This window comes from Micromonospora sp. NPDC049203 (assembly GCF_043197215.1).
Lineage (GTDB): Bacteria > Actinomycetota > Actinomycetes > Mycobacteriales > Micromonosporaceae > Micromonospora.
This window is the reverse complement of record NZ_JBICSV010000002.1, coordinates 42,040-97,075: the sequence shown is the minus strand read 5'-3', so window position 1 is coordinate 97,075 and position 55,036 is coordinate 42,040. Positions and strand designations below refer to the sequence as shown.

Here is a 55,036-nt window from a genome sequence, read left to right as displayed (position 1 = left end):
ACCACCTGGCCGAGTACGCGGCGCGGCGGACGCTCGCCGGGCTGCTCTACTACCAGGGGGCGCGCAAGCTGGAGACCCGCCCGATGCACGACAGCCTCTGGCGGTACGGCTACGTGGACGGGGAATTCGTCGGCGTGCCCGCCGGGGAGAACACCCAGGGCCTGGTCTACAACAGGACGCTGCTGACCCGCCACGGGCTGCCCGAGCCGACCACCGGCATGACGTGGGAGCAGCACATCGCCTGGGCCGAGCAGGTGACGAGGAAGGCCGAGGTCCCGGGTACCCAGGATCCGAGCGCCGACGACAAGGCGCTCTGGGTGTGGCTGCGCCAGCAGGGCAAGGATCTGTACCAGGACAAGGGCCTCGGCTTCACCGTCGAGGACGTGACGCGGTGGTTCGAGCTGTGGTCCGGCGCCCGCGACCGGGGGGCGACGCCGACGCCGGACGTCATCCGCCAGGGAAACACCAGCGACGTCACCAGGCAGCTGGTGGTCACCGGCAGGGCGGCCACGTCCTGGGTCTGGGCCGGCCAGATGCCGGACCTGCAGAAGAGCACCACTGACGAGCTGGGCGTGGTGGCGTACCCGGGTGACCCGAGCGCACAGTGGGCCCGCGCCGAGACGTACTGGTCGGTGCACAGGCGCAGCGGGAAGAAGGACGCCGCGGTCGACGTCATCAACTTCATGCTCAACGATCCCGAAGCAGTAGTGCTGCTCGGCACCGACCGTGGCCTGCCGCCCAACATCGACCTGCGCGCCAAGCTCGGCGAGACGGTCACCGACCCGGCCGTGAAGCGGTCCATCCGGTTCGGATCCGAGCTGGCGAAGACGTTCGGCGACGGCCCGCGGCCACCGCTCAAGGGACACCGCGCGGTGAGGTCCGAGCTGGTCAAGGCCGCCGAGAACGCCCAGTCCGGCCGGGCCACCCCGGCTCGGGCGGCGGAACAGTTCGTCGCCGCCGCCTCGGCCGCGATCGCCTGACCGGCCGCGCGGTCACGTGACCGTACGGCCGGACGTGGTGGCGGTGGTCCGGACCGCCTTGACGATCGCCGGGATCGACCCGATCAGCAGCACCAGCGCCCAGATCAGCGCCACCACGGCGAACACCACGGCGCCCAGGTCGTCCAGGATGCTGACCAGGATCACCGGCACCAGGCCGTGCAGGAACTGCAGCACCACTGTGCACAGCAGCGTGGTCAGCGCCAGCGCGACGAGGCCCTTGTTGCGCAGGAACCGGGGCTGGGCGGCGAGCAGCAGCCCGGCCCAGACCAGTTTGAGCAGCAGCGCCAGCCCGAGCAGCGCCGCCGCGTCGTCGACCGGGAAGAACCCCCAGACCGCCAGGTAGGCCAGCGTGCCGAACGGCGGCGCCAGGAACAGCGACACCATCACCGTCAGCTCGACGAACGCGACGACCAGCAGGACCAGCGACACCAGCAGCAGCACGATCGAGAAGACGAGCGTGGCCACGCCCTGCACCCGGCCCTGCACGCGGTCCGGCAGCACCAGGCTCAGGCAGAACAGACCGGTCGTCCAGAGCGCCACCACGTCGATCAGCGCCAGGTAGCCGATGCCGCGCCCGGACGGCTCGGACACCGCGCCGACGTCGCCCAGCTCGACGCCGAGCTGCCCGGCGCTGCCCCGCAGCGCGCCGCTGGCGTCGCCGCCGCCGGTCAGCGCCGCCGCGCCCAGCTCCACGCCCACCACGAGCGCCACCGCGAGCAGGGCCAGCAGCAGGAACGGCTTGCGCAACTCACCCATGCCGCGTCTCCGTACCGGTCAGGACCGGGCCAGCGTGACAGCGCATCCGCCACCTCCCGGACAGCGCAGGAGCACCTCGGTCTCCCGGTCCACAGCCACCTTCGTCACCGCCGGGCCGTCCGCGTCCGGCGCGACCTCGTCGGTGACTGTGACGTCCGCGTCGCCGGGCGCGGGGGCGGTCACCTGGAACGGCGTCGTGCCGCGCAGCACGAGCGTGCGCAGCGCGCCCGGGTCGGCGACCCGCAGCCGGCACACCGTCCCGAAGGTGAGCGCCACCCCGTCGGCGGTGGTGACCGGTTCGGCGGCCGGCGGCAGGCACGTCACCGCCACCGTCGCCGGGTCGACCGTCCCGGATCCGCGCCCGAGCCGGGCCAGCGCGCCCGGCCCGGCCGCCGGGTCGCCCGGGTCGTCGCGGCGACCGGCCACCGCCGTCACGTACAGCGCCACCAGCAGCACAGCAACCGCCACCAGCAGCAGCTTCTGCCGCCCACTCATGGCCGGACGACGGGCGTGAAGCGGATCTCGTCGACCCCGGCGAAGTACCTGTCGGTGCCCTGGGTCTTGCTCACCGCCACCAGCGTCAGCGTGTGCGGGCCGCGGGCCAGCTCCACTGTGCCCACGTCCACCTCGCCGGTGCGGACCACCGTCGGGCTGAACCCGAAGAACGTGTCGCCGACCTGCCGGCCGTCTACCAGCCAGATCGTGTTCGCGTAGTCGAACGAGGTGGTGCGGACGGTGGAGAACCGCCAGGTGCCGTCGGACGGCACGTCCACCCGCACCGTCACCCGGTCACCGACCGCCCGGCCCAGGAAGAACAGTTGCGCGTCGCCGGACCACTCCACGTCGCAGCAGTTCTCCTGCGCCACCACCTCCGCCTTCACGGCACCGGTGGACTGCACCGCAGCGCCGGAGACGAGCGTCTCCGCCTCCACCGCCACCGCATTCGCCTGCGGCGGTGCCGGGGCGTCCGGCCCGCGGGTCACCAGCCAGGCCACCACCCCGGCCACGACCAGCACCAGCGCCGCGGCGGCCGCGATCCACGGCCACGGCGCGCGCTTCGGGGGTACGACGGCCCGCACGTCGTACGTGACCCGGCCGCTGGAGCGGGAACTCTCCTCCGGCGCGGTGTTCGCCGAGTACGCGAACCCGGTCATGTCGTAGCGCCGGGGCGGCGTGCCGGGCGGCACGGCGAGCCGGACCAGGAACGACACCGACCCCTGCCCGGGTACCACCCGCTGCGGTTCGGCGATCGTGAACCAGGCCCGCTGGCTGCCCTCGCCGGGCGCGACGTCGAAGACGACGGTGTCCGGCGCGGTGCCCGGGTTGGACACGGTGAACGTCAGCTCACCGGCGTTGCGGGCATCAAGTGTGAACTGCTCGGCGGCGGCGACGACTGTCCATTCGGTGGTCATGACGGCTCCTCGGGCGGATCGTGGGGCAGGGGTGCGGGCACGTGCGCCCGGCCGACCGCGCGCACCGAAGCCACCCCGGCGGCGGGCTCGGCGTCGTCCGGCCCGGGCGTGGGCGGAGGGCCCGGTTCCGGCGGTCCCGCTGCGGGCGGGCCGGGGTCGGGCGGCGTCGGCTCGGAGGGCGGGCCGTCCGGGCCGGTGACGACCTCGACGGTGACCGCGGCCGGCTTCTCGGCCTCGACGATGCGGGTGACCAGCGCGAGCCGGCCGGCGGCGGCCGGTGGCACCCGCACCACCAGGTGGAACGGCCGATCGGGCGGCTCGTCCAGCACGAACCCGGTCACGCCGGTGGCCAGTTCCAACGCGGTCCGCATCCCGTACGGGGTGCCGCGCCAGCGGGCCAGCAGCGCGCCGTGCGCCACCAGGTCCCGCAGGCGGCCTGCCGGCAACGGCAGTGGCGCGTCGGCGCGGGGCGCGGCGACCACGTGGTCCATCGCCACCCAGCGGGTCAGGTACGCCACGAACCCGTCCGGCGTCCGGTACGGCGCGAACAACGCGTCGACGTCGGCGAGCACCGCCTCGTCCGGGGCGTGCAGCGCCTCCATCACGTCCAGCAGCGCGCCCAGCACGCTGCCCGGGCCGGCGGCCCGCTGGTACGCGGCCGGAAGCAGCCGCTCAATCGCCGCTCGGCGCATCCTGCCGCACCACCTCGATGTCGTGCTCGCCGGAGCAGAGCAGCCAGGTGCCGGGGACGGTGACCACGTCGGCGGTGGCCTGGTTGGCGCTGGCGGTCCAGTCCGCGCCGTCGCCGCTGCGGAACACGCCGCGCTCGCCACCGGCGAGCACCAGCCGCCCGGCGCCGGACGTGCCGGTGGGCGCGGTGGCGGCGATGGCGTCGACCGGGACGAACCGGGTCCGGTCCCGCAACGGCAGCCCGCAGTTGACCATCACCGGCGACCACTGAGGCTGCCCGGCCAGGGTGTCGAGCCGGACCACGCCGCCGCTCTGCGTCGCGGCGAGCGCGAGCGGGCCGCTGAAGGCGAGGTCGCGGCAGGTGCCGCCGATCCAGCCGGACGCCATCGACTGCCACTTCACGTCCGACTCGAACAGCCGGGTGCGATGGCAGCCCTGGCCGGGCTTCTTCGGGTCCGGTTCGCCCGCGCCGCACCACAGCAGCGTGGCCGGGCCGTCGTACTGCACGGCGAGCACCCGGTTGTCCACGTTGGCGAGGCCGACGTGGGCGAACGTGCCGGGCCGTCCCGCCGCCGTGGACAGGTAGACGCCGAATCCGGCCTGCGCGGCGACCGCCACGCCGGGTGCGCCGCGCTCGGAGACGAACGCGCGCACCGCGTAGAAGCCCCGGTCCGCGTCGGCCGGGTCGACGAGGATCTGCAACGGCACCGCGTTCGGCAGCAGCGGCACCTCGTACAGGCCGGTGTCGGTGGCCAGCAGCAGCGCGCCGGTGCCGTCCCGGTCGATCCAGGCCAGGTCGCGTACGCCGGAGTCGAGGTCGGTCAGCAGGGTCCACGTCTCACCCAGGTCGGTGCTCAGCCGCACCCGGGAGCCACCGGCGTCGCGGCTGGTCACCACCGCCACCGAACCGGCCCGGGGGACCACACCGGGGCGTACCGGGGCGGGCGCGGGCACCACCCGCACCACCGTCTCGCCGTCGAACCGGCCGGCCGGTTCCCAGCCGGCACCGGCGTTCGTGGAGCGGAACAGCACCGGGCCGCCGCCTGCGTACCAGGTGTCGGCCTGGTACTGGTCGACCGCCACGGTGCGCACCCGCGCGTCGGGGGCCTCGTCGACCACGAACCGCACCGACTCGACGTAGCGCACGCCCGGCTCGGCGTGCTCCAGCATCCGGTACACGTTCGAGGCGCGCAGCGGCTCGCCGAAGGCCCACCCGGCCGGGTTGAGCGGCGTGGGCAGCGGGCTGAGCGTCTGGTGCAGCCGGTCGTGGATGCGGCGGCGCACCGCGTCCACGTCCTCCTCGCGGCGCACCACCACCCGCGCCTGGATGGACACCGCCTTGTAGCGGGCCCAGCCCGCGCGCACCGCCGTACCCAGGGCCCGGCGGCGTTCCAGGTCGGCCTCGACCCGGCGGCGGGCCTCCTCCACCTCGTGCTCGCGCAGCACCGCCACCGGCAGCCGCCCGCCGGGGCGGGCCGCGTCCGGCACGTACGGCACCAGCACCACCTCGACCTCGCCGGGCCGGGCGAAGCTGTAGACGGCCGCCCTGGTGAACGCCCGCGCCCGCGCCACCGCCCCGGAGCCGGTGGCCAGGATCTCGAAGTCCCGGGCGGTGACCGCGCGCTGCTGGGCGAAGAACTCGTACGGCCCGCGCGCCAGCACCGACTCCAGCGACTCCAGCTCCCGCCCGCCGGTGGCCGGCTCCGGGTTGTCCACGCTCACCCCGGGCAGCGGGTCGCGCAGGCTTGTGAGCACGCCCGCCGCCACGTTGCCGGCGGGCCCGCCGCCGCAGCGGTACCAGAGCCGCACCTGCCGCCCGGCCGGCGGCACCGCAGCCACCGTGGTCGCCCCGGCCGCCCCCTCGACGGCCGGGGCGCCCACGTCCGGGCGCAGGTCCAGCGCCGGGGCGAACGTGACCACCCCGGAGGCCCGGTCCACCAGGTAGACCTTCGCCTGCGGCCCGACCCCGGCGAAGCTGTCCACCGGCCGCCAGATCTCGTACGTGCGCCCCTCGTGCTCGCGGGCCGCCGCGCCCAGCTCCACCGAACCCGCCGGCACCTCCACCCCGAGCAGCAGGTCAATCACCTCGGTGGTCCGCGTCAGCGGCGCGCGGGCGGCCCGGAGGACCTGACCGGGCTGTCCGGTGCCGGTGCCCAGCAGTTCCGCCTCGACCGGCTCGCAGTGGTGCACGCGTACCGTCGCCGTGGTCTCCCCGGCGGGCAGCACCGCCGGTTCGGTGGTCACGAAGACGACCGGCCGGGGGTCCGCGCCGCGGGCCGCGGCGATCCGGGTGCCGGCCGGCACCCGCACCGGGCCGCGGTCCGGGCCGGTCCGGGTCAGGCGCACGTCCGCCCAGGCCGCCGCCGGTGGGTGCCGGGTGACGCCGAGCAGGTTCAGGAACGCCACGTACGCCTTCTCCGGCAACTGGTTCAGCCGGTAGATCATCACCTCGGTCAGGTAGGCGAACGCCTCCAGCAGCGCCATGCCGGGATCGTGCGCGGACAGGTCGGTCCAGTCCGGGCAGGACCGGGCGATGCGTTCCCGCGCCTCGGTGACCAGGTCGAGGAAGGCGCGGTCGTCCAGGTGCGGCACCGGCAGCGTCATGGCGTGCCCTCCTCGTCTCCGGTCTCCTCGTCGGCGGGCAGCAGGTCCACGGAGAACACCAGGTGGCCGGGGGAGAGGCTGGCCCGCACCCGGTAGTCCAGCCGGATCACCAGGCGCCACGGGTCGTCCGGGTCTCCACCGGCGTCCACGTCCAGCACCTCGACCCGCGGCTCCCAGCGCCGGATCGCCTGCCGCACGTAGTGGATCGCCAGCCCGGCGGTGGTGTCGTCGTTGGGCGCGAAGACGAGCCGGTGCAGCCGCGACCCGTACCCGGGGCGCATCAGCCGTTCCCCGGGCGTGGTGGACAGCAGCAGGTACAGCGCCTGGCGTACCGTCTCGTCGCCGTCGGTCATGGCGAGCCCGCCGGCGGCGGTGAGCGCGAGACCACCGGCGCGGCCGGCGTCGAAACCGGCGCCGACGAAGCGGAAGGCCCTCATGCGTCCGCCCCCAGGAATCCCTGCCGCACGTCGCGGACCTGGTGGTGCACGGTGCCCGGCGGGGTGCCGTCGGTCAGCCCGTCCAGGTGGGACAGCACCACCGGCTGCCGGTCCACCCGCACCCACGTGCTGTAACCCACTGTCACGGTCAGCGTGTGCAGGCACGGCTTGATCGTCGGGCCGTAGTTGGGGCAGGCGGTGATGTCGCGCCCCTCCGGGTCGGGACGGATCAGCACCGGCACGGCCTGGACGGTGACCCAGTCCTGGGACGGGCGGTTGCGCACCCGCCCGTCGTGCCCGCAGGTGATCAGCGAGTCGCGGTGGATCCAGCGCATCAGCCACCTCCGGCGGAACGGGCGAGCGTACGGGCCTGCGCGGCGGCGGTCTCGGCGTCCTCGGCCGCCGGTGCGTGCAGGAAGTCGACTGTGCGGCCGCGCACCACGACGGCCCGGCCGGGCGCGGAGAGCACCAGGTCACCGGCGGCGTGCACGGTGGTCAGCTCGGGACGCAGCTCGACGAAGCTGCCCGCGTCGGTGGCCAGCCGCAGCGTGCGGCCGTCGTCGTCGATCACGATCGACTGCCCGGTGCCGGTCCGCATCGACCAGCGGCGCGACCGCCCGGAGACGATCCCGGTGTCGTACGGCTCCACCGCGCCGAACAGCGAACCGAGCACCACGCCCGAGGCGGGTTCGCCGCCGGGCAGCGCCACCAGCACGGTGTCGTCCGGGTCGGGCAGCGCGACGATCCCCTTGCCCCGGCCCGCGCCCGGGCAGAGCACCGCGAGCCAGCCGGCGTCCAGATCGCCGTACGCCGGGAGCGTCACCCGGGCCCGGCCCAGCCCCTCCGGGTCGTCGATGTCCGTGACGGTGCCGAGCGTGACTGTCGCCGCCGGGGGCGCGGCCGACGGCGGCTGGCCGGGCGGCGCGGTGGAGAACCGGGTCAGGTGCCCGTCCGCGTCCACCGTGTGCACCACCTCGGTGAGCACGTACACCCCGGCGACCGGCTCCGGGACGCCCGCGAGGACGATCCGCCGGCCGGGCCGCAGCGCCGGGTCGCCCTCCGCGGTGCCCTCGGCGGTGACGAGCGCCGCCACCCGGGCGTCCAGCCCGGCCTGGGCCAGCGCCGCCAGCTCGTCGTCGCTGCGGCCCGGCTGGTCGACAGCGGTGCGGACGCGGCCCGCGCCGACGTCGCCCGGGTCGGGGCGCAGCGGGATGCGCCGCCCGCTGCGTGCCTCGTCCGCGCGCTGGCTCAGCGCCTCGGCGCGTTGCGGATGCCACCCGAGTACGGCGCACTCCGCGCCGGCCCGGTCCAGGTTCTCGGTGACCCGCAGCGCGTGCACCGTCTCGCCGAGCGTCAACGGCAGCGGCTCCCCGTACCCGTCCAGTGTGAACATCCGCAGCCGGTCGCCGTCGGCGCTCAGGTGCAGCCCGGCCCGGCCGGCCACCTCGCACAGCAGGTCGAGGTCGGTGTGCCGGTGCTGGAGCAGCCGGTCCAGGCGCGGCCCGTCGTCCTCCGCCGCCACGCCCAACCCCAGCCCGGCGCACAGCTCGGCGGCCAGCTCGGCGGCGGTCACCGACTCGAACACCCGCAGTTCCTGCCGTTTGCGCAGCCGGTGCAGCGGGTCGTACGCCCGGATCCGCGCCAGTGCGACGCCGTCACCGGCGTACTCCCGCTCGACCGCTGTCACCTCGCCGGTGAACAGCGCCTCCGCCTGGCCGTCGAGGCGTACGCCGACTGTGGCGCCGGGGCGTACCGGCGGGTCGAGCGGGCCCGCGCCGGGAGCGGCGGTGAGCGTCAGCTCGCACTGCGCCGGCCGGTCGAGGCGGGCGGCGACGCGGATGCCGCGCAGCCGGGACGGGTCGGCCAGCGGCCGGCCGTCGACTGTGACCAGGGCGGCTCGGCTCACGGGGCACCCCCGGCGGACGCGGCCACCGTCGCGCACCACACCGGCACCAAGGTCGCTCGCCGCGCGGCGCCGGTGGTGTGGCCCGTCACGGGGTGCCGCCCGTGGTGACCGCGTCGGGCGGGGCCGTGGCGGCGCCGACCGGGGGGACGGCGAGCGCGGTGCCGGCGGGCACGGTGAGCGGGTCGGTGATGCGGTTGTGCTCGGCGAGCAGCCGCCAGCGCAGCGGCGAGCCCAGCGCGTCGTGGGCGAGCAGGTCGAAGCGCACCCCGGACCAGCCCGGCTCGGCCGCCCCGTCGGCGGCGGCGACCACCGCCGACCCGGGCGCGACAGCCGGCGTGCTCGTGGCGGCCAGCTCCTCCTCGAACCCGGAGCGCGCCGCCTCCGCGCCCTCAGCGACGCGGACCAGCTTCAGCCGCAGCCACGACCGCCGGGGCGTGCCGGTGAGCGTGAACGCGTCGAAGCGTTCCGCGATCGCGGTGATCACGCCCGGGACGTTCCAGGTCTTGCCCCAGACCAGGCGGACCAGCGGCGGGCGCAGCCAGCCGTGCTCGACAGCCGAGTTCTCGGCCAGCATCCACAGCGGCCGGGTCAGCGCGCGCACGTCCTCGGGGCGGGCCGGCGACTCCACGAAGTCCACGTCGAAGAGCAGGTCGAGGACCAGTTCGGTACGCCCACCGCCGGTGAAGACCAGCGGGTCGTCGGCCAGCCCGGCGCCGGTGAGCGTCCCGTCGGGCCCGCCACGCGGGCGTACCCCGGCCAGCCGGGTCACCCGGACGGTCTCCGGGTTGAGCAGGCAGTCGACCCGGGTGCCGGACTCGTCCACGAGGAAGGCGACACGCTCCATCAGTCACCCGCCTGTTCCCGGTCCAGCCGGGCCGTGTCGCTCCACGGCGTGGCCCGCTCGGGAAGCCATGCCGGTTCGGCCGGGAGCACCGGCCACGGGTCCGCGTGCGGCGGGCCGCCCTCGGCAGTTTGGTGCGCGGAGACCGCGGTCCGGGTCCGGCCGGAGTCGTCCGGCAGGGCCGGCCACGGGCCGGAAGGCGTGGACTCGGGCCGGTGCCGATATCGCGCCGGACGCTCGCCGTCGGTCGCCGGTCCGGGCCCTTCGGGGTGCGGCTCGGCGGCGCGTCCTCGCTGGTGGGTGGCCGCCTCGGGGAGCCCGAACCGGTCGCCTCCGGCGGGCATGATCGGCCCCGGTCGTGCGTCCAGTGGGGCGGCCGGTCGTGCGGCCTGTCGTGCGGCGGCGAGGAGGAGTGGGAGGACGTCGTCCCGGCTGGGCGACGGGCTCGTCCCGGCGACCACATTCCGGTCCCGTCCGGCCGGCGCCGGGTTCCGGAGTACGTCCCCCCGATCCGCGCGCAGGTCGGGTCGCCGCTCGGGCGGTGGCGGCCGGTTCGATTCGCGGGACGTCACGCCAACGGTGTCCCAGCTTTCGGCGAGATGAGCGGGCCCGCCAGTGTCGGTGGGCGGATCCGGCTCGGTGGGCCGACCGGTGCCGCCGTTCTCGCCAGCGCCGCCGCTCGCGCCGATCACGCGCCGCGCGCCGTTCGCGTTGATCGCACCGGTCATGCTGCTCGCGCCGATCACGCGCCGCGCGCCGTTCGCGCCGTTCCCGCCGCGTCCACCCGTGGTGGTGGGCCTGGGGGCGCGGGTCACCGTCGGCCTGCGGGTCGAGGACGCGCCGCTGGCGTCAGTCGTGCGTGTGGTGACGGTCGTGCCGGTGGCGCTCGGTGATCCAGTCCTGTCGGAGATGCTCGCCGTTCCCGTCAGCTCCGGCGCCCCTTCCGGACCGCCCGACTCGGTCACGTCCCGGCCTGCACGCCCGCCCGCGAGCGATCCGGTATCCCACGCCCGCGCCGCACTGTCCGAGTAGGACCCGGTGTCCGCCGCCGCTGCGGAGGTCACCGCCCCGCCCGCTTCCCGCCCCGCACCCGCCCACGTTGACGCCGCTCCACGCCAGGGCGGTTCCGCGCCGCGCCCTCGCTCCGCTCTCCCACTTCCCGAGACCTCTGTCCTACCTTCCAGGACCTCCGGAAGATCTTGGTAGGAAACGGCCCCTATAGGGGCCCTTTCGTACCAAGATCTCGACGGTCCGTTGCGGGAGGCGGTGAGTCGGTTGATCAGCCGTGTCGTCCAAGCCGGCCAGCGGCGTGCCTGAACCCGCCCGTCGGCGGGCGGGGGAGGGGCGGCGGGCGGAGGTAGGTCGCGCAGGAGGCCGGGGGCGTGCGCTGCCACGAGGCGCCGCCAGTGCTCGGGCGGCTGGCCGGGAGGACGTGGCGCGTCGTCCGTCGACGACGGCGAGTCGGGACCGGACAGGCGATCGGCGGTGGCCCGCAGCGCGCGGGCCAGCCGGTCACGCGGACGCCGGGGCGGCGGCACCGCCGGCCTCCAGCTCCAGGCCCTCGTACGCCAGGGTCAGCGCCTCGATGGCGATCTCCTGCGACAGCGTGTTCAGGTGCGCGCCCCGCCACCGGGTCGGCCACGCGTTGATCATGTTCCAGCGCAGCACCTCGGCGGTGCCGGGCGGGTCCAGCAGCACCACCGACACGTTGCGCCGGTTGACAGTGCCCTTCGCCGCCGCGTTCACCCAGTCCCACAGCTCGCGTGAGCTGGTCAGGCCGAAGTGGAGGGTGACCGGGGCGTACTCGACCTGGCCGGGCACGGCCCGGATGCGCTCGTTGCCCGCCTCCCGGTACGACAGCGCCGGTATCGCCACCTCGAAGCCGCTGACCTCCGTGAAGTGCCCGTTGGTGATGCCGTTGATGAGCAGCTTGAAGTGGTACGCCCGGTACGGGTCGACCGGTGCGCCCGGCTGCGGCGTGGCAGTGGTGGGCATGTCAGCCTCCGATCGTCTCGGTCTCGGTGCCGCCGGCCCACTGGCTCAGCTTGAACACCACGAACTCCGCGGGCTTGACCACGGCGATGCCGATGTGGGCCACCACCATGCCGGCGTCGCGGACGTCGGCCGGGTTGGTCTCCTCGTCGCACTTGACGAAGAACGCCTCCTCGGGCGTACGGCCGAGCAGTGCGCCGTCGCGCCACACCCGGGTGAGGAACGCGCCGATGTCGCGGCGGATCGAGCGCCACAGCGTGAAGTCGTTCGGCTCGAACACCATCCACCGGGTGCCGCCCGCGATGGCCTGCTCGATGGAGATGGACAGCCGCCGCACGTTCAGGTAGCGCCACTCGCTCGCTTCGGCGGCGAGCGTCCGGGCGCCCCACAGCCGGATGCCCTCCCCGGCGAAGAACCGGATCACGTTGACGCCCTTGGGGTTGAGCACGTCGTGCTCCGGCCGGGTCACCCGGTACGCGAGGTCGACGGCCCCGCGTACCGGCTCGTTCGCCGGCGCCTTGTGCACGCCGCGCAGCGCGTCGGCGCGGGCCCAGATGCCCGCCACGTGCCCGCTCGGCGGAGTGAGCACCAGGTCGCCGCTGAGCGGGTCGCGGACCCGGATCCACGGGAAGTAGAAGGTGGCGAAGTCCGACTGCCGGGGGCGGTCGCCACCGGTGCCGGGCGGTTCGGCGTCGGCGTCGCCCGGCGTACCCTCGGCGGGTTTGTCGGCCGACGCGGCCGACGCGGGCTTGGGCGGCTTGCCCGGCGTGGCGACCCGGGTGAGCCGGGAGACGTCGGTGACCTCCGGCGGCGGGTCGCAGATCGCCACCATGGTGCGCAGCCGCTCGGCCATGCTGATCAGGGCCTCGTGCGAGACCGCATCGTGGTAGCCGGGCGCAGCCAGTATGGAGATCTCGTCGATGGCCTCCAGCAGTTGCAGGCCGCCGCGCCGCCCGCCGGTGCCGGTGAGCTGCCCGCCCTCGCCGACGTTCACCACCCAGCAGCGGGTGCCGCCGTTGTCCAGGAAGCCGAACACGGCGCGGGCCAGCGGGGTGCTCTCCAGGTGCTCGCCGTCGGCGTAGAGCCGCAGGAACTCGGTCCAGCTGTTCACCGCCAGCGCCTCGCCGACGTGGGCGCCGGGATCGGGCGCGACCCCGACGAACGCGGCGGTGCTCATGCCGACCGGCCCGATCGGGCGGGCCCCGCTGGGCACCTCCTCGACGTAGATGCCGGGGGAGAAGTAGGTGGGCATCGGTCCTCCTCGGACGTCAGTCGGGGGCGCGGACGACGATCAGGCCGTCGCCGGCCGGGTCGAGCTCGGCGGTGTGGACGCGCCCCGCGCCGATGAGCCGGATCCGCACCGGGGCGTCCGGCGCGTCGGGGTCGTGCGGCACGCCGGCCAGCCGGAACCGGCCGGCGGTGTCGGTCTCGGTGGCCTGGGCGGCGCCCACCAGCTCCACCCGGACGGCGGCGAGCGGCTGGTCCCGCGGACCGACCACCCGTCCGTGCAGCGTGCGCATGCCGAGCTGCCGCAGCCGCAGCGGCTGGCGTACCGGCGGCGCGACCGGAACCGGCCGCTCCACCCGGGCCGGCGCGTCCAGCAGCAGCGCGGGCCGGGGTGCCACGCCCAGCGCGCGCCACAGCGCCGGGTCGCCGGCGGCGAGCACCAGCTCCGGCCGGCCCGCCGTGGTGGCGGCGGCGAGCACCCGGTCCAGCGCGGCCAGCGCCGCCGACCCGCCGCCCGCCACCAGCAGGCGGACCACGAACCGGTACGGCTCGCGCGTCGCGCCGCCGGTCGCGGTCTGCCGGGCCGGCCGCAGCTCCAGCGGCCAGAGGGTGAGGCCGCCGCCGGGGTCGTCACGTGGCGGACCGACGGGTACGGGTTCGCCCACCGCCCCGGCCAGCCACTGCGCGACGTCCGCGACGGCCGCCTCGATCGCGCCGGTCATCGCGGTGGCGTCCCCTGGATCCGGTACGCGATGGCCTCGTTCCACACGTGCGGGTAGACGCCGATCTCGAAGTAGCGGGTGAACCTGTTTATCGGCGCGTTGGTGTGGTCGTGCCAGAGCAGCCACACCGGGGCGATGGTGAACAGCGCGTAGTTGAGCGCCACCAGCGGCAGGTAGAACGGGCCGAGCAGCCGGGCCTGGAACACGTGCACGTCCTCGTGCCGCTGGATGCCGGGGCTGGACCCGGCGCACACGGTGCCGATCGTGGTCGCGTACCGGGGGGAGACGCCCTCGACCACGTTTACCCGGCCGCTGCCGGCCGAGACGATCCGGTCGAGCTGGTGGCCGAAGACCAGGTGCAGCGCCAGGTAGAGCGCCCCGGCGAACGTGTTGAGCAGGCTCCAGGTGTGGTCGACCACGAAGAGGAAGATCCCCTTCGGATCGGCGGCGTACGTGCCGGCGGAGGCCGACGCCCAGCCGAACGGTGCGCCGACGAGCAGGCCGACGACCGCGCCGGCCAGCAGGCCGACGGTACCGGCGGCGAGTTGCCCGAGTACGGCGCCGAAGACGACCTGGACGGCCGCGCTGAGGATGCCGAAGATCATGGGGTCACCTCTCTCAGACCCAGGAGCGGACGAAGCGGGGCTCGCGGCCCTGGGCGAGCTGGGTCGGCGACGCCTGCGTCGCCTGCCGGTTGCCAGGGGGGAGCTGGTTGACGCCGAGCGCGGCCGAGAAGATCACCAGACCGTTGAAGAAGGCGATGATCCACTTCTCCGGGCCGGCGTCGTCGGCGAACGCGGCGGTCAGGTAGGACAGCAGGAGCGCGAAGCCCAGCGCGATCCACTTGCGCGCCTTGTCGCCGCTCGGCCCGATCAGCCCGCCGATGACGTTCGTGGCGAGCAGGGTGGCGGCGCTGGCGCCGGTGAGGCTGCCCAGGGCGGCCCAGGTGAAGAGATCGTTCACGGCGATCCCCCTCTTTCCGATGGTGCGGTGGTGCGGCCGGGGTGGAGTGGTGCGGCGGCGTTCCGGGTCACGTGATCCAGGGTCCGCCCGGTGTGGTGGTGGGCCGCCGGCGCGGGCGCCGTCGGCGGTGGTGCGGGCTCAGGCCGGTGGGCCGGCGGGTCGAGTCGGTGCGTCGGGCGCGGCCGGGGTGCCGGTGGTGGCCGGGGCGGGGCCGACGGGCGCGTCCGGGCCGGTGGAGGCACCCGGGCCGGGAGCGGCGCCGGGGGTGTGGGCCGGGCCGGTGGCGCCCGGGTCGGTGGTGGCCGTCGCGTCCGGCCCGCCGTGGGAGCGCCGTCGCCGCATCAGCAGCACGAGCGCCACGCCGACGACCAGCAGCAGGACGATCACGGCGCCGGCGACCGCCAGCCACGGGAAGGAGCCGTTCCCGGTCACCACGGCGGCCGGGCTGGTGGCGGGCGGCGGGGGCGCCTGGGCGACGGCGCGCAACTCGGCCGGCTTGGGCTGGTTGGCGACCACCTTCCAGGTGACCGAGCGTCCGGTGACCGTGCCGTTCGTGTCGAGCACCCGGCCGGGGAACGTCACCGAGATCTCGAACTCCATCAAGGTCAGGAACGCCTGTTGCTGACGCGGATCCTGCTGCCCGACCTTCCCGCCGTATTTCTTCGGGTCCAGGGGGAGCGAGAAGCGATACAGATCGTCGTCCCGAACAAGATTCACGCTTTCGCTCGTGAATTGCGCCAGTGGCGTTTTCCGGTACGCGATCTGAATGCCGTACGAGGTGGCGTCCTCGTACCGGGTCTCCGCTCCGGGCGGAAGTGAGGGAATGTTCGGCCGCAGTTCGGCGAACGCCACCGCCGGATCCGGGTTGCGCTGCTTGAGCACGGACTTCGGCGCGGTGAGCAGGAGCTGGCCGGAGACCGTGTCGTCGTTGTTCACGGTCAGCCCGAGGTTGAGCTGCATGCAACCGCTCAATATCGCCACGAGGGCGAGACACGCCGCGAGACCGAATGTGCGGCGGCGGAGTCTCGTATTCATGCGCTCAGTGTGAGCCGGTGCGGGCCGCCGGGCAGTCCGTGATCGGTCGCCGTTCTGTCGCCGATCTTACCGGCTCCCTCTCCCATTCGGACGACCCCGGAAACGCGAGCGATCGATATTCTGAAAGATTGTGGCGCCGTCGATTCGCCGGGGGTCACCGCGCCGGGGGCTGCTCCGGGACGATCCGGAACACCGGGATGCCGGCGGCGACCCGGGCGAAGTCGGCGAGCGGGGCGTGCCGGTCCACCGGCGCGTGCGCCCGGGCGCCGGGGGCGAGCGCGAGGTGCCGGCGCAGGATCTCCGGCCGCTGCGCCACCGGCACCTCGACCAGCCGGACCGGCTCGCGGCGGCGACGGCGCAGCACCACCCGCCCGTGCGCGGCGCGTGCGTTCGCCACCCAGTTGGCCCGCTCGCCGAGCATCGACACGACGTACCGCTCGCCGTCGTGATCGGCGACCACTATCGGCACCGACACGGTCCGGCCGGTGCGTCGGCCCGGCACCTCCATGGTCACCCAGTGCCGCGGCGCGAGCCCGGCGCCGTACTGCCACGCCGACAGCGCGTTGAGCATCCGGGCCAGCCGGTTCGGCCGGCGACCCCGGTACATCCACGTCATGAGTCCGCCCACCGGAACCCCTCCTTCTCCCGTATCCATTGACCGGCGGCCGCGCGGCGACGGCCAGGGCCGACCGGCCCGAACGCGTCCACCGCAGCGTGAACCACCGCGTGCCCGGCCACCGGCGGGCACCGCCCGGCCGCAGGATGGGTTACGCAGACCGGAGGGAAGGAATGACACCGACCGCGAGCCGGGCCGCGACGGCGCTCCGGCAGGCGGCCGGGCGGCTACGGCACGGCTGGCGGCCCGTACTCCAGGACACGCTGGCGGCGACGGTCGCCTGGATCATCGCCACCCGGCTCGCCGGGCACCCGCTGCCGTTCTTCGCGCCCGCCGCCGCCCGGAACGTGCTGACCCAGGCCCGGGGCCGGCACGCCGACGCCGCCGGGCACTGACCGGCGCTCAGGCGCTCTCCCGGGTGACGAGCGTCGACGGGAACGCGGTGCTCGGCGCGACCGGCGCCCGGGTCAGCACGGCAGTGGCCGCCGCCGCGGCGATCCGGTCGACCGGGTGGGTGGCGGTGGTCAGCGGCGGACTGCTCATCGCCGCGTACGGCAGGTCGTCGAACCCGGCCACCGCCACGTCGTGCGGCACCCGCACACCGCGCCCGCGCAACGCGGCGATCACGCCGAACGCGGTGGCGTCACTGGCCGCGTAGACCGCGTCGGCGTCCGGCCACCGGCGCAGCGCCGCAAGCGCCGCCCAGCCGCCCCGCGCCGCGGTGAAGTCGCCGGTGACCAGCCGCTCCGGAGACCCGGACTCCCGCATCAGCTCCCGGTACGTGGTGACCGAGCGCTCGGCGCAGACCAGCCAGCGCGGCCCGGTGACCATGACGATGCGGCGCCGGCCGGTGGCGTACAGGTGGCGCAGCACCTCGCCCGCGCCACCGGCGTTGTCGACGTCGAACGAGGGCACCGTCGCCGAGCCCTGGCCGATCGAGACGACCCGGCCGCGCAGTCTCGGCGGCACCGCGTCCAGCGCCGCCTGGACGGTGTTGACCAGGATCACGCCGCACACGCCCCGGTCGGCGCCGAGCCGGACCAGCCCGGACGGGTCGGCCAGCGGCAGCCACTCCAACGCCACTCCGACGCCGTGCGGCGCGCACTCCCGCGACGCCGCGCCCACCACCCGGTGCACGTACGGGTCGTCCAGCACCGTCTCGTCGCGGCCCACCACCGCCACCACGAGGCGTACCCCGGCGCCGCGCACCAGCGCCCGGGCCGCGAGGTCCGGCACGTAGCCGAGGCGTTCGGCGGCGGCGTGCACCCGGGCGCGGGCCCGGGCCGAGGTGAACCCGTAGCCACCGAGCACCCGGGAGGCGGTGGCCCGGGACACCCCGGAGTCGCGGGCCACGTCGTCGAGCGTGGCGGGACGTGTGGACGGCGTACCCATGTCCGCATCATGCCTGCTCTGGCATGGATGGGCGAAGCCTTAACGGCGCTTGTGGTGGAAGCGCTCTCAGGTGTGCGATTGTCGGCGGGAACAGACGGGGGAAGGGACCAGCGCACCGTGAGCAGCACCATCGACGCACCGGCCGGAAAGCGACCACCGGCGCCCCGGGCGGTGCTGAGCGCCCGCAACGGCGTGGCGGTCGTCTTCGCCCTCAACGGGCTCGCGGTGGCGAGCTGGTTCTCCCGGGTCCCGGCGGCCCAGGACGCGCTCGACCTCAATCCGGGCCGGCTCGGCCTGCTGCTGCTCTGCGCGTCGGCGGGCTCGCTGCTGGCCATGCCGACCGCCGGCCTGGTCACCCAGCGGCTCGGGCCGGCGCGCACGGTGGCCGTCTCGGTAGTGCTCGTCGCGCTCGGCCTGACCGGGGCCGGTCTCGCCGCCAGCCTGGCCGGATCGGTCGTCGGCGTCGGGTTCGGGCTCGCCGCGTTCGGTTTCGGCTCCGGCCTGTGCGACGTGGCCATGAACGTCGAGGGCGCCGCCGTGGAGAAGCGCCTCGGCTACACCATCCTGCCCCGGTTCCACGCCGCCTGGAGCCTCGGCTCGGTGGCCGGGGCCGGGCTCGGCGCCGGCGCCGCGCACTTCGGCGTGCCCGTCGGGGTGCACCTGCCGGTCCTGTCCGTGCTGATCCTGGGCGGCACGCTGCTCGGTGCCCGGGCCTTCCTCGCGGCCACGGCCGAGGCGGCCGGGGCCGGGGCGCCGGCGGCCCGGCGGCAGGCGCTGCTGGCCGCCTGGCGCGAGCCCCGCACCCTGCTGATCGGGCTGCTCGTGCTGGTCATGGCGTTCACCGAGGGCAGCGCCAACGACTGGCTCGCGGTGGCGTTCGTCGACGGGTACGGGGTCGACGAGGCGGTCGGCGCCGCGGTGTTCGGCGTGTTCGTGGTGGGCATGACGCTCGGCCGCACCGTCGGCACCGTCGCCATCGACAGGTGGGGACGGGTGCCGGTGCTGTTCACCACCATCGCGATGGCGTCCGCCGGCGCGGCGCTCGCCGTGCTGGCCGGGAACGGCCCCCTCGCCGTGGCCGGCGTGGCGCTGTGGGGTCTCGGTGCGTCGCTCGGCTTCCCGGTCGGGATGAGCGCCGTCGCCGACGACGAGGACAAGGCCCCGGCCCGGGTGAGCGTGGTCGCGGTGATCGGCTACACGGCCTTCCTGGCCGGCCCGCCGCTGCTCGGCTTCCTCGGCGACCACTTCGGCGTGCTGTCCGCGCTCGGCGTGGTGCCGCTGCTCCTGCTGCCCACGCTCGCGCTGGTGCCGGTGCTGCGGGAGCGTCCCGCCGCGCCGGACGCGGCGGCCGGCACGCCGGGAGTCGGCACGCCGGGCGTGAAGGCGGGCTGAGCCGGCCCAGCCGACTCCCACCGCGCTCCCAGCCGCCTGCCAGGCGGGCGTGCTGCACTGGAGCGAACGCCGAGGAGAGGAGGCGGGCATGCGCTGGTTCAGCCGCCGAGCCGCCGACCCGACGACGCCCACGAAACTCGACCGCGAGGCGAACAAGGAGGACCTCGCGCAGTTGGAGGCGTTCGTCACCAGCCGCAGCGGGGTCGAGTTCTATCTGGAACCGGAGACCACGGCCACCGACACGACAGTGGTCGCCATCGCGCACGACGGCGAGTGGATCCGCCGCCGTACCGGCTCGCCCCGGGTCGCCGGCAGGATCGCCCAGAAGCACGCGGTGCCGCTCTACGAGGCGGCGCGTACCGGCTATCCGGAGCGGATGCGGGTGTGGAACCGGGCGCACCCGGAGCGCCGGGCCCGCTGACGCGCGGGCTCAACCGCCCAGCGCGGTGACGACCGAGTAGCCGAGGAACGCCGCGCCCAGGCCCGCGGCCACACTGAGCGCCACATTCGCGTACGCGAGACGGCGTTTCCCCGTGCGGGCCAGGCGCAGCGTCTCGTAGCTGAGCGTGGACCACGTGGTCAGCGCCCCGCAGAAGCCGGTGCCGACGAGCGCCGTCACGCCCGGGTCGACGGGTGCCGCGAGCAGGCCGCCGAGCAGCAGCGACCCGGCGACGTTGACGGTCAGCGTGCCCCACGGGAACGGCGAGCCGTGCCGGGCCTGCACCGCCCGGTCGGTGAGGTAGCGCAGCGGGGCGCCGATCGCCGCGCCGAGCGCGATCAGCAGGACGGTCACCCTGCCCTCCCGTGCCGGGCGGCCAGGAGCCGGGCGGTCACCGCGTCCCCTGCCGCGACCGCCGCCAGCGCGCCGAGCACAGTCGCGGCCAGGTAGGCGCCCGCCGTACCGGCCGCGCCGCCGGTCAGCAGCCGCTGCGCGTCGACCGCGTACGCGGAGAACGTGGTGAACCCGCCGAGCACGCCGACGCCGAGGAACGGCCGGGTCAGCGGATGGGTCGGGCGGGCGGCGAGCACCGCCATCAGCACGCCGATGAGCAGGCAGCCGGTGACGTTGACGGCGAACGTGGCCCAGGGGAAGCCGCCGGGCGGGTGCGGCACGGCGGCTTGGGCGCCGGCCCGGGCCAGCGCGCCGAGCACGCCACCGGCGGCGATCACGCCGAGCGCCACCGCCGGGTGCGCGGACAGTTCCGCGCGGTCCGCCGGTACGCGCAGGTCGACGTCCGGATCGACCCGGGGATCCGACACAACACCTCCCACCAGCACCCGAGAGCATAACCCCGCCTCTCGCCCCCGGCCCTCGCCCGGCCCCCGCCCGGCCCTCCGCGATCTTGCACTTTGTGCCCCGGCACATTGCGCGAAAAGGACACCCGAGGGGCGGCAAGTGCAAGATCGCGGGGGAGAGGGACGGGGCAGGGGTGGCGGGCGTACGGTGGGCGCAGCGCCCGGCGCGCGGCGTCCGGGGCCCGTCGTGCCAGGAGGTCACCGTGGAGGAGCGCACGCCCCGTCCGGAGGAGCTGGATCCCGTCGAGCGGATCGGCGTCGACGAGCTGCGCGCGCTGCAACGGGACCGGCTGCGGCACTCGCTGCGCCACGCGTACGACAACGTGCCGCACTACCGGCGCGCGTTCGACGCGCTCGGCGCGCACCCGGACGACCTGCGTGAGCTGGCCGACCTGGCCCGCTTCCCGTTCACCGCGAAGGCGGAGCTGCGGGAGAACTACCCGTACGGCATGTTCGCGGTGCCCCGCGAGCGGATCGCCCGGCTGCACGCCTCCTCCGGCACCACCGGCCGTCCCACAGTGGTCGGCTACACCCGCGCCGACCTGGACACCTGGGCGAAGCTGATGGCCCGCTCGATCCGTGCCGCCGGGGGCCGCCGCGGCGACCGGGTGCACGTCGCGTACGGCTACGGGCTGTTCACCGGCGGGCTCGGCGCGCACTACGGCGCCGAGGAGCTGGGCTGCACCGTCGTCCCGGTCTCCGGCGGCATGACCGAGCGCCAGGTCATGCTGATCCGCGACCTCGAACCGGAGGTCGTCATGGTGACCCCGAGCTACATGCTCGCCATCGTGGACGAGATGGAACGCCAGGGCGTCGACCCGCGCGCCACCTCGCTGCGCGTCGGGATCCTCGGCGCCGAGCCGTGGACCGAGGACATGCGCCGGGAGCTGGAGACCCGCCTGGACATGCACGCGCTGGACATCTACGGCCTGTCCGAGGTGATGGGTCCGGGCGTGGCGGTCGAGTGCGTGGAGACCAAGGACGGTCTGCACCTGTGGGAGGACCACTTCTACCCGGAGATCATCGACCCGGTCACCGGCCGGGTGCTGCCCGACGGGGAACGGGGTGAGCTGGTGCTGACCTCGCTGACGAAGGAGGCGATGCCGGTGGTCCGCTACCGCACCCGCGACCTGACCCGCCTGCTGCCCGGCACCGCCCGCCCGATGCGGCGCATCGAGAGGATCACCGGGCGGACCGACGACATGATGATCGTCCGGGGGGTGAACGTCTTCCCGACCCAGATCGAGGAGCTGATCCTGCGTACCCCTGCGCTGTCGCCGCACTTCCAGTGCGTGCTCGACCGGCGGGGGCGGCTCGACACGCTCACCGTCCACGTGGAGCGGCGCGCGGGCGCCGCCGCCGACGAGGCCGAGCGGGCCGGCGCGATGCTGGTCGAGCAGGTCAAGAACACCATCGGGGTGTCGGTGGCGGTACGGGTGATCGAACCGGACGGGGTGGAACGCTCGATGGGCAAGATGCGCCGCATCGTCGACCAGCGACGGGAGTCCTGAGATGGCCGGCCGTACCGCGGCGCACGACATGTTCGACGCCGACGTGGCGTCCAAGGGGCTCGGCATCGAACTCGTGTCGGCCGGCGACGGCGCGGCGGTGGCCCGGATGCGGGTCACCGCGACGATGCTCAACGGGCACGCGATCGGGCACGGCGGCTTCGTGTTCCTGCTCGCCGACACCGCGTTCGCGCTGGCCTGCAACAGCCACGGCCCGGCGACCGTGGCGGCCGGCGGCGAGATCAGCTTCCTGCGCCCGGTGCGCGAGGGCGACCTGCTGGAGGCGTACGCCACCGAACGCGTCCGGCACGGCCGCAGCGGCATCTACGACGTGACGGTACGGCGCGGCGACGAGGTGGTGGCCGAGTTCCGGGGACGCAGCCGCACCATCGCCCGCGACTGACCCGGACCGGCCGGCCGCCCGGTGACGTCCGGGCCGGAGTGGCCCCGTGCCCGCTCCGAACCGGACGTCACGCTCATGCGGCCAGCCCGAGCGGGCGCCCGCCGGGCTCGTTCCCTCGCCGGTTCCCGCCCGGCCGTTCGGGTGGTCCGGTCCGCTGCTCCGGCCACGCCGTGACCGCCGGGCCGGGCCACCGACCGGGCGTGACCTCGGATCGCGGGACGTCGCGCCACCCCTGCCGCTCCGCGGCACCCGGGACGGTCCCCGTGACGGGCCCGGCGCTCACCGGCTGCGTGGGCACCGCCCGGAGCGCGTCGGCCTGATCCAGCCGGTTCGGCGGGACGGGCGCCGGTCGGGCCCCTCCACCCGACCGGCGCGGCCGTCCCGCCCCGAGCGGGCAGACGCCCCGCTCGTCGGCGTCCCGGGACGGGACGCCGGTTACCGCTCCCGGCCCGCGGCCGGCAGCGGAGTCCTCAGTGGCGCGCAGGCGGCGGGCGAAGTCCGCCCGTACCGCACGGGACAGCCGCAGCGCGGCCACCCGCGCCACCAGCGCGTCGACCGCCCAGCCGCCCGCCGGGACCGGGCGGACCAGTCCGGCCGCGGCCAGCGCCCGCAGCACCGGCTCGGCCCGGCCGGCGGGCCAGCCGAGCATCGCCTCCACCGCGTCGGCCCCGACCGGGCCGCCGCGGGCGGTCCCGGCCAGCAGCACCGCCCGGTGTGTGCCGTCGAGCCGGTCCAGCCGGGCGTCCACCAGGCGGCGCGCGGCGGCGGGCACGCCGCCGGGCTCGCCCGCCGGATCCGTGCCCGCGTACGCGGACGCGACCGCCGGGTTGCCGCCGACCAGCGGAATCAGGCGTGCGGCGAGCGCGGCCGGCCGCCCGGCCCGGTCGAGCAGGTGCCGCAGCAGCCGACCGGTGTCCAGCGGCCCGAGCGGCTCCAGCGGGATCCGCCGCGCCGGGGCGGGCAGCGGGTCGGCCGAGCCGGCGCCGCTGGTGGTGACGACCGCCAGTGGCAGTCCGCGTTCACCCGCCGCCACGTGGAGCTGGTGCAGGAACCGGCGCAGCGCCGGTGCGGCCCGGTCCAGGTCGTCCAGCGCGACCAGCACCGGCGCGTCGGCGGCCAGGCCGAGCAGCGTCTCGCGGCAGGCCACCACGGCGCGGGCCGCCACCGCGTCGTCGTCCGGCGCGGCCAGGAACGCGGCGAGCACACCGCCCGGCCCGTCCGCGACAGTGCCGTCCGGCCGGGGACGGACCAGGTCGGCCAGGGGCGCCAGTTCCCCGCACGGGTACGGCGGGCAGGACGTCACCCGCCGGAGCACCGGCACGCCGTCCACGCTCGACACGGCACCGGTCACCTCGTGCAGCAGCCGGCTGCGGCCGCTGCCCGGCGGTCCGACCAGGGAGATCCACCGGGGACGCCGGTCACGTAGCGCCCGGGTGACCTCGTCGACCGCGCTCGCCAGCTCGCGGCGGCGGCCCACGAGCGGGTCGCGGTGCCGGGGCGGCCTGCTACCGGCAGTCCCGGTCACCCGCCACACGTCCAGCGGAAGCGCCTTGCCGGCGAGTGTCAGCGTGGCCAGTGGACGCTGCTCGACCAGGCCGGCCACCGCGTTCCGGGTGACCGGGCAGAGCACGACCCCGCCCGGCGGCGCGTGCTCCTGCAGGCGGGCCGCCGTGGTGATCACCGCGCCGCTCGCCGCACCGTGGCCGCCGTCGCGGACCTCGGCCAGGTCCAGCAGCACCTCGCCGGTCGCCACGCCGACCCGCACGCGCAGCCGGACGCCGGCCGGGCTCCGCCGCGCCAGCGCGGCCTGGATGTCCAGCCCGGCCCGCACCGCCCGGTACGCGTCGAGACCGTCCGAACCGGACGCGCCGAACAACGCCATCACCGCGTCGCCGACGTACTTCTCCACCACGCCCCGCCAGCGGCGCAGCACCGCGGCCACGGTGCCGAAGTAGGCGCGCTGCAACGCCCGTACGTCCTCCGGGTCGAGCCGCTCGACCAGCCGCGTCGAGCCCACGATGTCGACGAAGAGGACGGTCACGACACGTCGTTCCTCGGGCACCGGCCGGCACGCCGCGATGACGGCTTTCCGACTCCACACGGGCGTGGTGATCGACATCGCACCCACCCTTTCCCCGGACTCCGGTACCTGACGACCACCGCAGACTTCCACCACCGGGTTCTCGGGGGATCTGTAGGACGACGTATGTCGGGCACGCGCAACCATTAGTCGTGTAGTCGACGCGAGAGGTACCAGTCCGGGCCCACGGCCGTAGAACCTCGCGGGAGCGGTGACTAGGCTGCGTCCCATGGCCGGCGACCTGGACACCGCACCGCTCGTCGGCCGTACCGGCACCATGGCGACGCTGCGGTCGGCGCTGCACGACGACCTGCGGCCCGGGCAGACCGGCGCGGTGTTCCTCACCGGAGAGAGCGGGGTGGGCAAGACCCGCCTGCTGACCGAGGTCGGCGAGCAGCTCCGGCAGGCCGGGGCGGTGGTGCTCACCGGCGCCTGCCTCGACATCGGAGACGCCTCGCCGCTGCACCCGGTACGCCAGGCGCTGCGCCGGCTCGACGCCGAGCAGGCCGAGGCGCGCACCACCGCGGCGATCCGCGGGGTGTTGCAGGTCTTCGACGAGGAGACCCCCGGCCCGGACGGCGCCGGGGCGCTGCTGGAACGCGTCGCCCAGGGCCTGCACCTGGTGGCCGGCGGACGGCCGCTGGTGCTCGTCCTCGACGATCTGCAGTGGGTCGACCGCAGCACCCGGCAGCTCATCCTCTACTTGCTGGCCGGGCTGGGCGACCTGCAGCTGTCGGTGCTGGCCGCGATCCGGGCCGAGTCGCTGCGCGGCGCGCATCCGCTGCGCCGGGTGCTCACCGAGCTGCGCCGGCTGCGGTCGGTGCGGGTGATCGACCTGCTGCCGCTGGACCGGCCCGCCACCGAGGAGCTGGCCGCCGCAGTCGTCGGCGCGCCGCTGCCGCCGGAGGCCGCCGACCAGCTCTGGCAGCGCAGCGGCGGCAATCCGTTCGTGGCGGAGGAGCTGGCCCGCGACCGGCGCGACGGCCGCGACGGTCTCTCCGACACCCTGCGCGAGGTCTTCCTCGACCGGGTCGACGCGCTGCCCCAGCCCGCGCACGCGGTGGTGCACGCGGTGGCGGTGGGCGTCGAGCCGGTCGAGCACTGGCTGCTGGCCCAGGTGGTGCGGCTGCCCGAGGAGGAGCTGCTCGACGCGGTCCGGGAGGCGGTCGCGCACCGCCTGCTGGTCGGCGCCGACGACGGCTACCGGCTGCGGCACCGGCTGGTCGCCGAGGTCCTGGCCCACGAGCTGCTGCCCGCCGAGCGGGCCGCGCTGCACCGCCGCTACGCCGAGGCCCTCACCGCCGTGCCGGCCGAGCTGCACCAGGCCCGGCTGGCGCACCACTGGCGGCACGCCGGCGAGCCGGCCCGGGCGCTGCCCGCCGCGATGGCCGCGGCCCGCGAGGCGGAACGGCTGCACGGGTACGCCGAGGCGCACCGCCACTGGTCGGCCGCGCTGACCCTGGCCACCGAGCCGCCCGCGGTCACGCCCGACGGGGCCCTGCCGGAGCCGGTCGAGGTGGACCGGGCTGAGCTGCTCAGCCACGCCGCCGAGGCCGCGCACCACAGCGGGGAGCACGCCCGCGCCCTGATGCTGCTGGAGGAGCTGGCCGACGACCCGTCCGGGCCACCGGTCTGCGCGCTGCGCATCCGCCGGGCCCGTTACCTGGCCGCGGCCGGCCGGTCGGCCCCGGCCGAGCAGGAGTACCGGCTGGTGCTGGCCTCGCCCGACTGCACGCCGCAGGAGCGGTGCACCGCCGCCGCCCGGCTGGCCGAGCTGCTGCTGCACCTGGGCCGCTACGCCGAGGCCGGCGACCGGGCCCGGGAGGCGCTGGCGCTCGCCGCCGACGTGCCCGGCACCACCTCCGAGGTGGTGATGGCCAGCGCCGCACTCGGGTTCAGCGAGGCGTTCCTGGAGGATCCGGCGGCCGGGCTGGCGGTGATGCGCCAGGCGCTGGAGACCGCCGAGTCCGCCGGCCGTCCGGAGGACGTGGCCTGCGCGTACCTGCACCTGGCCGAGCTGCTCACCGGGCCGCTGAACATCCTCGAGGAGGGGGTGGTGGTGGCCCGCCGGGGCGCCGACCGGGTCGCCGAGCTGGGGCTCGGCCGCACCTGGGAGACCCGGCTGCTGGCGGTGGCGACGAACGGGCTGTTCCGGGTGGGGCAGTGGGCGGAGGCGGAGAAGGTGGTCGCCGCCGCGCTGCGGCACCGTCCCTCCGGGGCGGACGCGGTCGAGCTGCTGCTGGCCCGGTGCCGGCTCTCCGTCGGGTACGGCGACGTCGAGGCGTCCGACCGCGACCTGGAGGCGGTCGCCACGGTGCTGGCCGGTGGCGGCGCCCGGCACGTGCTGCCGATGCTCATCCTGCGTGCCGGCCTGGCCATGTGGCAGGGCCGGCACGACCTGGCCCGGCAGGCGGTGCAGCGGGGCCTGACCGAGAGCCGGTCCGACGACGTGATCGTGCTGGCCACGCTGGCCTGGCACGGGCTGCGCGCGGAGGCCGAGGCGGCGGCCGGCCGCACGATCGAGGTGGACCCGAACGCGGTACGCCGGCTACGCGCCGCGGTCGACCGGGTGACAGGCAAGAGCGCCGAGGCGGGTGCGCCGGTGCGGTACGTGGCCGAGGGGTTCCTGGCGCTCTGCCACGCCGAGCTGAGCCGGCTCGACGACGGGCGCGGCGATCCCGCGCTGTGGGAGCGCTCCGCCGCCGAGTGGGACCGGCGCAACCACCCCTATCCGGCCGCGTACTCCCGGTTGCGGCAGGCCGAGGCGCTGCTGGCCCGACGCAGCCGCCTGGCCACCGCCGGCAACCTGCTGCGTGAGGCGTACGCGACGGCCCAGTCGCTCGGCGCGGTGCCGCTGACCGCGGAGATCCGTACCATCGCCTCGCGGGCCCGGGTGGCGGTGGACGCCGCGCCGGAGGCGGCGCCGGTGCCCCGGCAGCGGGCGGCGGCGCCCGCCGGGCCGGCGGTGGACGAGCTGGCGACGCTCACCCCGCGGGAGCGGGAGGTGCTCGCCGCGGTGGCCGAGGGGCTGACCAACCGGGAGATCGGCCAGCGGCTGTTCATCAGCGAGCGGACCATCGGCGTCCACGTCTCGCACATCTTCGACAAGCTCCAGGTACGCACGCGGGTGCAGGCCAGCGCCATCTTCCTGCGCAACGGCGCGGAATAGGCGTACGCCGGCAATACGTCGTTCGACGGATCCCCCTGTGGACGGTGGCTGGCAGGCTGTCCGGCGGAACAGGGGTGGTGGCGTCGTGGGGGCGTCGGCCGTTGTGGAGGAGAGATGACCGAACCGGTCTGGGGTCCTGTGCACCAGGACATCGTCGGCCTGCTCGCCGACCATCCCGCCGACGTGCCCGCGGTCGTGGACCATCTGACCAAGTTGCAGGATCTGCTGATCCGGCTGCCGCCGTTGCAGGAGAGCTGCCCGCTCGCCGACTTCAACAAGCTCTACCTGGTGATCACCAGTACGGTGCTCGACGGCCTGTACGACGACCGGTTCCGCGACCCGGCCTTCCTGGCGCGGCTGGACGTGGAGTTCGCGGCCCGCTACTTCGAGGCGCTGCGGTTCTGGACCGACTCCAGCCCGAGCACCCCGAAGGCGTGGTCCTGCCTGTTCCGGCGGATGCGGGGCCCGGACGCCCGGCCGTTGCCGTCGGCCGCCGCGGGCGTCAACGCGCACATCAACTACGACCTGCCGTTCGCGCTGGTGACCACGTTCGACAGCCTGGAGTCCGAGCCGATCGACGCCAGCGACCAGCACCGCGACTACCTGGAGATCAACAAGATCTTCGCCGAGCGGATCCCGGAGCTGCGCCGCGGCTACCTGGACAACTGGCAGCTCATGATCGACATGGTGAACGGCGACATCGACGACTGGTACCAGGGTGAACTGGTGGAGTACACCCGGAACGTGGCCTGGCGCAACGCGCAGAAGATCTGGCGCTGCCGGCACGACCCGGAGGCCCGCGAGTGTGAGCGGACGCGGCTGGACGACAACGCCGCGCTGCTCGGCCGGCTGCTGCTGTCGCCCCTCGGGGCGTTCCTGCAGTAGCCGGGACGGGGGGTTCCCGCGTCCCGCCGTCCGGGCGCGGGGCGCGGGAACGCCGTCCGCGGGTGTCGGGGCCGCCGCACCGGGTACGTCGCCGCCGTGCCACCAGACGAACAGGCCGGCCCCGCTGCGGTCCCGCCGGGCCCGGCCCGCCGCTTCCCGTTCCGCTTCGACCCGGCGTTCCGGCTGCCGCTGGCGCTGCTCGGTGTCCGGCCCGCCACGGCCTGGCTCGACTGGGGCCCGGACGCGCTCGTCGTCCGGTTCGGCCCGTGGCTGCTGCGCACCACACCGGGCAACGTGACCGGGGCCGAGCTGACCGGGCCGTACCGCTGGTGGCGGGCGATCGGCCCGCACCTGTCGCTGGCCGACGGCGGGGTGACCTTCGGCGCCAGCCTGGCCGGCGGGCTCTGCCTGCGCTTCGCCGAGCCGGTGCCGGCGTTGGCCCCCCGGCCCCTGGCCGCGGCACCCGGCGGTCACCGTGACGGTGGCCGACCCGGCGGCGGTGCGCGACGCCCTGGCCGGCGGACCGGATCTTTGACCGGTTCGGCCGGGCCGCGCCCGGGACACCCCCTACCGTCTTCATAGGGACGAAGGGGAGCAGATGGGGCAGGCGGGGGAGCCGGAACAGCCCCGGCGTACGCGGAACCGGCGCCGGGAGGCGCACGCGGCCGCGGCGGCCCGGGCCGGGCGACACGGCGACCACGCCGGCCGCACCGTGCCGGAACTGCCGGAACGGGTGGCGGCCCCGGCGCGGCCGGCGGCCCCGGCGGGACGGCTGCACAGGTGGTTGTTCGCGCACCGCGTCGAGCCGGTCGGCCCGGAGGTCGGCGAGCACCAGACCCGGTCCCACCCGTGGTGGCAGGTGATGTGCCTGACCGGCGTCGACTACTTCTCCACGCTGTCCTACCTGCCCGGCATCGCCGCCGTGGCGGCCGGCGCGCTCAGCCCGCTGGCCACGCTGCTGATCGTGGCGCTGACCCTGCTCGGGATGCTGCCGATGTACCGCCGGGTGGCCCGGGAGAGCCCGCACGGGCAGGGCTCGGTGGCCATGCTGGAGCGGCTGCTGCCGTTCTGGCGCGGCAAGGTCTTCGTGCTGGTGCTGCTCGGCTTCGTCGCCACCTCGTGGATCATCACGATCACCCTCTCCGCCGCCGACGCCAGCGTGCACCTGCTGGAGAACCCGGTCCTGCCCGCGTCGTTCCCGCACGGCGGCGCGGCGGCGGTGCTGGTCACGGTGGTGCTGCTGCTCGTGCTCGGCGGCGTGTTCCTGCTCGGGTTCAGCGAGGCCGTGCAGGTCGCCATCCCGCTCGTGGTGGCGTTCCTGACGCTGAACGCGGTGGTGGTGGTCGCCGGGGTGGCCGAGGTGGTCGCCGACCCGGGCCTGCTCGGCGACTGGACCGGCCGGCTGGCGCACACCGGCGGGCCCGGCGACGTCCTGGTCACGAGCGTGCTCGCGTTCCCGCTGCTGGTGCTCGGCCTGTCCGGCTTCGAGACCGGGGTGAGCATGATGCCGCTGGTGCGCGGCGAGGGCGACGAACCGCGGCGACGGCTGGACGCCCGGATCCGCAACACCCGAAGGCTGCTCACCGCCGCCGCGCTGATCATGTCGGTCTACCTGATCGCCACCACGTTCGTCACCACGGTGCTGATCCCGCCCGGGGCGTTCGCCCCCGGCGGGCCGGCGAACGGGCGGGCGCTGGCGTTCCTCGCCCACGAGCACCTCGGCGAGGCGTTCGGCACCGTGTACGACATCAGCAGCGTGCTCATCCTCTGGTTCGCCGGGGCGTCGGCGATGGCCGGGCTGATCAACATCGTGCCCCGCTACCTGCCGTCGTACGGCATGGCGCCGGAGTGGGGACGGGCGGTGCGCCCGGTGGTGCTGGTATACACCGCGATCAGCGTCGCCATCACGATCGCCTTCTCCGCCGACGTGAACGCCCAGGCCGGCGCGTACGCCACCGGCATCCTCGCGATGATGGTCTCCGGCGCGATAGCGGTCACCATCGCGGCGTGGCGGGCTCGCGGCCGCGTGGCCGCTGCCGGGTTCGCGCTGCTCACCGCCGTGCTGCTGTACGCGCTTGTGGAGAACGTGGTGGAGAAGCCGGACGGGATCACCATCTCCGGTTTCTTCATCGCCGGGATCATCGCGGTGTCGCTCATCTCCCGGGTCACCCGCACCACCGAGCTGCGCGCCGAGCGGATCGAGTTCGACGAGGCGGCCCGCCGCTTCGTCGACGAGTCGGTCGCCCGGGACGGGCGGCTGCACCTGATCGCCCACAAGCGGCAGAGCGGGTCGGTCAAGGAGTACCGGGTCAAGGAACGGGCGCAGCGGTCGATGAACCCGGTGCCCGGCGCCGCCGACGTGCTGTTCCTGGAGATCGACGTGAGCGACCCGTCCCAGTTCAGCCAGGTGCTGCGGGTGCGCGGGGTGGAATCCGGCGGCTACCGGATCCTGCGCGCCAGCAGCCCGGCCGCGCCGAACGCGATAGCCGCGATCCTGCTGGCCCTGCGCGACGCCACCGGCGTACGCCCGCACTGTCACTTCGAGTGGTCGGAGGGCAATCCGATCGCGCATCTGCTGCGTTATCTCATCCTCGGCCGGGGCGACACCCCGCCGGTGGTGCGGGAGATCATCCGCAAGTCCGAGCCGGACCCGACCCGCCGCCCCGGCATCCACGTCGGCGGCTGAGGCGCGGGGGACCGGCCCGGCGGCGGGACTAGCCGAGCGCGCGGACCCGGGCGAGCAGGTCGCCGGCGCAGAAGTCCAGGAAGCCGTCCGGGTCCGGCCCGGCGTTCTGCAGCACGATGTGGTCGAAGCCGGCCTCGACGTACGTCCGTGCCTTCGCCACGTGCGGCTCGGCGTCCGGGCCGACGGAGAACTGCTGCCGGATGTGGTGGTCCTCGACCCAGGTGGTGGCGGCGTCGAAGTTCACCGGGTTGGGCAGCTCGCTCATCACCTTCCAGCCGGTGACCGCCCAGCGGCTGGTCTCCCGGGCCGCGCGCACCGCCGACTCCTCGTCGGCGGCCCAGGCCATCGGCACCTCGGCGTAGCGCGGACCCTGGCCGCCCGCGTTGCGGTACTGGTCGACGATCGACGACTTCGGCTCGGTGGCGAACAGGCCGGTGCCCAGTTCGGCCGCGAGACCGGCGGATTCCCGGCCGCTGGCCGCCACCGCGATCACCGGCGGCTGCTCGGGCAGGTCCCAGATCCGGGCGTCCTCCAGGTGCAGGTGCCGGCCGTCGTACGAGCGGTAGCCACCCTGCCAGAGCAGCCGGATGATCTCCAACGCCTCGCGCAGCCGCTCGTGCCGCCCCCGGACGCTGGGGAACCCCTGCCCGACGACGTGCTCGTTGAGCCGCTCCCCGGCGCCCACCCCGAGCGTGAACCGCCCGTCGGAGATCAGCGCCATGGTGGCGGCGGCCTGCGCGACGATCGCCGGGTGGTAGCGCACCGACGGGCAGGTGACGCCGGTGGCCAGGCCGAGGGTGGTGGTGCGGGCGGCGATCGCGCCGAGCGCGCTCCAGGTGAAACAGGAGTGCCCCTGCGCCTCCAGCCAGGGGTGGTAGTGGTCGCTCATCTCGACGAAGTCGAAGCCGGCCTCCTCGGCCCGGACCGCCTGCCGGATGAGTTCCCGCGGCCCGAACGCCTCCGAGGCGAGCTTGTAGCCGATCCGCATGCCCGGTCTCCGTTCCGTCGTCGGCGAACCGCTGCCGTTCCCACCGAACCGCTGCCGTTCCCACCCGACCGGCGGGCAAACCAGGCGAGACCCAGCCTCCTAGGACGGTCTAGGGTGGTGATCGACCGCGCGGCGGGCACGGAACGGCCCGCGCTCGCCGGGCGGGCGCGGGCCGAGGGGAAGTACGGGGCGACGGCCTACTTCGACGGCTCCGGCAGCTTGCAGTCCACCTTCGGGTTGGCGCCGATGTAGTTCAGCGGGCCGGCCACGATGGTGACCAGGATCGTGCCCGCCTCCGCACAGTTGGTTTCGTCGTTGCCGTAGTAGCCGCGCTGACCGGCGGCGATGGCGCCGATGATGAGCCAGATGACGACCAGGACGCCGACTATCGAGGTGCCGCGCATCAGTTGCCTCCACTGGGGTCGTGGTGGATTTCGAGGTGGAGGCCATGTACCCCGTGCGGGTGATCCGCCAAACGGCGCACCGGTGCCGGCGCGGCCGATTCCGATTACCTCAGTGTGGCGGCATCGGCTCCTCGGGCGGTCGGCCCCGGCTGCGGAGGTAGTCGGCGAACGCCACCCCGGCCAGCACCAGCATCGCCCCGGCCGAGGCGTAGACCGGCGCCAGGTACAACCCGGCCGGGGCGATCGTCAGCAACGCCAGCACGCCGCCCGGCCGGGACGACGACACCCGGCTGAACACCTCGTACTCGAAGGCGGCCCGCCCGGCCAGGAACATCGCCGGCCCGCCGAGGATCACCGCCAGCCAGGCCGGCGGCGTGTGGCCGGTCGGCTCCAGCAGGACCAGGTCGAAGCCCGCCGCGGTGGTCACCACCCCGGCCACCATCAGCAGATGCGTGTACGGCGCGGTGTTGAGGAACCGGTTCGGCCGGTCGGCCCGGGCGATGGCGTGCGGCAGCAGCTCGCCGGACTTGTGCACGTAGATGCGCCAGAGCAGCAGCGTGGTGGTGAACGCGACGGTGAAGGCGACCAGGTTCTCCACCTCGGAGTGGTGCGTGCTGAACACCGTGCCGGCGACCAGCACGGCGTCGCCGAGCGCGATGATGAAGAACTGCTGGTACCGCTCGGACAGGTGCTCGGCCGTCACGTTGCGCTGGGCGTCCGGCACCGCACCCAGGACCGGCACCGGATACGCCAGCCGGAATCCCAGGTAGTCGATGGCCAGCGCGCCGAACCAGAGCAGGAGCCGGGCGGTGCCGTGCGCGGCCAGCGCGCCGATCAACCAGGGCACCGCCGACACGGCGAACCAGACGAAGATGCGCACGGCCCGTTTGTTGCTCTGCGCGTCCCACCGCACGGCGGGCATGAGGAAGAGCCCGCGTCCGAGATGGATCGCCACGTACGTCCCGGCGAACACCAGCCCGCGGGAGCTGAACGCCTCCGGGATGGCGGTGGTCATCAGCAGCGCGCCGAACATCACCGCCACGATCAGCAGCTTGATCTCGGTGCGCTGCGGATCGTAGATGTCGGTGACCAGCGTGGTGATCGCCCAGGTCCACCAGATCGCCATCAGCATGACCAGGGACTCGGCGGCCCGTTCCCAGGTCACCGACCCGATCAGGTGACGTGAGATCAACGCGAGCGCGGCCACGTAGACCAGGTCGAAGAAGAGTTCGAGCAGGGTCACCCGGCGCGGCGCCTCCGGGTCGCGGACCGGCGGTCGCCGGCCGGCGGGCTCCGGCGCTGCGGTGGGCACGACATGCTCCTGCGGAAGGCGGTACGCGCGGCGGGCCGTCCGGGCCCCTCACCGACGGTAGCGACGCCCGTACCCCCGTGGTCGGCTTTCCGGCATACCGGTCCGGTGCCCGCCGGCCGGGAGGTGGCGGGGCCGGAAACGCGCCGGGCCGGTGGCGACAACTCGTCACCACCGGCCCGGAACGCGGACGGCTGTCTACTCCGCGGCGGCCGGGAGCACCCGGTCGGCGTCGGCGGGGGCACCCGCCAGCACCTTCGCCTGCTGCGGCCAGGTGGCCAGGCCGGGCGCGGTGCGCAGCCCGGCGGCCTTCACGGTCTGCCGCAGCGTGACCTCGTCCAGTTCGGCGAGCTGCCGGTAGGTACGGATCCCGGCGTCCTGGAGCGCGGTGGCCAGCTTCGGCCCGATGCCCTGGATCCGCCGGAAGTCGTCCGGCGCGGTGTCGGCCGCGTCGGCCGGAGCATCGTTCTCGGCAGACGCGCGCGGCGCGGGCACGACGGCCGGCTCGGCAGCGACCGGCTCGGCGGCGACCGGCTCGGCAGCGACCGGCTCGGCAGCGACCGGCTCGATCGGCTCGACGGGCTCCGTGGTCTCGGCGGGCTCCGTGGCCGCGACGGGTGACGGCGCGGCATCAGCGGTGGGCTCCGTGGCCGGGCCGGCCGGCGACGCCGTGGCGTCCGGCTCGTCGGCCAGTGTCGACTGTGCCGGCACGGCGACGGGGGCGCGCTCCGGCTCCGCCGCGAAGGGCTCCGACTCGGCGACGAGCGCCGGAGACCCGGCCGGCTCGTCCACATCGGTGCCGGTCGTGGCGGTCGCGGACTGGTCCGCACCGGCCACCGTGGCGGACGGCTCCTCGACCGGACGATCGGTGGCGACGGCGACCGGCCCGGCCTCGGCGACCGGCTCGGTGACAGGCTCGGCGGCGGTCGCCACGGCCGGCTCGGCGGTCGCGGTCTCGGTGGGCGCGGGCTGCTCGGCCACCGAGGCGGTCGCCGGTGGCTCGTCGACCACCGCGACCGGGCGCGGCTCGTCGACGGTGGCGGTGACCTCGGGGGCGGTCTCCGCCGAGGGCGTCGCCGGGGCGCCGGACCGGCGGCCGACGACGAACCAGCCGGCGCCGAATCCGATGAGCAGGGCCAGTATCACGAACAGCCACTGCCCGAAGCTCGACGGCATGGCCAACCTCCTTCTCTGTACGTGCACGACGGGGGCGAAAGACTCGGGGCAGCTTCGCACACGCGCGTGACGTACGACAGGCAGGCCAGGGCCGGGCCGCGGCGGTGGGACCGAAGGTGTCGGCCGGTGGCCGGCGGGTGACCGAGCGTGCGCCGCGGGCGGCCGGGCGGCGGCGGGGAGACGCCCCGGAACCCGGGTGCCGTGCGTGGTTCCGGGGCGCCCCGTCCGTCGCCCGCGCCGGTCAGTGGATCCGGCCCGGCGCGGGCGCGTCGGCGGCGTCCCAGCTGTAGAAGCAGCCGGCCACGGCGTCGCGGGGGGAGTGCCAGGTCGGCAGGTACGGCGAGGTGTGCGCGGAGAGCCGCTTGTTCACCTGCTCGTACAGCGGGTTGTCGCGCAGTTCCCCGGTCAGGCCGGGAGAGACGTCGACGGTCTCCATCAGATGGACGCACAGGTCGTGCAGGTAGTACAGGGAACGGTGCCGGACGCCGGTGAGGTGGGGGAGTTCGGTGGCGTCGGCCTCGGCGAAGATCTGCGCCACCCGTCCCTGTGCGCCCGGCACGATCCGGCTGACCACCAACAGTCGACTCATCGTGACCCCTCTCGCCGCCGTGGTGCTGCGCTCACCGTGCCGGTCGCGCTGTCACCTCGACGTCACCGCGTACCCCGGGGCATTGATGGTGGGGCCGCCTTGGCGGGCCGGTCCGTGCGGCGCGGCGCGGGCGGTTCCGGACGGCTGGCCCGGCGGATCGGCGCGAGGGTGTCGTCGAGCAGCGCTGTCATCGCCGGAGACGGTTCCAGGCGCAGTTCGCGCAGGAGCAGGTCCCGGTAGACGTAGAAGGAGTGGACCGCCTCGAACGCGTTGCCCTCGGCCAGGTGGATGCGCACCACCAGGCGGTGCGGGGTCTCCCGCAGCGGCTCGGCGGCCATCGCCTCCAGCGCGGCCTCCAGCGCCTCGCCGTGCCGGCCGGCGGTGAGGTGGTTGCCGGCCAGCTCCTCCAGCATGTGCAGGCGTAACTGGCGCAGCCGTTCGCGTTCCAGCAGCACCCAGTCGTCGTACCAGCCGGGGAGCAGGTCGTGGCGTCCGGCGCCGGTCGCGCCGCGCGGGACGGCGCCCTCGCGGACCAGCGTCGCGGCCTCCACCAGGTCGTCCACGTCGAGGCGGACGGTGGGCCCGAGGCGGACGGTGTCGCCGTCGGTGCGCAGCGGGCAGCACGGGTCCTGCCGCAACCGCCACAGCGCGGTACGCAGCGACGACAGCGCCCGATCCTCCGGCGTCTCCGGCCACAGCAGCCCGGCGAGGTGGCTGCGGGTCGCGGCCGGACGCAGGCCGATCAGGGCGATGACGCGCTGCAACCCCCGGGGTACGACGACCGGCGCGTCGTCGTGCAGGAGCTGGAAACCGCCGAGCAGGTGCAGTGACACCCGGGGCGCGGGTACGCCGGCCGTCGGCATTCTCGACCCACCCGACACGGCGCACCCCCCAGCACCGGAACCCTCGTTCCGACCGTCTCCCGTTGCCCGGACGCCGCCCGCGACGCCGGTGTCGGAACGCCTCCGCCGCGGCCGGGAATCTCCACCGTGGCCGGGCTGACCGAGACGGAGAATATCAACGCCTGTTACTCTCAGTCAACGCTAGGTCGGTCACCCGACTGTCCATAGCGGGCTCGGTAATACGGCCGTGATCTGCGAAGAAGTGTCGTCACCCGGAGAGCGGAAGGCGATCTTCGCATAGCTCACGCACAGCTTGCGTCAACGCAGCGTCACCACGTTTGTGCCGCGATGGGTCCCGGTTGACGCCCGGTAGACGCCCCTGGCGCGACCGTGTGGCGATCCGTGCGGCGCGACTGGTTCGCCGCGCACCGGGACGTGCAGGAGGCGCGAATGGACCGTTCGCTCATCGTCGCCAAGGTGGTGCCGACGGCCGAGGACCGGGTGGCCGAGATCTTCGCCGAGTCCGACGCGACAGAGCTGCCCGGCCTGGTCGGCGTCCGGCACCGTTCGCTGTACCGGCTGCACGACCTCTACGTCCACCTGCTGGAGACGGAGACGCCGGCGCGGGGCGCGGTCGAGGACAACCGGGGGCATCCGGAGTTCGTCCGGATCAGCGAGCGGCTGCGGCCGTACATCTCGCCGTACCTGCCGACCTGGCGCTCACCCCGCGACGCGATGGCGCACTGCTTCTACCGGTACGACGCGCCGGCTCACCTGCGCGACGCCGCCGGGCGGCCGCAGTGACCACGACCGCCCCGCGCGACGAGCAGCTCTGGTCGAGGTGTGACGGATGCGCGTCGCTGCTCTACCGCAAGCGGCTGCGCCGCAACCTGGACGTCTGCCCGGAGTGCGGCGCGCACGCGCGGCTGGACGCGCCGGACCGGGTGGCGCAACTGGCCGACCCGGACTCGTTCGTGCCGCTGCCCGACCCGGCGGTACGCGTCGACCCGATCGAGTTCGTCGACGAGCTGCCGTACCCGCACCGGCTCGGGGCGGCCCGCGCGGCGACCGGCCTGGACGAGGCGGTGCTGTGCGGCACCGCCCGGCTGGGCGGGCACCCGGTCGCGCTGGCGGTGATGGACTTCCGCTTCCTCGGCGGCAGCCTCGGCTGCGCGGTCGGTGAGCTGATCACCCGTACCGCCGAGCGGGCGCTCGCCGACGGCATCCCGCTGGTGCTGGTGACCGCGTCCGGCGGCGCGCGGATGCAGGAGGGCGCGCTGTCGCTGATGCAGATGGCCACCGTCAGCCAGGCCCTCGCGGGGATGCGGGAGGCCGGCCTGCTCACGGTCAGCGTGGTCACCGATCCCACGTACGGCGGGGTGGCCGCCTCCTTCGCCACGAACACCGACCTGGTGCTGGCCGAGAGCGGCGCCCGGCTGGGTTTCGCCGGCCCCCGGGTGATCCGCCAGGTCACCGGCGCGAAGCTGCCGGAGGGCTTCCAGACCGCGGAGTACCTGCTGCGGCACGGCCAGGTGGACATGGTGGTGCCCCGGCACGCGCTGCGGGGCCGGCTCGCCGCGCTGCTCGCCGCCGCCGACTCCGGCCGCCGTGCGCCGGAGGCACCGACCGCGCCGCGCCCGGCGCCGGCCGTCTCCGCCACGCCGGCCGGCCCGGACCGCGACCCCTGGGAGACGGTACGCACGGCGCGGCACCCCGGTCGCCCGACCGCGCTGGACTACCTGGAGACGGCGTTCGACGGGTTCGTGGAGCTGCACGGCGACCGGCTCGGCGCGGACTGCCCGGCAGTCGTCGGCGGCATCGCCCGCCTGGACGGCCGGCCGGTGATGGTGCTCGGCCACCAGAAGGGCCACACCACAGCCGAGCTGGTGACCCGCAACTTCGGCATGGCCAGCCCGGCCGGGCACCGCAAGGCGCTGCGGCTGATGCGGCTCGCGGCGCGGCTGCGGCTTCCGGTGGTGACGCTTGTGGACACGCCCGGCGCGGACCCGGGGGTGAGCGCCGAGCAGCAGGGTCAGGCGGCGGCGATCGCGGAGAACATCCTGGCGCTCACCGTGCTGCCCACGCCGGTGGTGGCGGTGGTCACCGGGGAGGGCGGCAGCGGCGGCGCGCTCGCGCTCGCGGTCGCCGACCGGGTGCTCATGCTGGAACACGCGGTCTACTCGGTGATCAGCCCGGAGGGCTGCGCGGCGATCCTCTGGCCGGACAGCTCGGCCGCCCCGCAGGCGGCCCGCGCGCTGCGGCTCACCGGCGCCGACCTGTGCCGCCTCGGCGTGGTCGACGAGCTGGTGCCGGAGCCACGCCCGGCCGCGCACGCCGACCCGGGGGGCGCGGCCGAGCTGCTGCGCCGGGCGGTCGCGGCGAACCTCGCCCCGCTGCTCACCGTCCCGCCGGCCACCCTGGTGCGCCGCCGGAGGCAGCGCTTCCGCCGCTTCGGCGCGGCCCGGTCGGCCGGACCGTCCCCTGCCGCCTCCCCGGCCGGTGGCCGGGCGGAGGTGGCGTGATGGCCGACGCCGAGGCCGAGCAGGTTCTCGACGGGCTGCGCCGGCAGGCCCGCAAGCTCGTCGCCGACCTGGCCGGGCCGGTACGCCGGGTGCGGCTGCGCAGCGGCGAGTCGGTGCTGGAGGTCGAGTGGCACGACCCGGCGGCACCGGCGCAGCGCGCCGCCGAACCGGTCGAGGCGACACCCGCGCGAGCCGCCGAACCGGCCGCGCGCGCCGCGCCCGTGATCGACCGGCCGGCCGTGCGCTCACCGGTGGTCGGCACGTTCTACCGGGCCCCCGAGCCGGGGGCGATGCCGTTCGTGGCGGTCGGCGACATGGTCCGCCCGGGCCAGGTGGTCGGCATCGTCGAGGCCATGAAGCTGATGAACGAGGTGACCGCCGGCCAGGCCGGACGGGTGGTCGAGGTGCTCGTCGACGACGGCAAGCCCGTCGAGTACGACCAGCCGCTGATCGCCCTGGAACCGGTCACCGGACAGGACTGGTGATGTTCGACAAGGTGCTGATCGCCAACCGGGGCGAGATCGCGCTGCGGGTGCTGCGCGCCTGCCGGGAACTCGGCGTACGCACCGTGGTGGTGCACTCCAGCGCCGACACCGACTCGCTGCCGGTGCGGCTCGCCGACGAGGCGGTACGCATCGGACCGGCGGCCAGCCGCCGCAGCTACCTCAACGCGGCGGCGATCGTGGAGGCCGCCCGGCAGACCGGTGCGCAGGCGGTGCACCCCGGCTACGGCTTCCTGTCCGAGGACGCCGACTTCGCCGAGATCTGCGCCGAGAACGGGCTGGTCTTCGTCGGCCCGCCGCCGCAGGTGATGGCCGCGCTCGCGGACAAGTCGACGGCGCGGGCGCTGATGAGCCGGGCCGGGCTGCCGCTGCCGCCGGGCAGCGTCCGGACGCTGCCCACCGTCGGCGAGGCGCAGGAGGTGGCCGCCGAGGTGGGCTACCCGGTCATCGTGAAGGCCGCGGCGGGCGGGGGCGGGCGCGGCATGACAGTGGTGCGTTCCGCCGCCGAGCTGCCCCGCGCGTACGCCAGGACCCGCGCCGCCGCCCAGGTCGCCTTCGGCGACGACCGGGTGTACGTCGAGCGGTTCCTCGCCGACGCCCGCCACGTCGAGGTGCAGGTGCTCTGCGACGGCCACGGCAACGGTGTGCACCTGGGCACCCGGGACTGCTCGGTGCAGCGGCGGCACCAGAAGCTGATCGAGGAGGCGCCCGCCCCCGCGCTGCGGCAGGCCACGGTGGACACCGTCGCCGAGGTGGCGCTGCGCGGCGCGCTGTCGGTCGGCTTCACCGGCGCCGGAACCGTGGAGTTCCTGGTCGACGAGGCCGAACGCTGCCACTTCCTGGAGATCAACTGCCGGATCCAGGTCGAACACCCGGTCACCGAGATGGTCACCGGCATCGACCTCGTGCAGGAACAGCTGCACGTCGCGTACGGCACCCCGCTGCGGCTGCGCCAGTCCGACGTCCGCCTGCACGGCGTGGCGATCGAATGCCGGGTCAACGTGGAGGACCCGGACCGCGACTTCGCGCCCGCCCCCGGCCGGCTGGACCGGTTCCGGCCGCCGGGCGGCCCGTTCACCCGGGTCGACACCCACGGCCACGCCGGCTACCTGGTCAGCCCGCACTACGACTCGCTGCTGGCGAAGGTGGCGGTGTGGGCGCCGGACCGGGACGCCGCGCTGGACCGGCTCGACCGGGCGCTGGCCGAGTTCGACGTGGCCGGTCCCGGCGTGCGTACCACCATCCCGTTCGCCCGGCGGGTGCTGCGCGACCCGGCGTTCCGCGCCGCCCGGCACACCACCGCGCTTGTGGAACGCCTGCTCACCCCGCCCACCGACGGCGCCCCACCGAACGGCGACGCCCCACCCGGCGGCGCCCCCGGGGCGTCCCCGGCGCGGGGCGTCGTACCCGACCCGCGCGGCGCGACCGGACCGGACGGCCGTACCCCCGTCAGCGCCGTGCCCGCCGCCGGCCCGACCACCTGGAGGAACCGATGACAGTCGCCCCCGACCGCCCGCTCGCCCGCGAGATCACCGACATCCTGGTCACGCACTGCGGCCTGGACCCGGACGCCGCCGCCGGCGCGCCCGCGGCGAGCCTGGAGGAGCTGGGCATGGACTCGCTGGCGCTGCTCGAACTGTCGGCGGTCGTGGCCGACAGGTGGCGGGTGAAGATCCCCGAACAGGCCGGGCAGCTCAGCATCGCCGGCGTCGCCGACCTGGTGGCCCGCAAGTCGGACCCACCCGGGCACACCGAGAACGCCGTGGAGATCGACGCGCCGCTGCCGCTGGTCTGGGAGATCACCAACGACGTGGCCCGGTGGCCGGACCTGTTCACCGAGTACGCGGTGGCGGAGATCCTGCACCGCGACGGCGACACCGTGCGGTTCCGGCTCACCATGCACCCGGATGAGAACGGCGTGGCGTGGAGCTGGGTCAGCGAGCGCACCGCCGACCCGGCCACCCGCGAGGTGCACGCGCGGCGCGTCGAGACCGGCCCGTTCGAGTACATGCGCATCCACTGGCGCTACGACGAGACGCCCGGCGGCACCCGGATGACCTGGACGCAGGACTTCGCGATGAAGCCGGACGCGCCCGTCGACAACGCCGGCATGACCGACCGGATCAACACCAACAGCGCGATCCAGCTCGCCGTGATCAAGGAGAAGATCGAGCGGGCGTACGCGGGAGGCGCGCGATGACCGACACCACCACCGCCCGGGTCTCCGTCCACGACGTACCCGCCGACCGCCGTCGCGGCGGCGAGCTGCGGGTGCTGCTCGGCCCGAAGACGGTCGGCAGCACCTCCGGTTTCATGGGCGTCGCCACGCTCGCGCCGGGGGAGCGGATCGCCGAGCACTACCACCCGTACAGCGAGGAGTTCCTCTACGTCGCCCGGGGCGCGATCACCGTCGACCTGGACGACGCGCCGGTGCCGCTCGCCGCCGGGGAGGCGCTCTATGTGCCGAAGGACGTCCGGCACCGGCTGCGCAACACCGGCGACGAGCCCGCCGAGGTGGTGTTCCACCTCGGACCGCTCGCCCCCCGCCCGGAACTGGGCCACGTCGACACCGAGAGCGCGGCGCCGCCGCCACGGGAGCCGTCGTGACCGGCCGGCGCACCGTGGTCACCGGCATCGGTGTGGTCGCACCCGGTGGCGCCACCCGGGACCGCTTCTGGAAGACGATCACCGAGGGCCGTACCGCGACGCGGCGGATCAGTTTCTTCGACCCGTCGCCGTTCCGGTCCCAGATCGCCGCCGAGTGCGACTTCGACCCGGACGCCGCCGGGATCACGCTCGCCGAGCGGCAGCGCGCCGACAGGTACACGCAGTTCGCGCTCGCCTGCTCCGCCGAGGCGCTCGCGGACAGCGGCCTGGCCCTCACCGACGCGCAGCGCGAACGCGCCGGGGTGGTGCTCGGCACCGCCGTCGGCGGCACCATGGCGCTGGAACAGGAGTACGTGCGGGTCAGCGACTCCGGCCGGCACTGGCTGGTCGACCACGCGCTCGGCGGGCCGTACCTCTACCAGGCGCTGGTGCCCAGCAGCCTGGCCGCCGACGTGGCCTGCCGGCACGGCCTGCACGGCCCCGCGCAGGTCATCTCCACCGGCTGCACCTCCGGCATCGACGCCATCGGGTACGCCCACCAGCTCGTCGCCGACGGCGAGGCCGACGTGGTGCTGGCCGGCGCCGCCGACTCGCCGATCTCCCCGGTCACCGTCGCCTCGTTCGACGCGATCGGCGCGACCAGCCCGGACAACGACGACCCGGCGCACGCCTCCCGGCCGTTCGACGCCGACCGGCACGGTTTCGTCCTCGCCGAGGGCGCGGCGGTGCTGGTGCTGGAGGAGGCCGAGCACGCCCGCCGCCGGGGCGCGCACGTCTACTGCGAGGTCGCCGGGTACGCCGGCCGCAGCAACGGCTTCCACATGACCGGGCTGCGCCCGGACGGCGCGGAGATGGCGGTGGCGATCAGCGATGCGCTGCGGCAGGCGCGGCTCGCCCCGTCGGCCGTGTCGTACGTCAGCGCGCACGGCTCCGGCACCCGGCAGAACGACAGGCACGAGACGGCGGCGTTCAAGCGGGCGCTGGGGGAGACGGCGTACCGGGTGCCGATCAGCTCGATCAAGTCGATGGTCGGCCACTCGCTCGGCGCCATCGGCTCGATCGAGATGGCCGCCTGCGCGCTCGCCATCGAGTACGGCGTGGTCCCGCCCACCGCGAACTGGACCACCCGCGACCCGGAGTGCGACCTGGACTACGTGCCGAACGAGGCCCGGGAGGTGCCGGTGGACGTGGCGTTGTCGGTGGGCAGCGGCTTCGGCGGCTTCCAGTCGGCCATGGTGTTCCGCCGGCTGGCGGTGACGCCATCATGACCGCGCGCGCGGTGGTGACAGGCATCGGCGTGGTCGCACCCAGCGGCATCGGGGCCGAGGCGCACTGGAACACGGTGGTCGCCGGCACCCGGCGCACCGGACCGATCACGCTGTTCGACCCGGAGCGGTATCCAACGCGCGTGGCCGGGGAGGTGACCGGCTTCGACCCGGCCGGATTCAGCGACACCCGGCAGCGGGTGCAGACCGACAGGTGGACCCACCTCGGTTTCGCCGCCACCAAGCTGGCGCTGGCCGACGCCGGGCTGCCCGAGGTGTCGCCCGACCCGTACAAGTGGGCGGTCACGCTCGCCAGTTCCTCCGGCGGCAACCTGTTCGGGCAGCGGGAACTGCAACGGCTGTGGGGCGGGCCGAGCCGCACCGTCGGGGCGTACCAGTCGATCGCGTGGTTCTACGCCGCGAGCGTCGGCCAGCTGTCGATCCGCCACCAGTTCAAGGGACCGTCCGGGGTGACAGTGTCCGAGTCGGCCGGCGGGCTGGACAGCCTGGCGCACGCGGTGCGCACGGTCCGCCGGGGCACCCCGGTGGTGATCGCCGGGGCGACCGAGTGCCCGCTGAGCCCGTACGCGCTGGCCTGCCAGTTGCGTTCCGGCCTGCTCAGCGACGTGGCCGACCCGCAGCGCGCGTACCGGCCGTTCGACGTCGCGGCCAGCGGGTACGTGCCGGCCGAGGGCGGCGCGGTGTTCGTGGTCGAGGACCTGGGGCACGCGCTGGCCCGGGGCGCCCGCGTCTACGGGGAGATCACCGGCTGGGCGGCCACCCACGACGCCGCGCCCACCGACCCGGCCACCGGCCCCGACCCGGCCCACTACGCCCGCGCGCTGCGGCTCGCGCTGGAGCGCGCCGGGGTGCGCGCGCACGACGTGGACGTGATCTGGCCGGACGCGCTCGGCGTGCCCGCGTACGACCGGGCCGAGGCAACGGCGCTGCGTACCGTGTTCGGCGACCGGACCCCGCCGGTGACCACGCAGAAACCGCTGACCGGCCGGGCCCACCAGGGCGGGTCCGCGCTGGACGCGGCCACCGCGCTGCTGGCGTTCCGCCGTGGCATGCTGCCCGCCTCGGCCGGCCCGGACGAGCCCGCGCCCGGCTGCGAGCTGACGTTCCTGCGTGAGCCCCGCCCGCCGCGCAGCCGGATCGCGCTGGTCGGGGCGCGCGGTTTCGACGGGTTCAACAGCGCGCTGGTGCTGCGCGGCGCCGCGCCCCCACCGGCGGGCGAGCGCTGACCGTCACGACGGCCGGGCCAGGTACGCCGTCTTGGCGTCCCCGGAGAACCCGCAGGCGCCGTCCACCTCCAGCACGAACAGGTGCAGCCTCTCGGTGGCCAGGATCCGCGCGAAGGCCCGTTCGTCTGAGCCGTCGGTCGGGTGCGGGTCGTCCGGGTTGAGCTGCCGGTAGAGGCGGACGACCTGCGGGAAGTCGTCGGGCCCGGCCGCGCGGAACATGCCGTGAGCCTCGCCGCCCGCTGCCCGGGCGGGATTTCGAGTGCGCACAGCATCGGGCGGCCGGCGGGCTACCTTGCCGGCGTGTGCCCGATCCTGCCTGTCCGATCGAGCCTGGGCAATCCACCCAGCCGCCGTTTTTGATCTAGCCATTTGCATCTGGCGATGCAAAATGGGCCGCCGTAGGGTTCCGTCCGTACCCGAACGACGTACCGCTGGGCGGATCCGCCCAGTTCCTCAGTGGAACGGTGGCCGGTCGTGACTGCACATCCCGTGGCGGAGGATCCCGCCCCGACGACGGTGGACTGGGTGGACGACATCCTGTTCACCGGACACGACAGCGACGTCTGCCTGCGGCTGCCCGAACCGGTCGACAAGGGCACCCTGCGCCGGCTCGTCGGCGAGGCGCAGACGGCGCTCGCCGAGGCCGGGCTGCGCGCCGGAGGCGCCGCCGCGCTGCGCCTGCCGCCCTCGCTGACGTACGTGGCGTACCTGCTCGCCACCTGGCGCACCGGCGCCCAGGCCGTGCTGCTCGACCACCGGCTCACCGGCCACGAGGTCGACCAGGCGCTGCGCCGGCTCAGCCCGCAGGTGGTGGTCGCCCCGGTCCGCTCCGGCGGCGGCGCGCTGAAGATCTTCGTCGACGTCACCGCCGGGGTCAGCGCGTACTCCGACCGCCCGGCGGGCAGCCCGCACGCGGTCATCCAGCTCAGCTCCGGCTCCACCGGACCGTCCAAGGTGATCGGCCGCACCGCCGCCGACCTGGTCGCCGAGGTGCACCGCTACACCCGCATCGACGGCGTCGCGCTGCCCGGCGAGCGGATCATCCTGCTGCCCAGCATGGTGCACGTGCTCGGCCTGGTCGGCGGCCTGCTCTACGGTCTGCACGCCGGTGTCGAGCTGTGCCCGCCGGAACGGCTCAGCGGCGACGCGATCCTCGCCGCCGTCGCCGCGCAGGACACCCCGGCCACAGTGCTCGGCGTGCCGTTCCACATCGGGCTGCTCGCCTCCACCACGACCGCCGGGCCGCTGCCGCAGCTCAAGCGCATGACCACCGGCGGTGAGCTGGTGTCCGCCGCCGTGGCGAACGCGTTCACCGACCGGTACGGCGTACCGCTGGGCAACATGTACGGGATGACCGAGGTCGGCGTCATCGGCACCGACCTGTACGGGCGGCACCGCCCCGCCATCGCGCCCGCCCCCGGCATCGAGGTACGCGAGCGCGACGGCGAGCTCTGGGTGTCCTGCCCGGACAACCCGTACGTCGGGCCGGCCGACCCGACCCGCTGGGCCGACGGCTGGCTGCACACCCGCGACGCCGGCGTGGTCGATCCGGACACCGGCCTGGTCACCATCAAGGGCCGGCTGGACTCGCAGGTGTCGGTGGGCGGCCTGAAGGTCGACCTGACCGAGGTGGAGGCGACAGTCGCCGGGCTGCCCGGTGTCATCGCCGCGGTGGTGGTCTGGGACGACGGCATCACCGCGTACGCGCAGACCGACGGCTCGCTGACCGAGGAGACGCTGGACAAGCTGATCGCCGAACGGCTGGCCGGCTTCAAGCGTCCCCGCACCCTGCGCCTGCTCGACCAGATGCCCCGCACCACCACCGGAAAGCTGGTCCGGTCCGTCCCGGCGCTGCGGGACGCGGCGTCGTGACCGGCCCCCTGTACGAACCGCACGCCCGCCGTACGCCCGCCGGTCGTCCGGTCCACCCCGATTCCCGACCCGGACCGGCCGAGGAACGCGCCACCCGCGCGTCCGGCGCGGCCGGTTCCCACGCACACGGTGTCCCGACCGGGCACCGTCAGCCGGTACACGGAGAAGAGGTCTGAACCCATGCGAGACGAGGTCCGCACCTTCGTCATCGAACAGCTCGCCGACATGAACTACGACGTGGAGGAACTCGACGACGACACCACCCTCGGCCCCTCCGGCGTCGACCTGGAGTCGCTGGCCCTGGCCGACCTCGCGGTCCGCGTCGAGGACCGGTACGGCCTGAAGTTCGCCGACGACGAGTCGGAGAAGCTGGCGCTGATGACCGTCGGCGAGTTCATCACGATGGTCGCCGACCGGGTGGCCGCGAACAGCGACGAGTCCTGATGTCCGGTCAGCCCGACCTGGGGCGAGCTGACCTGGTGAGCATGCTCGCCGAACTGACCGCGAGCCCCGCCGACCAGGTGCCGGACCGGCTCGGCTCGATGGAGCTGGCCTGGCTGGTGCACATGGTCGAGCAGCGCTACGACCGGCGGCTGGACGTGACTGACGACCAGCTCGCCGGCATCCGCACCGTCGACGACGCGCTCGCGGTGTTCCGTGGCTCCCTGACCGCTCCCGCAGATGGCTGAGCGGGAGACCGTACGGATCACCGGCACGTACGCGCTCAGCGCCCTCGGCAGGGGCGCGGACGCGCTGCTGGCCGGGGTGCTCACCGGCACCCCGGCGTTCGCGCCGGTGCGCCGTTTCGACACCACCGGCCGCCGGGTGACGGTGGCGGCCACAGTGCCGGACGCCGGCACGCTCGCCGACGAGCTGGCGGACGGAATCGACGCCGCCGCCCGGGCCGCCGGGCTGGACCGGGCCGGGCGCGCGGAGTCGGCGCTGTTCCTGGCCACCCACGGTGGGCCGCACTCGCTGCCCGTACCGCAGGGGCGGGACGAACCGGCGGTGCCGGCGCTCGCCGGTCACCTGGCCGCGCGGTGCGGCCTGGGCGGGCGTACCCGGATCTACACCACCGCGTGCGTGTCGGCGAGCAGCGCGGTCGCCGACGCGGCGGCGCTGATCCGCCGGGGCGACCTGGAGCGGGTCGTGGTCGCGGCCGGCTACCTGGTCGAACCGGACCAGTTCGCGTTGTTCGACGCCGGGCGGGCGCTCGCCGCCGACGGGGCGGTGCGCCCGTTCAGCGCCGGCCGCAAGGGCCTGCTGCTCGGTGACGGGGTGGCCGCCGTGGTGCTGGAGTCGGCGGGCGCCGCCGCGCGGCGGGGCGCCGAGACGCTGGCGAGCGTGGCCGGGTGGGGCCGGGCGGGGGACGCGCACCACCCGTGCCAGCCGCACCCGGAGGGGCTCGGGCTGGCCCGGGCGGCCGAGGCGGCGCTGCGCCGCGGCGGGCTGCCCCCGGACGCGGTCGGCTACGTCAACGCCAACGCCACCGGCACCCCGTTCAGCGACGCCTCCGAGGCGGCGGCGCTGACCCGGGTGTTCGGCGCGGACACCGGGCGGTTGCCGGTCAGCTCCACCAAGTCGGTGCACGGGCACGCGCTGGAGGCGTCCGGCCTGCTGGAGCTGGTGGTGACGGTGCTGGCCCTGCGGCACGGCAAGCTGCCGGTAACCGCCGGCTGGCTCGGTCCGGACCCGCAGTGCCCGCTGGACGTCATCCGCGACGCCCCCCGCCCCGCGCGAAGCGAGCACGCCCTGACCCTCAACGCCGCCTTCGGCGGCGCCGACACGGCCCTCCTGGTGAGCACCTCATGACCGGCTCCACCCACCCCGACCTCCCGCGATCTTGCACTTCCGGCCCCGGCGAAACGGGCACAACGCCCGCCGAGGGGGCACCAACCGCAAGATCGCGCAACGGGGTCGTGGTGCTCGCGGAGGCGCGGTGGCCCGAGCCCGGGGATGAGGGGGCGGGAGTGCCGGGGGTGCCGGGGTTCGTGCACTCGCCGTTCCACCCGCTGGTGGCGGCGGTGGCGGAACGGTGCCTCGCTCGGCGGTACGGCACCGGGCCGCTGCCGCCCGGCAACCGCACCGCTGTGGTGCTGGTCAGCGCCGGTGGGGACACCGCCGGGGCGGCGCACGTGCGCGCCACTGTGGCCGAGGGCGGGCGGATCGGGCCGCTGTTCTTCTTCCAGTCGGTGCCGAACAGCGTGGCCGGGCACGTCGCGGCGCGCTGGGGACTGGACGGGCCGGTGGTGTGCCTGAGCCCGACCGGCGACGCGCGGGCCGAGGGGGAGGCCGAGGCGGACCTGCTGCTGTACGACGGCGACGCCGCACAGGCGTTGCTGATCCTGATCGAACTGGCACCGGACGGTACGCCGGGCGAGGCGGCCGCGGTGCTGCTGGGGGAGGGGACACGTCAATGAGGACGAAGGGACTGCGCGGCGCGCTGGCGGCCGACGCGGAACTGGGCGCGGGCAACATGCTCGCCCGGGTGCTGGCCCACGGCGCCGACCCGGACGGGCCCGGGCTCACGTTCGACACCGAGGTCGACGGCCACCCGGCCGAGACACCGCTGACCCTGGGCCGGCTCGACCGGATGGTCGCCGCGCGGGCGGCCTGGCTGCACGAGCGCGGGGTGAAGCCACGCGACCCGGTCGCGGTCTGGGCCGGCACCGCCGCCGACATGGTGCTGTCGTTCCTCGCGCTGACCCGCCTCGGCGCCATCCCGGCGCTGATGAACGGCAGGCTGCGCCCCGAGATCGCCGCCGAGTACATCCGCCGGCTGCGCGCCGCCGGGGTGCTCGCCGACGCCGCGCACGCCGAGGCGCTGGCCGGACACGACCTGGGCGCCCCGATGCTCGGCGAGCCCGCGCAGGCCGGCACCGGTGACCCGGACGCCACACCGGCGCACTACCGGCACCACCCGGACGACCCGATCGTGATCACCCACACCTCCGGCACCACAGGTGTGCCGAAGGCGGTGCTGCACTCGCACGCCAGCCTCTTCGCCGCCACCCGCCACCTGCTGTCCATGCCGCAGGCGCAGGGCACCACGCGCATCCTCAACGCGCTGCCCGCCCCGCACACCGCCACCGTGCTCATGGTCAACCAGGCGCTGGGCAACCGGGCGGAGATGTTCCTGCTCTCCGAGCAGGGCGGCGAGCGGGTGCTCGACGCGATCCAGCGGTGGCGTCCGGACGGCGTGTTCGGCTTCTCCGTCACCTGGGCCGAACTGGCCCGCTTCGACCTGTCCGGCTACGACCTGGACTCGGTGCGGCTGTGGTTCAACACCGGTGACTGCTCGCACGAGCCGCACGTACGGCGGCTGGTCGCGGTCGGCTCCCGGGACGTGGTGACGCGCGGCGGCGTGACCCGGGTACCCGGGTCGGTGTTCATCGACGGCCTGGGTTCCAGCGAGATGGGCCACTCGATGTTCCACATCACGCACACCAGCGACACCGACAGGTACGGCCGCTGCGTCGGCCGCCCGTACCGGTTCGCCGGGGTCGCCGTGCTCGACGCCGACGGCAACGAGCTGCCGCCCGGGCAGGTGGGCTGGCTCGGCATCGACTCGCCGTCGCTGTTCCGCGGCTACTGGAACGACTCGGTCACCACGTACCGGTTCCGGCTGCGCGGCTGGTACCTCACCGGCGACCTGGTGTACGCCGACGAGGACGGCCGCTACTACCACCTGGACCGGGCGGTCGACTCGGTCGAGGCCGGCGACGGGAAACGGTTCTTCACCGCGCTGTCCGAGGAGCGCATCCTCGCCGCCTGCCCCGACGTCACCGACTGCACAGTCGTGATCGTCAAGGCGGACGACGGCACCGTCACCACCGACGTGCTGCTGGAGCTGGCCGCCGGGGCCGACCCGGAGGCGGACCGCACCGAGCGGATCCGTACCGCGCTCGGCCCGGACGTGGCAGCCACACTGCGCCGGATCGTCCCGGTGCGCGCCGACGACATCCCGGTCACCGTCACCGGCAAGGTGCGCAAGGTGGCGCTGCGCGAGCGCTACCTGACCGAGGCGCCGTCGTGACCGCCGTCATCACCGGCATGGGCCTGTTCACCCCGGCCGGACGCGGCGTCGCGGACACGTTCGACGCGCTGCTGACCGGCCGCTCCGGGCTGCGCCGCCCGCCCGAGGGGCACCCGGCGGCGGGCTGCCTGGAGGTGGCCGGGGTGCTGCCGGACATCGACCCGCGCAGCGTCGCCTCCGGCCCGGAGACGAAGGTGCTCGACCGGGTGGTGCTGCTCGCCCTGATCACCGCCGCCGAGGCGCTCGCCGACGCCGGCATCGAGGTGGGCCGCGACGTCGACCCGGAGCGGATCGCGGTGATCGTCGGCGGTGTCGGCGGCATGGCCACGCTGGAGGGCCAGGTGCTGGCGCGGGCCGCCCGGGGCCGGGCGGCGGTCAGCCCGTACCTGCTCACCGGCATCCTGCCGAACATGCCCTCGGCGCGGATCGCCATCGCGCACGGCATCCGCGGCTACAGCTCGTCGGTCGGCACGGCCTGCGCCTCCGGCGCCCAGGCCGTCGCCGACGGGGTACGCCTCATCCGCGCCGGCGAGGCCGACGTGGTGGTGTGCGGGGCGAGCGAGGCACCGCTGTTCCCGACGTTCGCCGACACGTTCGGCAACGCCCGGGCGCTGGCCCGCGGCTGGGACGAGCCCACCGAGGCGAGCCGCCCGTTCGACAAGCGGCGCAACGGTTTCGTGCTCGCCGAGGGCGCGGCGCTGCTGGTGCTGGAGCGCGCCGGTCACGCCGACGGACGGGGTGTGCGCGGCTACGCCGAGGTCGCCGGGTTCGGGGCGAACACCGACGCGTACCACCCGACCGCGCCACGGCCGGACGGGGCGGGCGCGGCGGCGTGCATGCGCCGGGCGCTGGCGGCCGGCGGGGTCGAGCCCGCCGACGTCGGGTACGTCAACGCGCACGGCACCGGCACCAAGCTCGGTGACGTCGCCGAGACGACCGCGCTGGCCGAGGTCTTCGGTGCCGGCGCCGTGCCGGTCAGCTCCACCAAGGCGCTCACCGGGCACCTGCTCGGCGCGTCAGGGGCGCTGGAGGCCGCCGCCACCGCGCTGGCGCTCGACGGTGGCCTGCTGCCACCCACCTACCACCTGGACGACCCGGACCCGGAGTGCGAGGCGGACCACGTCCGCGCCGTGCCCCGGCCGACCCGGGTCGGCCACGCGCTGACGAACTCGTTCGGGTTCGGCGGCCAGAACGTCAGCCTGCTCCTGCGCCGGCTCTCCGGGCCGGCCCGCCGGGCCGCCACCCCGGCCGCGGGCTGACCGGACTCCAGTCCCGGGCGTCCGTCCGGGTCGCGATCACGGGGGGAACAGGGGAAGCCCATGACCATCAACGGGATAGATCATCTTGAGCTCTACGTGGGGGACGCCCGGCAGGCGGCCTTCTACTTCGACAACGCCGTCGGTTTCCGGCTGTGCGGGCAGGGCGGTCCGGAGACCGGGCTGGACGGGCAGCGGTCGCTGCTGCTGGCCCAGGCCGGCATCCGGCTGCTGCTGACCACCGGACTGTCCGCCGAACACCCGGCGGCCACGTACGTGCACCGGCACGGCGACGGCATCGCGGTGGTGGCGCTCGCCGTCGACGACGCCGCCGGGGCGTACGCGGAACTGGTGGACCGGGGCGCGACGGCGCTGAGCCCGCCGCGCACCTTCACCGGCGCGGACGCCGAGGTGGTGGTCGCCGAGGTCGGCGGCTTCGGCGACGTGGTGCACCGCCTCGTGCAGCGGCGCGGCGACCCGGGTGTGTTCCTGCCCGGCGCGATCGAGCCGGTGACCGCGCCGGACGGGACGGACACCCTGCTCGCCGAGGTCGACCACCTGGCCATCTGCGTGCCGCCGGGGCAGCTCGACGAGACCGTCGCGCACTACGAGAAGGTGTTCGGCTTCGCCGACATCTTCACCGAGCACATCGAGGTCGCCGGCCAGGCGATGAACTCCAAGGTGGTGCAGAGCCCCTCCGGGCAGGTCACGTTCGTGCTGCTGGAGCCGGACACCGGCGCCCGGCCGGGGCAGATCGAGGACTTCCTGCGCTGGCACGCCGGCGCCGGGGTGCAGCACCTGGGCCTGCGCACCGACGACATCGTCACCGCCGTCGGCGCGCTCGCCCGGCGCGGGGTGCGCTTCGCCAGCACGCCCGGCGCCTACTACGACGGCCTGGAGCAGCGGGTCGGCCGGCTGGACGCGCCGGTGGACCGGCTGCGCGAGCTGAGCATCCTGGTCGACTCCGACCACGACGGGCAACTGCTGCAGATCTTCACCGAGTCGATGCACGTGCGCCGCACCCTCTTCCTCGAACTCATCGAGCGGCGCGGGGCGCGCACTTTCGGCAGCGGCAACATCAAGGCGCTCTACGAAGCGAAGGAACGCGAGCTGGCCGCGGCGGGGGCGACCCCCGCTGTCGCCGCCGGAGGGGCAGGTACGGCATGAGTGAACGCACCGAGCGAAGCGAGGGCCGTGAGGCCATGCCCGGTCGGCTCGGCATGACCACCATCGATCCCGGACTGACCGCCGAGGAGGAGGCGCTGCTGCCCTCCGACGAGGACGTCCGGCACTACGCCGAGCACGGCTGGTACCTGTCGAAGAAGCTGCTCACCGACGACGAGGTGGACGAGCTGGTCGCCGCCACCGACAGCTACTACGCGGGGGAACGCGACAGGTTGCTGCCGGCACGGCCGCCGAAGCTGGCCTACTGGGAGCCGTCCCGGGGTGACGTGCAGCGGCACAACGACTACGTCCACCACGAGCACGACGGCATCGCCCGCATCCTGCGCAAGCCGCTGATCGGCGCGGTGGCCGCCCGGCTGGCCCGGGCCGCCGAGATCCGGATCTTCCAGTCCACGCTGATCTGGAAGCCGCCGATCGCCGGCGAGCCGTCGAACATCGTGCCGTGGCACTTCGACAAGCACTACTGGGCGTCCTCGTCGTCGGAGAACATGCTCACCGCGTTCATCCCGTTCCACGACTGCGGCGAGGAGATGGGCACCATCACCATGGTCGACGGCTCCCACCGCTGGCGGGAGATCGGCGCCGACGACACGGTGGTGCGGCACTTCGCCGACCGGGACCGCGACCAGCTCGAAGCGATGCTGGCCGAGAACGCCGCGTACAACGGCGCCCAGATCCGCAAGATCCCCATGGTGATCCCGAAGGGACACATGAGCTTCCACCACTGCCGCATCTACCACGGCAGCGGTGCGAACGTCAGCGGGCGGCCCCGCCGGGCCGTCTCGCTGCACCTGCAGGACGGCGACAACGCCTGGCGGGAGTATCCGCTCTCCGACGGCACGCTCGCCGCGTACAACCACGACGTGCTGGTCCGCCGCAACCACGAGGGCCGGCCGGACTACGCGGACCCCGATTACTGCCCGGTCATCTGGCGCGACCGCGCCCAGCAGGGAGGCTGACAATGTCACGGTACGACTGGGGTAAGACGCACCCGGGCATCGAGCGGCTGGAGCGGGCGGTGACCGAGCGCCGCGACGTGGTGGTCAAGCACCCCCTCTACGCCAACCTGGACACCCACGACGCGCTCGTCACGTTCATGGAGCACCACGTCTTCGCGGTGTGGGACTTCATGTCGCTGCTGAAGTCGTTGCAGCGGCAGCTCACCTGCGTGACGGTGCCGTGGATCCCGACCGGCCCGACCGGCAGCCGCCGCCTGATCAACGACATCGTCATGGTCGAGGAGAGCGACGAGCTGGGCGAGGGCTACATCAGCCACTTCGAGCTGTACGTGCAGGGCATGACCGAGGCCGGCGCCGACACCGCGGCCGTGAACAAGCTCGTCGACCTGCTGCGCGACGGCACGCCGGTCACCGAGGCGCTCGGCGCGGCGGGCGTCCCCGCGGCCTCGGCGGCGTTCGCCGGCACCACCTGGCGGATCATCGAGACCACCCCGGTGCACTGCCAGGCGGCGGCGTTCGCGTTCGGCCGCGAGGACCTGATCCCGGAGATGTTCACCCAGGTCGTCGCCGTCAACGAGCGCAGCAACAGGCTCAACAAGTTCGTCGACTACCTGGAGCGCCACATCGAGGTCGACGGCGAGCAGCACACCCCGATGGCCATGCAGATGCTCGCCGACCTGTGCGGCGACGACGACACCAAGTGGCAGGAGTGCGCCGACACGGTGAACGCCGCGCTGGCCGCCCGCGCCCGCCTCTGGGACGACATCCTCGCCGCCGTCAAGGAGGGCCGTCCGGCGTGACCGGCTCCGACCCGCTCCGGCTCTACCGGACGGTCCGGCTCATCCGCCGCTTCGAGGAGCGCGCGATCGAGCTGGTCCGCGCCGGGGAGATCGTCGGCGGCATCCACCCGTACCTCGGTCAGGAGGGGATCGCCGCCGGCGTCTGCGCGGCACTCGCCGCGCAGGACCTGGTCACCGGCACCCACCGCGGGCACGGGCACGTGCTCGCGAAGGGCGCCGACCCGGCCCGGATGCTGGCCGAGCTGTGCGGCCGGGTCACCGGGCTCAACCGGGGCCGGGGCGGGTCGATGCACGCCGCCGACTTCGGCGTCGGCGTCCTGGGCGCCAACGCCATCGTCGGAGCCGCCGGCGCGATCCTCACCGGAGCGGTGTGGGAGCGCCGGCGGCGCGGGGGGGGGGGGGGGGGGGGGCGCCGCGGGGGGGGGGGGGGCGGGGGCGCGGGGGGGCGGGGGCGGGGGGGGGA

The 55,036-nt window shown here is 74.8% G+C and carries 58 protein-coding genes (1 of these 58 cut by a window edge); 30 read left to right on the top strand and 28 right to left on the bottom strand.

What is annotated here, in order from left to right; genetic code table 11:
• A protein-coding gene (locus ACGFIA_RS05140) for an ABC transporter substrate-binding protein (RefSeq protein WP_393258701.1) crosses the window boundary here: on the top strand, positions 1-980 show its 3' portion. Its footprint begins 415 nt before the window's first position; the window shows 980 of its 1,395 coding nt (coding positions 416-1,395); the start codon falls outside the window, past its left edge; its stop codon occupies positions 978-980.
• A gap of 12 nt (positions 981-992) precedes the next feature.
• Here ACGFIA_RS05140 and ACGFIA_RS05135 read toward each other — a convergent pair whose 3' ends face one another.
• From ACGFIA_RS05135 to ACGFIA_RS05090, 10 genes are all read right to left on the bottom strand, one after another.
• Positions 993-1,757: a hypothetical protein gene (locus ACGFIA_RS05135; RefSeq protein ID WP_357387828.1), complete on the bottom strand. Its 765-nt coding sequence runs from the start codon at positions 1,755-1,757 to the stop codon at positions 993-995.
• Positions 1,758-1,775: 18 nt separating this feature from the next.
• Positions 1,776-2,252 carry a hypothetical protein gene (locus ACGFIA_RS05130; protein WP_357387826.1) on the bottom strand — a complete coding sequence of 159 codons (477 nt, stop codon included), beginning with the start codon at positions 2,250-2,252 and terminating at the stop codon, positions 1,776-1,778.
• Entirely contained in the window at positions 2,249-3,169 is a 921-nt protein-coding gene (locus ACGFIA_RS05125; RefSeq protein ID WP_393258698.1) for a hypothetical protein, read from the bottom strand. The genes ACGFIA_RS05130 and ACGFIA_RS05125 overlap by 4 nt, the downstream gene beginning before the upstream one ends.
• Positions 3,166-3,861, bottom strand: coding sequence for a phage tail protein (locus tag ACGFIA_RS05120; protein WP_393258696.1), 696 nt, complete (start codon positions 3,859-3,861; stop codon positions 3,166-3,168). The genes ACGFIA_RS05125 and ACGFIA_RS05120 overlap by 4 nt, the downstream gene beginning before the upstream one ends.
• Entirely contained in the window at positions 3,842-6,463 is a 2,622-nt protein-coding gene (locus tag ACGFIA_RS05115; protein WP_393258694.1) for a putative baseplate assembly protein, read from the bottom strand. Before ACGFIA_RS05115 ends, ACGFIA_RS05120 begins: the two co-directional genes overlap by 20 nt.
• Positions 6,460-6,900, bottom strand: a complete 441-nt coding sequence (locus tag ACGFIA_RS05110) for a GPW/gp25 family protein (RefSeq protein WP_262011777.1) — start codon at positions 6,898-6,900, stop codon at positions 6,460-6,462. Before ACGFIA_RS05110 ends, ACGFIA_RS05115 begins: the two co-directional genes overlap by 4 nt.
• On the bottom strand, positions 6,897-7,235 hold the full coding sequence (locus tag ACGFIA_RS05105; protein ID WP_357387817.1) for a hypothetical protein: 339 nt from the start codon (positions 7,233-7,235) through the stop codon (positions 6,897-6,899). The genes ACGFIA_RS05110 and ACGFIA_RS05105 overlap by 4 nt, the downstream gene beginning before the upstream one ends.
• On the bottom strand, positions 7,235-8,806 hold the full coding sequence (locus tag ACGFIA_RS05100; protein WP_357387816.1) for a phage baseplate assembly protein V: 1,572 nt from the start codon (positions 8,804-8,806) through the stop codon (positions 7,235-7,237). The genes ACGFIA_RS05105 and ACGFIA_RS05100 overlap by 1 nt, the downstream gene beginning before the upstream one ends.
• A gap of 85 nt (positions 8,807-8,891) precedes the next feature.
• Positions 8,892-9,650: a hypothetical protein gene (locus ACGFIA_RS05095; protein ID WP_357387814.1), complete on the bottom strand. Its 759-nt coding sequence runs from the start codon at positions 9,648-9,650 to the stop codon at positions 8,892-8,894.
• Positions 9,650-9,991 carry a hypothetical protein gene (locus tag ACGFIA_RS05090; protein WP_357387812.1) on the bottom strand — a complete coding sequence of 114 codons (342 nt, stop codon included), beginning with the start codon at positions 9,989-9,991 and terminating at the stop codon, positions 9,650-9,652. The genes ACGFIA_RS05095 and ACGFIA_RS05090 overlap by 1 nt, the downstream gene beginning before the upstream one ends.
• A gap of 295 nt (positions 9,992-10,286) precedes the next feature.
• Between ACGFIA_RS05090 and ACGFIA_RS05085 the strand changes: the two genes are divergently transcribed.
• Positions 10,287-10,679, top strand: a complete 393-nt coding sequence (locus ACGFIA_RS05085) for a hypothetical protein (RefSeq protein ID WP_357480861.1) — start codon at positions 10,287-10,289, stop codon at positions 10,677-10,679.
• Between the two features lie 480 nt (positions 10,680-11,159).
• Here the strand turns inward: ACGFIA_RS05085 and ACGFIA_RS05080 are convergent, their stop codons facing one another.
• The 7 genes from ACGFIA_RS05080 to ACGFIA_RS05050 form a co-directional block, all read right to left on the bottom strand.
• Positions 11,160-11,642, bottom strand: coding sequence for a phage tail protein (locus ACGFIA_RS05080; RefSeq protein ID WP_393258690.1), 483 nt, complete (start codon positions 11,640-11,642; stop codon positions 11,160-11,162).
• A gap of 1 nt (position 11,643) precedes the next feature.
• On the bottom strand, positions 11,644-12,891 hold the full coding sequence (locus ACGFIA_RS05075; protein ID WP_393258688.1) for a phage tail sheath family protein: 1,248 nt from the start codon (positions 12,889-12,891) through the stop codon (positions 11,644-11,646).
• Between the two features lie 16 nt (positions 12,892-12,907).
• Complete coding sequence (locus ACGFIA_RS05070; RefSeq protein WP_357473776.1) at positions 12,908-13,588, bottom strand: carboxypeptidase-like regulatory domain-containing protein; 681 nt, start codon at positions 13,586-13,588, stop codon at positions 12,908-12,910.
• A complete protein-coding gene (locus ACGFIA_RS05065) occupies positions 13,585-14,193 on the bottom strand; it encodes a glycine zipper family protein (RefSeq protein ID WP_357387804.1) in 609 nt (202 codons plus the stop codon). The genes ACGFIA_RS05070 and ACGFIA_RS05065 overlap by 4 nt, the downstream gene beginning before the upstream one ends.
• A gap of 13 nt (positions 14,194-14,206) precedes the next feature.
• Entirely contained in the window at positions 14,207-14,551 is a 345-nt protein-coding gene (locus ACGFIA_RS05060) for a hypothetical protein (RefSeq protein WP_357387802.1), read from the bottom strand.
• A gap of 138 nt (positions 14,552-14,689) precedes the next feature.
• Positions 14,690-15,586, bottom strand: a complete 897-nt coding sequence (locus tag ACGFIA_RS05055; protein ID WP_393258685.1) for an LppM family (lipo)protein — start codon at positions 15,584-15,586, stop codon at positions 14,690-14,692.
• A gap of 154 nt (positions 15,587-15,740) precedes the next feature.
• Positions 15,741-16,214, bottom strand: a complete 474-nt coding sequence (locus ACGFIA_RS05050) for a nitroreductase/quinone reductase family protein (RefSeq protein ID WP_357387798.1) — start codon at positions 16,212-16,214, stop codon at positions 15,741-15,743.
• A gap of 161 nt (positions 16,215-16,375) precedes the next feature.
• On the opposite strand from ACGFIA_RS05050, the gene ACGFIA_RS05045 reads away from it, so the two are divergent.
• A complete protein-coding gene (locus ACGFIA_RS05045) occupies positions 16,376-16,597 on the top strand; it encodes a hypothetical protein (protein ID WP_357387796.1) in 222 nt (73 codons plus the stop codon).
• A 7-nt stretch (positions 16,598-16,604) separates the two neighbouring features.
• Here the strand turns inward: ACGFIA_RS05045 and ACGFIA_RS05040 are convergent, their stop codons facing one another.
• Positions 16,605-17,594, bottom strand: coding sequence for a LacI family DNA-binding transcriptional regulator (locus tag ACGFIA_RS05040; RefSeq protein ID WP_357387794.1), 990 nt, complete (start codon positions 17,592-17,594; stop codon positions 16,605-16,607).
• 117 nt (positions 17,595-17,711) lie between these two features.
• Here ACGFIA_RS05040 and ACGFIA_RS05035 point away from each other — a divergent pair, with 117 nt between their 5' ends.
• Positions 17,712-18,986 (top strand): MFS transporter, encoded by a 1,275-nt coding sequence (locus tag ACGFIA_RS05035; protein ID WP_357473769.1) that lies wholly within the window; start codon positions 17,712-17,714, stop codon positions 18,984-18,986.
• A gap of 88 nt (positions 18,987-19,074) precedes the next feature.
• Positions 19,075-19,407, top strand: coding sequence for a hypothetical protein (locus ACGFIA_RS05030; RefSeq protein ID WP_357473766.1), 333 nt, complete (start codon positions 19,075-19,077; stop codon positions 19,405-19,407).
• A gap of 9 nt (positions 19,408-19,416) precedes the next feature.
• On the opposite strand, the gene ACGFIA_RS05025 is transcribed toward ACGFIA_RS05030, so the two are convergent.
• Both ACGFIA_RS05025 and ACGFIA_RS05020 read right to left on the bottom strand, forming a co-directional pair.
• Positions 19,417-19,779 (bottom strand): CrcB family protein, encoded by a 363-nt coding sequence (locus ACGFIA_RS05025; RefSeq protein ID WP_357387788.1) that lies wholly within the window; start codon positions 19,777-19,779, stop codon positions 19,417-19,419.
• On the bottom strand, positions 19,776-20,258 hold the full coding sequence (locus ACGFIA_RS05020) for a CrcB family protein (RefSeq protein WP_357473763.1): 483 nt from the start codon (positions 20,256-20,258) through the stop codon (positions 19,776-19,778). Before ACGFIA_RS05020 ends, ACGFIA_RS05025 begins: the two co-directional genes overlap by 4 nt.
• A gap of 227 nt (positions 20,259-20,485) precedes the next feature.
• Between ACGFIA_RS05020 and paaK the strand changes: the two genes are divergently transcribed.
• Together paaK and paaI are read left to right on the top strand one after the other, a co-directional pair.
• Positions 20,486-21,793 carry a phenylacetate--CoA ligase PaaK gene (paaK, locus tag ACGFIA_RS05015; protein WP_393258681.1) on the top strand — a complete coding sequence of 436 codons (1,308 nt, stop codon included), beginning with the start codon at positions 20,486-20,488 and terminating at the stop codon, positions 21,791-21,793.
• Between the two features lies 1 nt (position 21,794).
• Positions 21,795-22,193: a hydroxyphenylacetyl-CoA thioesterase PaaI gene (paaI, locus tag ACGFIA_RS05010; RefSeq protein ID WP_357387782.1), complete on the top strand. Its 399-nt coding sequence runs from the start codon at positions 21,795-21,797 to the stop codon at positions 22,191-22,193.
• Between the two features lie 73 nt (positions 22,194-22,266).
• On the opposite strand, the gene ACGFIA_RS05005 is transcribed toward paaI, so the two are convergent.
• Complete coding sequence (locus ACGFIA_RS05005; protein WP_393258679.1) at positions 22,267-24,234, bottom strand: AAA family ATPase; 1,968 nt, start codon at positions 24,232-24,234, stop codon at positions 22,267-22,269.
• A 268-nt stretch (positions 24,235-24,502) separates the two neighbouring features.
• Here ACGFIA_RS05005 and ACGFIA_RS05000 point away from each other — a divergent pair, with 268 nt between their 5' ends.
• The 4 genes from ACGFIA_RS05000 to ACGFIA_RS04985 all read left to right on the top strand — a co-directional run bounded on the left by ACGFIA_RS05000 (position 24,503) and on the right by ACGFIA_RS04985 (position 31,013).
• Positions 24,503-27,442, top strand: coding sequence for an AAA family ATPase (locus ACGFIA_RS05000; protein WP_357387778.1), 2,940 nt, complete (start codon positions 24,503-24,505; stop codon positions 27,440-27,442).
• A gap of 114 nt (positions 27,443-27,556) precedes the next feature.
• The gene (locus ACGFIA_RS04995; protein ID WP_393258677.1) at positions 27,557-28,327 is read left to right on the top strand and encodes a DUF5995 family protein; all 771 of its coding nucleotides are present in this window, start codon (positions 27,557-27,559) and stop codon (positions 28,325-28,327) included.
• Between the two features lie 96 nt (positions 28,328-28,423).
• Positions 28,424-28,909, top strand: coding sequence for a hypothetical protein (locus ACGFIA_RS04990; RefSeq protein WP_393258675.1), 486 nt, complete (start codon positions 28,424-28,426; stop codon positions 28,907-28,909).
• A 16-nt stretch (positions 28,910-28,925) separates the two neighbouring features.
• On the top strand, positions 28,926-31,013 hold the full coding sequence (locus ACGFIA_RS04985) for an amino acid transporter (protein WP_393258673.1): 2,088 nt from the start codon (positions 28,926-28,928) through the stop codon (positions 31,011-31,013).
• Positions 31,014-31,041: 28 nt separating this feature from the next.
• Here ACGFIA_RS04985 and ACGFIA_RS04980 read toward each other — a convergent pair whose 3' ends face one another.
• From ACGFIA_RS04980 to ACGFIA_RS04955, 6 genes are all read right to left on the bottom strand, one after another.
• A complete protein-coding gene (locus ACGFIA_RS04980) occupies positions 31,042-32,001 on the bottom strand; it encodes a TIGR03557 family F420-dependent LLM class oxidoreductase (RefSeq protein ID WP_357387770.1) in 960 nt (319 codons plus the stop codon).
• A gap of 197 nt (positions 32,002-32,198) precedes the next feature.
• Positions 32,199-32,405: a hypothetical protein gene (locus ACGFIA_RS04975; protein WP_013286658.1), complete on the bottom strand. Its 207-nt coding sequence runs from the start codon at positions 32,403-32,405 to the stop codon at positions 32,199-32,201.
• Between the two features lie 109 nt (positions 32,406-32,514).
• Positions 32,515-33,717 (bottom strand): low temperature requirement protein A, encoded by a 1,203-nt coding sequence (locus ACGFIA_RS04970; protein ID WP_357387768.1) that lies wholly within the window; start codon positions 33,715-33,717, stop codon positions 32,515-32,517.
• A 195-nt stretch (positions 33,718-33,912) separates the two neighbouring features.
• Positions 33,913-34,890: a helix-hairpin-helix domain-containing protein gene (locus tag ACGFIA_RS04965; RefSeq protein ID WP_357480823.1), complete on the bottom strand. Its 978-nt coding sequence runs from the start codon at positions 34,888-34,890 to the stop codon at positions 33,913-33,915.
• Between the two features lie 241 nt (positions 34,891-35,131).
• Positions 35,132-35,479, bottom strand: a complete 348-nt coding sequence (locus ACGFIA_RS04960; RefSeq protein WP_357480820.1) for a TcmI family type II polyketide cyclase — start codon at positions 35,477-35,479, stop codon at positions 35,132-35,134.
• A gap of 62 nt (positions 35,480-35,541) precedes the next feature.
• Complete coding sequence (locus tag ACGFIA_RS04955; RefSeq protein ID WP_393258670.1) at positions 35,542-36,342, bottom strand: BTAD domain-containing putative transcriptional regulator; 801 nt, start codon at positions 36,340-36,342, stop codon at positions 35,542-35,544.
• Between the two features lie 429 nt (positions 36,343-36,771).
• Here ACGFIA_RS04955 and ACGFIA_RS04950 point away from each other — a divergent pair, with 429 nt between their 5' ends.
• Genes ACGFIA_RS04950 through ACGFIA_RS04915 form a run of 8 tightly spaced genes read left to right on the top strand, consistent with a single transcriptional unit; the run spans position 36,772 to position 44,465 of the window.
• Complete coding sequence (locus ACGFIA_RS04950) at positions 36,772-37,125, top strand: TcmI family type II polyketide cyclase (RefSeq protein WP_357387760.1); 354 nt, start codon at positions 36,772-36,774, stop codon at positions 37,123-37,125.
• The gene (locus tag ACGFIA_RS04945; RefSeq protein WP_393258668.1) at positions 37,122-38,843 is read left to right on the top strand and encodes an acetyl-CoA carboxylase carboxyltransferase subunit alpha; all 1,722 of its coding nucleotides are present in this window, start codon (positions 37,122-37,124) and stop codon (positions 38,841-38,843) included. Before ACGFIA_RS04950 ends, ACGFIA_RS04945 begins: the two co-directional genes overlap by 4 nt.
• Positions 38,843-39,328 (top strand): acetyl-CoA carboxylase biotin carboxyl carrier protein, encoded by a 486-nt coding sequence (gene accB / locus ACGFIA_RS04940; protein WP_357387756.1) that lies wholly within the window; start codon positions 38,843-38,845, stop codon positions 39,326-39,328. The genes ACGFIA_RS04945 and accB overlap by 1 nt, the downstream gene beginning before the upstream one ends.
• A complete protein-coding gene (locus tag ACGFIA_RS04935; RefSeq protein ID WP_357473740.1) occupies positions 39,328-40,842 on the top strand; it encodes an acetyl-CoA carboxylase biotin carboxylase subunit in 1,515 nt (504 codons plus the stop codon). Before accB ends, ACGFIA_RS04935 begins: the two co-directional genes overlap by 1 nt.
• Positions 40,839-41,546, top strand: a complete 708-nt coding sequence (locus ACGFIA_RS04930; RefSeq protein ID WP_357473737.1) for an SRPBCC family protein — start codon at positions 40,839-40,841, stop codon at positions 41,544-41,546. Before ACGFIA_RS04935 ends, ACGFIA_RS04930 begins: the two co-directional genes overlap by 4 nt.
• The gene (locus ACGFIA_RS04925; protein WP_357473734.1) at positions 41,543-41,953 is read left to right on the top strand and encodes a cupin domain-containing protein; all 411 of its coding nucleotides are present in this window, start codon (positions 41,543-41,545) and stop codon (positions 41,951-41,953) included. The genes ACGFIA_RS04930 and ACGFIA_RS04925 overlap by 4 nt, the downstream gene beginning before the upstream one ends.
• Positions 41,950-43,221, top strand: coding sequence for a beta-ketoacyl-[acyl-carrier-protein] synthase family protein (locus ACGFIA_RS04920; protein WP_357473731.1), 1,272 nt, complete (start codon positions 41,950-41,952; stop codon positions 43,219-43,221). Before ACGFIA_RS04925 ends, ACGFIA_RS04920 begins: the two co-directional genes overlap by 4 nt.
• Positions 43,218-44,465 (top strand): beta-ketoacyl synthase N-terminal-like domain-containing protein, encoded by a 1,248-nt coding sequence (locus ACGFIA_RS04915; RefSeq protein WP_357473728.1) that lies wholly within the window; start codon positions 43,218-43,220, stop codon positions 44,463-44,465. The genes ACGFIA_RS04920 and ACGFIA_RS04915 overlap by 4 nt, the downstream gene beginning before the upstream one ends.
• A gap of 3 nt (positions 44,466-44,468) precedes the next feature.
• On the opposite strand, the gene ACGFIA_RS04910 is transcribed toward ACGFIA_RS04915, so the two are convergent.
• Positions 44,469-44,684 (bottom strand): hypothetical protein, encoded by a 216-nt coding sequence (locus ACGFIA_RS04910; protein ID WP_357473725.1) that lies wholly within the window; start codon positions 44,682-44,684, stop codon positions 44,469-44,471.
• 255 nt (positions 44,685-44,939) lie between these two features.
• Here ACGFIA_RS04910 and ACGFIA_RS04905 point away from each other — a divergent pair, with 255 nt between their 5' ends.
• The 11 genes from ACGFIA_RS04905 to ACGFIA_RS04855 all read left to right on the top strand — a co-directional run.
• The gene (locus ACGFIA_RS04905) at positions 44,940-46,337 is read left to right on the top strand and encodes a fatty acid--CoA ligase family protein (RefSeq protein ID WP_357473722.1); all 1,398 of its coding nucleotides are present in this window, start codon (positions 44,940-44,942) and stop codon (positions 46,335-46,337) included.
• Between the two features lie 180 nt (positions 46,338-46,517).
• A complete protein-coding gene (locus ACGFIA_RS04900; RefSeq protein ID WP_357387740.1) occupies positions 46,518-46,781 on the top strand; it encodes an acyl carrier protein in 264 nt (87 codons plus the stop codon).
• The gene (locus ACGFIA_RS04895; RefSeq protein WP_357387738.1) at positions 46,781-47,026 is read left to right on the top strand and encodes an acyl carrier protein; all 246 of its coding nucleotides are present in this window, start codon (positions 46,781-46,783) and stop codon (positions 47,024-47,026) included. The genes ACGFIA_RS04900 and ACGFIA_RS04895 overlap by 1 nt, the downstream gene beginning before the upstream one ends.
• On the top strand, positions 47,019-48,149 hold the full coding sequence (locus tag ACGFIA_RS04890; protein ID WP_393258663.1) for a beta-ketoacyl-[acyl-carrier-protein] synthase family protein: 1,131 nt from the start codon (positions 47,019-47,021) through the stop codon (positions 48,147-48,149). Before ACGFIA_RS04895 ends, ACGFIA_RS04890 begins: the two co-directional genes overlap by 8 nt.
• Positions 48,150-48,256: 107 nt before the next feature.
• Positions 48,257-48,757: a beta-ketoacyl synthase chain length factor gene (locus tag ACGFIA_RS04885; RefSeq protein ID WP_357473716.1), complete on the top strand. Its 501-nt coding sequence runs from the start codon at positions 48,257-48,259 to the stop codon at positions 48,755-48,757.
• Complete coding sequence (locus ACGFIA_RS04880; RefSeq protein WP_357473714.1) at positions 48,754-50,373, top strand: class I adenylate-forming enzyme family protein; 1,620 nt, start codon at positions 48,754-48,756, stop codon at positions 50,371-50,373. The genes ACGFIA_RS04885 and ACGFIA_RS04880 overlap by 4 nt, the downstream gene beginning before the upstream one ends.
• Complete coding sequence (locus tag ACGFIA_RS04875; RefSeq protein ID WP_357473711.1) at positions 50,370-51,632, top strand: beta-ketoacyl-[acyl-carrier-protein] synthase family protein; 1,263 nt, start codon at positions 50,370-50,372, stop codon at positions 51,630-51,632. Before ACGFIA_RS04880 ends, ACGFIA_RS04875 begins: the two co-directional genes overlap by 4 nt.
• 60 nt (positions 51,633-51,692) lie before the next feature.
• Positions 51,693-52,796 (top strand): 4-hydroxyphenylpyruvate dioxygenase, encoded by a 1,104-nt coding sequence (hppD, locus tag ACGFIA_RS04870; protein ID WP_357473708.1) that lies wholly within the window; start codon positions 51,693-51,695, stop codon positions 52,794-52,796.
• A 53-nt stretch (positions 52,797-52,849) separates the two neighbouring features.
• Positions 52,850-53,773 carry a phytanoyl-CoA dioxygenase family protein gene (locus tag ACGFIA_RS04865; RefSeq protein WP_357473844.1) on the top strand — a complete coding sequence of 308 codons (924 nt, stop codon included), beginning with the start codon at positions 52,850-52,852 and terminating at the stop codon, positions 53,771-53,773.
• A 2-nt stretch (positions 53,774-53,775) separates the two neighbouring features.
• Positions 53,776-54,573, top strand: a complete 798-nt coding sequence (locus ACGFIA_RS04860; RefSeq protein WP_357473705.1) for a DUF3050 domain-containing protein — start codon at positions 53,776-53,778, stop codon at positions 54,571-54,573.
• On the top strand, positions 54,570-55,036 hold a 467-nt coding region (locus ACGFIA_RS04855), incomplete at its 3' end, for a thiamine pyrophosphate-dependent enzyme (RefSeq protein ID WP_393258659.1). The genes ACGFIA_RS04860 and ACGFIA_RS04855, both read left to right, overlap by 4 nt.

Coding starts and splice junctions, on each gene's coding strand:
- ACGFIA_RS05135 (WP_357387828.1), bottom strand. CDS start 1,757: ATGGGTGAGTTGCGCAAGCCGTTCCTGCTGCTGGCCCTGCTCGCGGTG.
- ACGFIA_RS05130 (WP_357387826.1), bottom strand. CDS start 2,252: ATGAGTGGGCGGCAGAAGCTGCTGCTGGTGGCGGTTGCTGTGCTGCTG.
- ACGFIA_RS05125 (WP_393258698.1), bottom strand. CDS start 3,169: ATGACCACCGAATGGACAGTCGTCGCCGCCGCCGAGCAGTTCACACTT.
- ACGFIA_RS05120 (WP_393258696.1), bottom strand. CDS start 3,861: ATGCGCCGAGCGGCGATTGAGCGGCTGCTTCCGGCCGCGTACCAGCGG.
- ACGFIA_RS05115 (WP_393258694.1), bottom strand. CDS start 6,463: ATGACGCTGCCGGTGCCGCACCTGGACGACCGCGCCTTCCTCGACCTG.
- ACGFIA_RS05110 (WP_262011777.1), bottom strand. CDS start 6,900: ATGAGGGCCTTCCGCTTCGTCGGCGCCGGTTTCGACGCCGGCCGCGCC.
- ACGFIA_RS05105 (WP_357387817.1), bottom strand. CDS start 7,235: ATGCGCTGGATCCACCGCGACTCGCTGATCACCTGCGGGCACGACGGG.
- ACGFIA_RS05095 (WP_357387814.1), bottom strand. CDS start 9,650: ATGGAGCGTGTCGCCTTCCTCGTGGACGAGTCCGGCACCCGGGTCGAC.
- ACGFIA_RS05090 (WP_357387812.1), bottom strand. CDS start 9,991: ATGCCCGCCGGAGGCGACCGGTTCGGGCTCCCCGAGGCGGCCACCCAC.
- ACGFIA_RS05080 (WP_393258690.1), bottom strand. CDS start 11,642: ATGCCCACCACTGCCACGCCGCAGCCGGGCGCACCGGTCGACCCGTAC.
- ACGFIA_RS05075 (WP_393258688.1), bottom strand. CDS start 12,891: ATGCCCACCTACTTCTCCCCCGGCATCTACGTCGAGGAGGTGCCCAGC.
- ACGFIA_RS05070 (WP_357473776.1), bottom strand. CDS start 13,588: ATGACCGGCGCGATCGAGGCGGCCGTCGCGGACGTCGCGCAGTGGCTG.
- ACGFIA_RS05065 (WP_357387804.1), bottom strand. CDS start 14,193: ATGATCTTCGGCATCCTCAGCGCGGCCGTCCAGGTCGTCTTCGGCGCC.
- ACGFIA_RS05055 (WP_393258685.1), bottom strand. CDS start 15,586: ATGAATACGAGACTCCGCCGCCGCACATTCGGTCTCGCGGCGTGTCTC.
- ACGFIA_RS05045 (WP_357387796.1), top strand. CDS start 16,376: ATGACACCGACCGCGAGCCGGGCCGCGACGGCGCTCCGGCAGGCGGCC.
- ACGFIA_RS05040 (WP_357387794.1), bottom strand. CDS start 17,594: ATGGGTACGCCGTCCACACGTCCCGCCACGCTCGACGACGTGGCCCGC.
- ACGFIA_RS05030 (WP_357473766.1), top strand. CDS start 19,075: ATGCGCTGGTTCAGCCGCCGAGCCGCCGACCCGACGACGCCCACGAAA.
- paaI (WP_357387782.1), top strand. CDS start 21,795: ATGGCCGGCCGTACCGCGGCGCACGACATGTTCGACGCCGACGTGGCG.
- ACGFIA_RS05000 (WP_357387778.1), top strand. CDS start 24,503: ATGGCCGGCGACCTGGACACCGCACCGCTCGTCGGCCGTACCGGCACC.
- ACGFIA_RS04995 (WP_393258677.1), top strand. CDS start 27,557: ATGACCGAACCGGTCTGGGGTCCTGTGCACCAGGACATCGTCGGCCTG.
- ACGFIA_RS04985 (WP_393258673.1), top strand. CDS start 28,926: ATGGGGCAGGCGGGGGAGCCGGAACAGCCCCGGCGTACGCGGAACCGG.
- ACGFIA_RS04980 (WP_357387770.1), bottom strand. CDS start 32,001: ATGCGGATCGGCTACAAGCTCGCCTCGGAGGCGTTCGGGCCGCGGGAA.
- ACGFIA_RS04975 (WP_013286658.1), bottom strand. CDS start 32,405: ATGCGCGGCACCTCGATAGTCGGCGTCCTGGTCGTCATCTGGCTCATC.
- ACGFIA_RS04965 (WP_357480823.1), bottom strand. CDS start 34,890: ATGCCGTCGAGCTTCGGGCAGTGGCTGTTCGTGATACTGGCCCTGCTC.
- ACGFIA_RS04960 (WP_357480820.1), bottom strand. CDS start 35,479: ATGAGTCGACTGTTGGTGGTCAGCCGGATCGTGCCGGGCGCACAGGGA.
- ACGFIA_RS04955 (WP_393258670.1), bottom strand. CDS start 36,342: ATGCCGACGGCCGGCGTACCCGCGCCCCGGGTGTCACTGCACCTGCTC.
- ACGFIA_RS04950 (WP_357387760.1), top strand. CDS start 36,772: ATGGACCGTTCGCTCATCGTCGCCAAGGTGGTGCCGACGGCCGAGGAC.
- accB (WP_357387756.1), top strand. CDS start 38,843: ATGGCCGACGCCGAGGCCGAGCAGGTTCTCGACGGGCTGCGCCGGCAG.
- ACGFIA_RS04935 (WP_357473740.1), top strand. CDS start 39,328: ATGTTCGACAAGGTGCTGATCGCCAACCGGGGCGAGATCGCGCTGCGG.
- ACGFIA_RS04930 (WP_357473737.1), top strand. CDS start 40,839: ATGACAGTCGCCCCCGACCGCCCGCTCGCCCGCGAGATCACCGACATC.
- ACGFIA_RS04925 (WP_357473734.1), top strand. CDS start 41,543: ATGACCGACACCACCACCGCCCGGGTCTCCGTCCACGACGTACCCGCC.
- ACGFIA_RS04915 (WP_357473728.1), top strand. CDS start 43,218: ATGACCGCGCGCGCGGTGGTGACAGGCATCGGCGTGGTCGCACCCAGC.
- ACGFIA_RS04910 (WP_357473725.1), bottom strand. CDS start 44,684: ATGTTCCGCGCGGCCGGGCCCGACGACTTCCCGCAGGTCGTCCGCCTC.
- ACGFIA_RS04900 (WP_357387740.1), top strand. CDS start 46,518: ATGCGAGACGAGGTCCGCACCTTCGTCATCGAACAGCTCGCCGACATG.
- ACGFIA_RS04895 (WP_357387738.1), top strand. CDS start 46,781: ATGTCCGGTCAGCCCGACCTGGGGCGAGCTGACCTGGTGAGCATGCTC.
- ACGFIA_RS04890 (WP_393258663.1), top strand. CDS start 47,019: ATGGCTGAGCGGGAGACCGTACGGATCACCGGCACGTACGCGCTCAGC.
- ACGFIA_RS04880 (WP_357473714.1), top strand. CDS start 48,754: ATGAGGACGAAGGGACTGCGCGGCGCGCTGGCGGCCGACGCGGAACTG.
- hppD (WP_357473708.1), top strand. CDS start 51,693: ATGACCATCAACGGGATAGATCATCTTGAGCTCTACGTGGGGGACGCC.
- ACGFIA_RS04865 (WP_357473844.1), top strand. CDS start 52,850: ATGACCACCATCGATCCCGGACTGACCGCCGAGGAGGAGGCGCTGCTG.
- ACGFIA_RS04860 (WP_357473705.1), top strand. CDS start 53,776: ATGTCACGGTACGACTGGGGTAAGACGCACCCGGGCATCGAGCGGCTG.